This window comes from Agrobacterium salinitolerans, from assembly GCF_027498475.1.
Lineage (GTDB): Bacteria > Pseudomonadota > Alphaproteobacteria > Rhizobiales > Rhizobiaceae > Agrobacterium > Agrobacterium salinitolerans.
This window is the reverse complement of record NZ_JAPZLN010000002.1, coordinates 225,960-283,630: the sequence shown is the minus strand read 5'-3', so window position 1 is coordinate 283,630 and position 57,671 is coordinate 225,960. Positions and strand designations below refer to the sequence as shown.

The 57,671-nt window shown below is 60.7% G+C and carries 49 protein-coding genes, 1 pseudogene and 1 riboswitch (2 of these 51 cut by a window edge); of the genes and pseudogenes, 10 read left to right on the top strand and 40 right to left on the bottom strand.

Annotation, left to right across the window (positions count from 1 at the left end):
* The 14 genes and pseudogenes from O9X91_RS10095 to O9X91_RS10030 all read right to left on the bottom strand — a co-directional run.
* A protein-coding gene (locus O9X91_RS10095; protein ID WP_077985051.1) for an ABC transporter permease crosses the window boundary here: on the bottom strand, positions 1-743 show its 5' portion. The gene continues 289 nt to the left of window position 1, outside the view; 743 of the gene's 1,032 nt are visible here — the first part of the coding sequence; the start codon lies at positions 741-743; the stop codon falls past the left edge of the window.
* Between the two features lie 32 nt (positions 744-775).
* Positions 776-2,317, bottom strand: a complete 1,542-nt coding sequence (locus tag O9X91_RS10090) for a sugar ABC transporter ATP-binding protein (RefSeq protein ID WP_080795719.1) — start codon at positions 2,315-2,317, stop codon at positions 776-778.
* A gap of 1 nt (position 2,318) precedes the next feature.
* Positions 2,319-2,507 carry a hypothetical protein gene (locus O9X91_RS10085; RefSeq protein WP_269833850.1) on the bottom strand — a complete coding sequence of 63 codons (189 nt, stop codon included), beginning with the start codon at positions 2,505-2,507 and terminating at the stop codon, positions 2,319-2,321.
* Between the two features lie 48 nt (positions 2,508-2,555).
* The gene (locus O9X91_RS10080) at positions 2,556-3,485 is read right to left on the bottom strand and encodes a sugar ABC transporter substrate-binding protein (protein ID WP_269833851.1); all 930 of its coding nucleotides are present in this window, start codon (positions 3,483-3,485) and stop codon (positions 2,556-2,558) included.
* A gap of 340 nt (positions 3,486-3,825) precedes the next feature.
* A pseudogene (locus O9X91_RS10075) lies at positions 3,826-4,200 on the bottom strand (LysR substrate-binding domain-containing protein); the annotation flags it as partial.
* 13 nt (positions 4,201-4,213) lie between these two features.
* Positions 4,214-5,158, bottom strand: coding sequence for an isoaspartyl peptidase/L-asparaginase family protein (locus O9X91_RS10070; protein ID WP_269833852.1), 945 nt, complete (start codon positions 5,156-5,158; stop codon positions 4,214-4,216).
* Positions 5,159-5,203: 45 nt separating this feature from the next.
* Positions 5,204-6,742 carry a hydantoinase/oxoprolinase family protein gene (locus tag O9X91_RS10065; RefSeq protein WP_269826468.1) on the bottom strand — a complete coding sequence of 513 codons (1,539 nt, stop codon included), beginning with the start codon at positions 6,740-6,742 and terminating at the stop codon, positions 5,204-5,206.
* A complete protein-coding gene (locus O9X91_RS10060; protein ID WP_137411575.1) occupies positions 6,739-7,815 on the bottom strand; it encodes a DUF917 domain-containing protein in 1,077 nt (358 codons plus the stop codon). The genes O9X91_RS10065 and O9X91_RS10060 overlap by 4 nt, the downstream gene beginning before the upstream one ends.
* A 116-nt stretch (positions 7,816-7,931) precedes the next feature.
* A complete protein-coding gene (locus O9X91_RS10055; RefSeq protein ID WP_269823544.1) occupies positions 7,932-9,527 on the bottom strand; it encodes an ABC transporter substrate-binding protein in 1,596 nt (531 codons plus the stop codon).
* Positions 9,528-9,570: 43 nt separating this feature from the next.
* Positions 9,571-10,704, bottom strand: coding sequence for a DUF917 domain-containing protein (locus tag O9X91_RS10050; RefSeq protein WP_004438394.1), 1,134 nt, complete (start codon positions 10,702-10,704; stop codon positions 9,571-9,573).
* Positions 10,697-12,253 (bottom strand): hydantoinase/oxoprolinase family protein, encoded by a 1,557-nt coding sequence (locus O9X91_RS10045; RefSeq protein ID WP_269833853.1) that lies wholly within the window; start codon positions 12,251-12,253, stop codon positions 10,697-10,699. Before O9X91_RS10045 ends, O9X91_RS10050 begins: the two co-directional genes overlap by 8 nt.
* 17 nt (positions 12,254-12,270) lie before the next feature.
* The gene (locus tag O9X91_RS10040; RefSeq protein WP_269833854.1) at positions 12,271-13,917 is read right to left on the bottom strand and encodes an ATP-binding cassette domain-containing protein; all 1,647 of its coding nucleotides are present in this window, start codon (positions 13,915-13,917) and stop codon (positions 12,271-12,273) included.
* A gap of 4 nt (positions 13,918-13,921) precedes the next feature.
* Entirely contained in the window at positions 13,922-14,803 is an 882-nt protein-coding gene (locus tag O9X91_RS10035; protein WP_077985060.1) for an ABC transporter permease, read from the bottom strand.
* On the bottom strand, positions 14,803-15,831 hold the full coding sequence (locus O9X91_RS10030; protein ID WP_077985061.1) for an ABC transporter permease: 1,029 nt from the start codon (positions 15,829-15,831) through the stop codon (positions 14,803-14,805). Before O9X91_RS10030 ends, O9X91_RS10035 begins: the two co-directional genes overlap by 1 nt.
* A 136-nt stretch (positions 15,832-15,967) precedes the next feature.
* Between O9X91_RS10030 and O9X91_RS10025 the strand changes: the two genes are divergently transcribed.
* Positions 15,968-18,319 carry a helix-turn-helix transcriptional regulator gene (locus tag O9X91_RS10025; RefSeq protein WP_162520340.1) on the top strand — a complete coding sequence of 784 codons (2,352 nt, stop codon included), beginning with the start codon at positions 15,968-15,970 and terminating at the stop codon, positions 18,317-18,319.
* 3 nt (positions 18,320-18,322) lie between these two features.
* On the opposite strand, the gene O9X91_RS10020 is transcribed toward O9X91_RS10025, so the two are convergent.
* From O9X91_RS10020 to O9X91_RS09975, 10 genes are read right to left on the bottom strand one after another with little or no spacing between them, the layout of a single operon-like run.
* On the bottom strand, positions 18,323-19,033 hold the full coding sequence (locus O9X91_RS10020) for a ribonuclease activity regulator RraA (protein WP_003506768.1): 711 nt from the start codon (positions 19,031-19,033) through the stop codon (positions 18,323-18,325).
* Positions 19,034-19,066: 33 nt separating this feature from the next.
* Positions 19,067-19,864: an NAD-dependent epimerase/dehydratase family protein gene (locus tag O9X91_RS10015; RefSeq protein ID WP_142911961.1), complete on the bottom strand. Its 798-nt coding sequence runs from the start codon at positions 19,862-19,864 to the stop codon at positions 19,067-19,069.
* A gap of 9 nt (positions 19,865-19,873) precedes the next feature.
* Positions 19,874-21,598 (bottom strand): L-arabinonate dehydratase, encoded by a 1,725-nt coding sequence (araD, locus tag O9X91_RS10010; protein ID WP_142911962.1) that lies wholly within the window; start codon positions 21,596-21,598, stop codon positions 19,874-19,876.
* Positions 21,599-21,635: 37 nt separating this feature from the next.
* Positions 21,636-22,715, bottom strand: a complete 1,080-nt coding sequence (locus tag O9X91_RS10005) for an ABC transporter ATP-binding protein (RefSeq protein WP_142911963.1) — start codon at positions 22,713-22,715, stop codon at positions 21,636-21,638.
* Positions 22,716-22,737: 22 nt separating this feature from the next.
* Positions 22,738-23,781: a carbohydrate ABC transporter permease gene (locus tag O9X91_RS10000; protein WP_137411569.1), complete on the bottom strand. Its 1,044-nt coding sequence runs from the start codon at positions 23,779-23,781 to the stop codon at positions 22,738-22,740.
* Complete coding sequence (locus O9X91_RS09995) at positions 23,774-24,742, bottom strand: carbohydrate ABC transporter permease (protein ID WP_077985065.1); 969 nt, start codon at positions 24,740-24,742, stop codon at positions 23,774-23,776. The genes O9X91_RS10000 and O9X91_RS09995 overlap by 8 nt, the downstream gene beginning before the upstream one ends.
* Before the next feature lie 57 nt (positions 24,743-24,799).
* The gene (locus O9X91_RS09990; RefSeq protein WP_077985066.1) at positions 24,800-26,071 is read right to left on the bottom strand and encodes an ABC transporter substrate-binding protein; all 1,272 of its coding nucleotides are present in this window, start codon (positions 26,069-26,071) and stop codon (positions 24,800-24,802) included.
* A gap of 21 nt (positions 26,072-26,092) precedes the next feature.
* The gene (locus O9X91_RS09985) at positions 26,093-27,166 is read right to left on the bottom strand and encodes a Gfo/Idh/MocA family protein (protein ID WP_142911964.1); all 1,074 of its coding nucleotides are present in this window, start codon (positions 27,164-27,166) and stop codon (positions 26,093-26,095) included.
* Complete coding sequence (locus tag O9X91_RS09980) at positions 27,163-28,179, bottom strand: Gfo/Idh/MocA family protein (protein ID WP_077985068.1); 1,017 nt, start codon at positions 28,177-28,179, stop codon at positions 27,163-27,165. The genes O9X91_RS09985 and O9X91_RS09980 overlap by 4 nt, the downstream gene beginning before the upstream one ends.
* Positions 28,172-29,224, bottom strand: a complete 1,053-nt coding sequence (locus tag O9X91_RS09975) for a Gfo/Idh/MocA family protein (RefSeq protein ID WP_142911965.1) — start codon at positions 29,222-29,224, stop codon at positions 28,172-28,174. The genes O9X91_RS09980 and O9X91_RS09975 overlap by 8 nt, the downstream gene beginning before the upstream one ends.
* Positions 29,225-29,327: 103 nt before the next feature.
* Between O9X91_RS09975 and O9X91_RS09970 the strand changes: the two genes are divergently transcribed.
* Positions 29,328-30,035: a GntR family transcriptional regulator gene (locus O9X91_RS09970; protein ID WP_142911966.1), complete on the top strand. Its 708-nt coding sequence runs from the start codon at positions 29,328-29,330 to the stop codon at positions 30,033-30,035.
* 32 nt (positions 30,036-30,067) lie between these two features.
* The gene (locus O9X91_RS09965) at positions 30,068-30,988 is read left to right on the top strand and encodes an SMP-30/gluconolactonase/LRE family protein (RefSeq protein WP_142911967.1); all 921 of its coding nucleotides are present in this window, start codon (positions 30,068-30,070) and stop codon (positions 30,986-30,988) included.
* 24 nt (positions 30,989-31,012) lie between these two features.
* On the opposite strand, the gene O9X91_RS09960 is transcribed toward O9X91_RS09965, so the two are convergent.
* The 10 genes from O9X91_RS09960 to O9X91_RS09915 form a co-directional block, all read right to left on the bottom strand.
* Positions 31,013-32,326, bottom strand: coding sequence for an HlyD family type I secretion periplasmic adaptor subunit (locus O9X91_RS09960; RefSeq protein ID WP_142911968.1), 1,314 nt, complete (start codon positions 32,324-32,326; stop codon positions 31,013-31,015).
* Positions 32,313-34,160 carry a type I secretion system permease/ATPase gene (locus O9X91_RS09955; protein ID WP_142911969.1) on the bottom strand — a complete coding sequence of 616 codons (1,848 nt, stop codon included), beginning with the start codon at positions 34,158-34,160 and terminating at the stop codon, positions 32,313-32,315. The genes O9X91_RS09960 and O9X91_RS09955 overlap by 14 nt, the downstream gene beginning before the upstream one ends.
* Before the next feature lie 14 nt (positions 34,161-34,174).
* Positions 34,175-34,930 carry a hypothetical protein gene (locus O9X91_RS09950; protein ID WP_142911970.1) on the bottom strand — a complete coding sequence of 252 codons (756 nt, stop codon included), beginning with the start codon at positions 34,928-34,930 and terminating at the stop codon, positions 34,175-34,177.
* 105 nt (positions 34,931-35,035) lie between these two features.
* Positions 35,036-37,807: a TonB-dependent receptor gene (locus O9X91_RS09945; protein ID WP_142911971.1), complete on the bottom strand. Its 2,772-nt coding sequence runs from the start codon at positions 37,805-37,807 to the stop codon at positions 35,036-35,038.
* 149 nt (positions 37,808-37,956) lie between these two features.
* Complete coding sequence (locus tag O9X91_RS09940) at positions 37,957-38,952, bottom strand: FecR family protein (protein WP_142911972.1); 996 nt, start codon at positions 38,950-38,952, stop codon at positions 37,957-37,959.
* Between the two features lie 110 nt (positions 38,953-39,062).
* The gene (locus tag O9X91_RS09935) at positions 39,063-39,563 is read right to left on the bottom strand and encodes an RNA polymerase sigma factor (RefSeq protein ID WP_142911973.1); all 501 of its coding nucleotides are present in this window, start codon (positions 39,561-39,563) and stop codon (positions 39,063-39,065) included.
* Between the two features lie 190 nt (positions 39,564-39,753).
* Positions 39,754-40,506, bottom strand: a complete 753-nt coding sequence (locus O9X91_RS09930) for an ABC transporter ATP-binding protein (protein WP_077985076.1) — start codon at positions 40,504-40,506, stop codon at positions 39,754-39,756.
* Positions 40,500-41,567: a FecCD family ABC transporter permease gene (locus tag O9X91_RS09925; RefSeq protein WP_269833858.1), complete on the bottom strand. Its 1,068-nt coding sequence runs from the start codon at positions 41,565-41,567 to the stop codon at positions 40,500-40,502. The genes O9X91_RS09930 and O9X91_RS09925 overlap by 7 nt, the downstream gene beginning before the upstream one ends.
* The gene (locus O9X91_RS09920) at positions 41,564-42,703 is read right to left on the bottom strand and encodes an ABC transporter substrate-binding protein (RefSeq protein WP_269834299.1); all 1,140 of its coding nucleotides are present in this window, start codon (positions 42,701-42,703) and stop codon (positions 41,564-41,566) included. Before O9X91_RS09920 ends, O9X91_RS09925 begins: the two co-directional genes overlap by 4 nt.
* Before the next feature lie 96 nt (positions 42,704-42,799).
* Positions 42,800-43,933: an ABC transporter substrate-binding protein gene (locus tag O9X91_RS09915; RefSeq protein ID WP_269834298.1), complete on the bottom strand. Its 1,134-nt coding sequence runs from the start codon at positions 43,931-43,933 to the stop codon at positions 42,800-42,802.
* A 113-nt stretch (positions 43,934-44,046) separates the two neighbouring features.
* Between O9X91_RS09915 and O9X91_RS09910 the strand changes: the two genes are divergently transcribed.
* A complete protein-coding gene (locus O9X91_RS09910; protein ID WP_077985080.1) occupies positions 44,047-44,871 on the top strand; it encodes a class I SAM-dependent methyltransferase in 825 nt (274 codons plus the stop codon).
* Between the two features lie 12 nt (positions 44,872-44,883).
* Here the strand turns inward: O9X91_RS09910 and O9X91_RS09905 are convergent, their stop codons facing one another.
* From O9X91_RS09905 to O9X91_RS09885, 5 genes are all read right to left on the bottom strand, one after another.
* Positions 44,884-45,363: a pseudoazurin gene (locus O9X91_RS09905; protein WP_142911977.1), complete on the bottom strand. Its 480-nt coding sequence runs from the start codon at positions 45,361-45,363 to the stop codon at positions 44,884-44,886.
* Entirely contained in the window at positions 45,360-46,160 is an 801-nt protein-coding gene (locus O9X91_RS09900; protein WP_269833860.1) for an ABC transporter ATP-binding protein, read from the bottom strand. Before O9X91_RS09900 ends, O9X91_RS09905 begins: the two co-directional genes overlap by 4 nt.
* On the bottom strand, positions 46,157-47,110 hold the full coding sequence (locus tag O9X91_RS09895; RefSeq protein ID WP_374637545.1) for a FecCD family ABC transporter permease: 954 nt from the start codon (positions 47,108-47,110) through the stop codon (positions 46,157-46,159). Before O9X91_RS09895 ends, O9X91_RS09900 begins: the two co-directional genes overlap by 4 nt.
* A gap of 71 nt (positions 47,111-47,181) precedes the next feature.
* Positions 47,182-48,213 carry an ABC transporter substrate-binding protein gene (locus tag O9X91_RS09890; protein ID WP_137411555.1) on the bottom strand — a complete coding sequence of 344 codons (1,032 nt, stop codon included), beginning with the start codon at positions 48,211-48,213 and terminating at the stop codon, positions 47,182-47,184.
* Between the two features lie 158 nt (positions 48,214-48,371).
* Positions 48,372-48,607, bottom strand: a riboswitch (cobalamin riboswitch).
* A 39-nt stretch (positions 48,608-48,646) separates the two neighbouring features.
* The gene (locus tag O9X91_RS09885; RefSeq protein WP_269833861.1) at positions 48,647-49,525 is read right to left on the bottom strand and encodes a GNAT family N-acetyltransferase; all 879 of its coding nucleotides are present in this window, start codon (positions 49,523-49,525) and stop codon (positions 48,647-48,649) included.
* Positions 49,526-49,728: 203 nt separating this feature from the next.
* Between O9X91_RS09885 and argE the strand changes: the two genes are divergently transcribed.
* The 6 genes from argE to O9X91_RS09855 all read left to right on the top strand — a co-directional run bounded on the left by argE (position 49,729) and on the right by O9X91_RS09855 (position 56,366).
* Complete coding sequence (gene argE, locus O9X91_RS09880; protein ID WP_269833862.1) at positions 49,729-50,853, top strand: acetylornithine deacetylase; 1,125 nt, start codon at positions 49,729-49,731, stop codon at positions 50,851-50,853.
* Between the two features lie 23 nt (positions 50,854-50,876).
* Positions 50,877-51,800, top strand: a complete 924-nt coding sequence (locus O9X91_RS09875; protein ID WP_269833863.1) for a 2-hydroxyacid dehydrogenase — start codon at positions 50,877-50,879, stop codon at positions 51,798-51,800.
* A gap of 26 nt (positions 51,801-51,826) precedes the next feature.
* The gene (locus O9X91_RS09870) at positions 51,827-52,183 is read left to right on the top strand and encodes a cupin domain-containing protein (protein WP_137411552.1); all 357 of its coding nucleotides are present in this window, start codon (positions 51,827-51,829) and stop codon (positions 52,181-52,183) included.
* Between the two features lie 189 nt (positions 52,184-52,372).
* A complete protein-coding gene (locus tag O9X91_RS09865; RefSeq protein ID WP_269833864.1) occupies positions 52,373-53,836 on the top strand; it encodes an aldehyde dehydrogenase family protein in 1,464 nt (487 codons plus the stop codon).
* 13 nt (positions 53,837-53,849) lie between these two features.
* Positions 53,850-54,893, top strand: a complete 1,044-nt coding sequence (locus O9X91_RS09860; RefSeq protein ID WP_142911983.1) for a tartrate dehydrogenase — start codon at positions 53,850-53,852, stop codon at positions 54,891-54,893.
* Between the two features lie 15 nt (positions 54,894-54,908).
* Positions 54,909-56,366, top strand: coding sequence for an NAD-dependent succinate-semialdehyde dehydrogenase (locus O9X91_RS09855; protein ID WP_142911984.1), 1,458 nt, complete (start codon positions 54,909-54,911; stop codon positions 56,364-56,366).
* Between the two features lie 93 nt (positions 56,367-56,459).
* Here the strand turns inward: O9X91_RS09855 and O9X91_RS09850 are convergent, their stop codons facing one another.
* Positions 56,460-57,671, bottom strand: the 3' portion of a protein-coding gene (locus tag O9X91_RS09850; protein WP_077985091.1) for an NAD(P)/FAD-dependent oxidoreductase. Its footprint extends 63 nt past the window's final position; 1,212 of the gene's 1,275 nt are visible here — the last part of the coding sequence; its start codon lies beyond the right edge, outside the window — the gene reads right to left on this strand; its stop codon occupies positions 56,460-56,462.

The window sequence follows — 57,671 nt, the reverse complement described above, 5'->3', positions numbered from 1 at the left end:
CCGGCGAGCATGCCAGCAATGGCATAGACCTTGATCAGATGCGCTTCGATATTGATACCAGACACGCGGGCCGCCTGCTGATTGGCGCCGATAGCGTAAGTGAATTTGCCGTAACGGGTGTAACGTAGCGCCACGTGGAAGATGAGGGCGACAACGAGGAACACCACGACCGGCCAGATGCCCGTGCCGATGAAATTGAAACCATCAGTCAGACCGGAGATCGGTTGGCCCTTCGTATACCACTTGGAAAGACCACGCGCCGTCACCATCATGCCAAGCGTTGCGATGAAAGGCGGGATTTTGGTGCGGGCGATGAGCTGTCCGTTGATGAAACCCGCCAGTGTACCGGCCAATATGCCGACCGCGAGCGGTATGAAGAAAGGCAGATCGGTCAAGCCCGGATAAAGCGCCCGCGGCCATGTTGAGGATTGCGCCACGCTGGCGGAGAGCATCGCCGTCAGGCCGACGACGGAACCGGAAGAGAGATCGATACCGCCGGTGATGATGACCTGGGTCACGCCAACCGCGATGATGCCGATCACCGAGACCTGCAGGATCATGATCGTCAGGCGCTGCTGGTTCATGAGGAAGCTCTGGCCGATGAAAATCCAGCCAAGAATTTCATAGACCAGCGCGATGCCGATCAGCACGAAAAAGATATTGGCTTCGGGCGGGATGCGCCGGTGCGGCTTGCGTCCGGATTTTGCGTCCAACTCTGTGTTGGCAGCGGCGTTCGTATTCATAGTTATTCCTCCTCGAGAAATCCCGGCGCGCCTCACCGCGATGCGAGATCCATCACTTTAACCTGCGTGGCTTCACTTCTATCAAGAAAGCCCGTCACCCGGCCTTCATGCATGACCATGACGCGGTCGCTCATACCCAGAACCTCCGGCATTTCGGATGAAATCATGATCACGGCGACGCCCTGGCGCGCCATCTCGCAAACCAGCTTGTGGATTTCGGCCTTCGCCCCGACATCGATGCCGCGCGTCGGCTCATCCAGAATGAGAATGCGCGGTTTGGTCAGCATCCATCGGCCGATCAGCACCTTTTGCTGGTTGCCGCCAGACAGGTTTTCGATACGCTCGTAAAGATGCGGCGTCTTGACCCGGAGCTTGCGGCACATGTCCTCGCAGGCTTCCGACAGCGCGTTTTCCTGCACGAAACCATTGGCGACATATTTGTCCTGCAGGACGGCGATCTGCATGTTCTCCAGAATGTTCAGGATCAGCAGGCATCCCGTATCCTTGCGATCCTCCGTCAGGAACGCCATGCGGTGACTGATAGCCTTCGTCGGGCTGTCGATCGAAACCGGCTTGCCGTCGATTGCAATCGTGCCCTTGGACGCGGGCGTTACACCGAACACCGTTTCCGCAACATTGGAGCGGCCAGATCCGACGAGACCGGCGACGCCGAGAATTTCACCGGCGCGCACCTCGAAGGAAATGTCATGGAAAACGCCGTCGAGCGTGAGATTCTTGACCGAAAGCACAACGTCGCCGATCGGAACCTCTTCCTTAGGGAACATCTGGGTGATTTCGCGACCCACCATCATGCGGATGATGTCGTCGCGCGTGACTTCGGTCGACGCATGGGTGCCGATATATTTGCCGTCGCGGAAAACCGAAAACTCATCGGCGATCTCGAACAGTTCGTTCATCTTGTGGGTGATGTAGACGATACCGATGCCGCGTTCCCGGAGATCGCGGATGATGCGGAAGAGATGCTCGACCTCGCGCTCCGTCAGCGCCGATGTCGGCTCGTCCATGATGAGAACATCGGAATCATACGAAACAGCCTTGGCGATCTCGACCATCTGGCGACTTGCCACCGAAAGCTCGCCAACGCGGGTCTCCGGGTCGAGATCGATGCCGAGCCTTTGAAGCAGCGTTTCGGTTCGACGATACATTTCGCCGTGATCGATGAAGCCCAGCCGGTTTTTTGGCTCGCGTCGTATCCAGATGTTTTCCGCCACCGTCATATAGGCCATCAGGTTCAGTTCCTGATGGATCATGGCAATGCCGTTTTCCAGCGCATCGAGCGGAGAATCGAGACGTATGCCGGCGCCTTTCAGGCGAATTTCGCCACTGTCCGGCTGATAAATGCCAGCCAGGATTTTCATCAGCGTCGATTTTCCGGCGCCATTCTCGCCCATCAGCGCATGCACGGTGCCGCGCTTCAGCTTGAACTGCACATCATCGAGCGCCACGACGCCGGGAAATTCCTTGCGTATGCCTTCCGCCGCGAGAAGATACTCCGCATTCGGCACGGCTCCGCTGGCGCGCACGGCGGCCATTGTCGATGGACTGACGACCATCTCACCCTCCACAATAGACAAAAATGACCGGAAACAGGCTTTGCCAGACGGCACACCTTGCCTCCGGGGAGGCTTGCAGCGCCATGCCGACCACGACATGAAAGCGCTGCAACAATTTGAATTGACTGAAATTCAATCGTAATCCGCTCACGCACCGAAACTTGTCTTCGATGGCGTCGGAAACCGGCATCTGCCTCCAATATCAATCTGAACGGGCGCAGATGCCGGAAGGCGGCCGTTAGTTCTTGGCCACGTAGTCCTTGACGTTTTCAGGCGTGACGAGCTGGAACGGAATGTAGACCTTCTTCTCCACCTTGTCGCCCTTGGCGAGCTTCAACGCAGCATCGAGCGCACCCTTGCCCTGGCCTGCCGCATCCTGGAACACCGTCACATCCAGATCGCCCACCTGCATGGCGGCAAGGGCGTCCTGCGTGGCGTCAACACCGGCAACGACATAGCTCTTCATATCCTTGCCTGCGGCCTTCAGGGCCTGGATCGCGCCAATCGCCATTTCATCGTTGTTGGCGATGACGGCGTTAAATTCGATGCCGCTGGAGAGCCAGTTGGTCACGAGGTCGGAACCCTGCGTACGCTGCCAGTTTGCGGTCTGCTCTTCAACAACCGAAATGCCCTTGCATTCGTCTGCCATCAGAACGTCTTTCGCAGACTGCGTGCGCATGCGCGCCGCCTGGTTGGAAAGCTCGCCCATCATGATGACCGCATTGCCCTTGCCACCGAGAAGGCGGCAAACTTCTTTCGCTTCAAGCGTGCCGGCAACCGTTTCGTCGGAGGCAACGAATGCCTGGCCGTCCGGCAGGCTATCGACGTTCACCGGCTGGCGGTTGACGTAAACCAGCGGAATCTTGGCGTCGGCGGCGAGCTTCGACATGGCCGCTGTCGCATCCGTATCAACCGGATTGACGATAATCGCATCGACCTTGGACGCGATGAAATTCTGGATCTGGCTCTGCTGCTTGGCGACGTCGTTCTGCGCGTCCTCGACCTGCAGCGTGACGCCATTCAGTTCCTTGGAATAATCCTGCATGCCGTTGCGCAGCACGGTCAGGAAGTTGTCGTCGAACAGCGCCATCGAGACACCGATGGTCTCCGCGTGGGCCGCTGTGCCGAGAAGCACAGACATGGCTGCGCCGATGATAAATTTCCTCATTGTTTTTCTCCTCCATGGCGTCCGGCGCCGCCTCTCCCAGCCGGAGGCGGACCTTAAAGCCCGCCGCAACCTCCTCACATCAGAAAACGGAATAATGAAACCGAATTTCTGCCTGCCCGATATATTTATTCCATTTTTGGCCTGAACGTCAATGCTTTCTTCGTGACCTTGTTACAGAGCGATGCAAAAGCGAGGCAAAGCCCAGCTTCAGAGGATCACAAGGCGTCCAGAACAGGCCGGTCACGGCGCTGGTGAGCAGGTGGGCGGTGAAAAAGCCGCCGACCTGCCCGTTAAGTGTGAACTTTTTCATTCGGCAACCACACGCGGATCGAAGAGGGGATCGCTGCCGGCCGATCAGAATGAGCGGAATGTTTGCGCAGGTCCTTGACGGTGATTTCGTCAAGCGCGGCCAGGGGATGATCCTCCCGGACCACAGAGACGCTTTTGCCGGGCGCGAGACGCTCGACATCGATGCCCGGACCGATCTCGCCTTCCATACGCAGGAAACCGAGATCGATCACCCGTTCGCCGACGAACTTGTTGATGGCGGTCGTCGTTTCAAAAAAGTCTATATCCGAACGCCGGAAAAATCCCTGACATAATTGATCAGCATGGCGGGCGCGAAATTCTCCCACATGCTGCTCGGCAGGCCGATGCGGACGATTTTCGGGCCAGCCGCGCCATTGCGCAGATCCTCGGCGTGGCCAGGTAGCCGGTATGGTTGCCGGTTACAGTTCCACCTCATAAACCGTGTCGTGGGTGGCCACGCATGCCTCTCCTGATGGCGTCACCCAGCCGCGGAACATGCCGGGGGTATTGTAAGGCGCGGCAATGCCACCTTCGGCATCGATCGCAACGAGACCGGCACCGATCTCATAAGGCGCCAGATCCTTGTGGACGAGATTGCCGGCGGCGGTTTCCAGATCCTGCCCGAGATAGGCGACGCGGGACGCAATCTCGTGGCCGACGACATAACGGATGAAAAACTCGCCCTTGCCGGTGCCGGAAACGGCGCAGGCCCCATCACGCGCATAGGTGCCGGCCCCGATCACCGGGCTGTCGCCAACCCGCCCATCCGGCTTGTTGGTGTAGCCGCCGGTGGAGGTGGCGGCGGCGAGATGCCCCGCCGCATCGAGCGCCACAGCCCCGACGGTTCCGTGCTTTTCGTTTTCCGTCGCTTCGGTACCGGCGGAGGCATGGCGCTTCATCGCTGCCAGTGCCTCAAGGCGTTTTTGCGTGGTGAAATAGGATTGAGGCTCGGTGGCGAGCCCCTTTTCCCTCGCGAAGCAGTCGGCCGCCTCCCCCGTCAGATAGACGGCACGCTCATCCGCAATCAGCGCGCGGGCCGCCTTTACCGGGTTGCGAATGGCGCGGGAGGCGCTGATCGCGCCCGCCGCCAGCGTCGCGCCGTCCATGATCGAGGCATCGAGTTCATGAATGCCGTTTTCGTTGAGCGCCGCCCCGTGACCGGCATTGAAATGCGGACTGTCCTCCATGACGACGACCGCCGCCTCAACCGCTTCAAGCGCGGTTCCGCCAGCCTTCAGCACGCCATAACCGGCGCGTAGCGCCGCTGCCAGATCGTCGCGCGCGGCAGCCCACTCCCCGGCCGTCATGCTGTCTTCCGGCATCACGCCGCAACCACCGTGAATGGCCAGTGCGATCTTCGTCATGTGCTCACTCCCTCGTCGCCCCGCCAGCGGCAGGGCCTCTTCCCGTCAATGAAAGGCGATATTGCCGATGACCCGCACGCGAACCCGCCGCGCACCGCCAGGCAGATAGGCAATCGGGATGTCCTCCACCTCAAGCGTCTTGAGGCTTGCCCGCTCCGCGCCGGACGCGACCGCCGCGTTCTGCGCCTCGGTCTCGGCTTTCGCAAGGGCCTCATCGCGGCTCAGGCCGGAAAAGACCTGATCGATCTCTCCGGAAACCTGCGCCATGGCTGCGCCCAGCGCATTGGCAACGCCGGCATTTTCCACGCGCAGCACTTCAGACGCGCCCGGGACCGTCTCGGGGATCAGGAACGCCCCACCGCCGACGGCAACCAGCGGCACGTCTTCGGCCGAGGTCTTCATCTGGTCGAAGCTGTCCGCCACCATGTCACGGATGCGTTGAAGTGTGGCCTGCACGAATGCCGGATCAAGGTCTTTTACACGGTCGCGGTCACCCATCTCGATGAGGCCTGCGGCCACCGCAATATCCGATGTCGTCAGCGTCTCACCGCCGAAAACACAGGCTTGCGTCAGGATGCGATAACCGACCGAGCGCGGACCGATCTTGCCCGTCTCTGGGTCGACGATAGTACCGCCGCCGAGCGCAATCGGCAGAAGATCGGGCATACGGAAGAGCGTGCGCACCCCACCGATATGAACGATATTGTTCGCCTCCCGTGGAAAACCGCCGACAAGGCAGCCGATATCGGAGGTGGTGCCGCCAACATCCACCACCATGGCATCGGAAAGCCCGGTGAGGAAGGCTGCCCCGCGCATCGAGTTGGTCGGGCCGGAAGCGAAGCTGTGCACGGGGTTCGCAGCGGCGACATCCGCGAGCGCCACGGTGCCGTCATTCTGGGTCAGATAAAACGGCGCCTTCACACCGGCTTCGCGCAGCGCATCCGAAAATGCCTGAACTGTGGTCTTGCCGAGCGTTTGCAGCGCTGCGTTCAGCAGGGCGACATTCTCCCGCTCCAGAAGCCCGATACGGCCAAGCGTATGGGAAAGCGTGATGCGTGCATCGGGAATGACTGAACGGACAATTTCCGCAGCCCGCACCTCGCACTCCGTCGTCAACGGCGAGAAAGTCGCCGAAATGGCGATGGAGGTGATGCCCGCATCGCGAATTTTCATCGCCGCTTCGCGGATTTCATCGGGAACCATGGGCACCAGCGGACTGCCGTCATATTCATGGCCGCCATGGACCATGAAGATCAGCGGATCGACGGCATCGCGCAAATCCCCAGGCCAGTCGCACATGGGCGGAAGCGAGGAACCGGTGGGCAACGCGATGCGGATGGCCGCAACCCGCTCCAGCCGGGCGCGCTCCACCACCGCATTGGTGAAATGGGTGGTGCCGATCATCACCGCATCAATCGGCCGGTCCGCAGCGCCTACGTGGCCCGCCACATGAGCGAGCGCCGACTTTACGCCGGACAGGACATCCTGCGTGGTCGGAACCTTGATGGAAGCGACGATGGTGTCGCCATCGATCAGAACGGCATCCGTATTGGTGCCGCCAACGTCAATACCGATGCGTTTCATGGGAATACCGATCTGAAATCAATGTCATAACCGAAGGCGCGCGGACCGACGGCGGCGATGCCGGCAGGTGTCGTCAAAAGTTCCGGCGCAGGCAGGGCGACAACCGTGACACGCTGACCGTAACGCACCGATTCCGTACCGATGGCGCCACCGGAAACCGTATCGAGAAGGCAAAGCAGGTCCGGCGTCATGGCGACTGGCTGGCCATCGCGGAAGGCGACCGCCCATTCGTTCTGGAAGGCCAGCTCCATGCGCGAACCCCGGTCGGCATCGACGCCTTCAATGGTCGTGCTGCCGCGCAGGAAACCACCGGTGGTCTCACGGGCCACATCAACAACCTTGCCGCGGAACAGTTGCTTGCCGCCCTCATGGTCGAGAACCGCCTGAACCGGATCGTCATGACGCGCACGCGCCTCCATCACCGCGCGTCCAAGTTTTGTCGCCTGGGTGACGGTGTAATGAATGCCCCATTCCTTCACTTCCTTGCCGGTGCGCGGCGCCTTGCAGGTGGCGGCGGTTGAGCCGACTTCCGTGCAGACCTTGCGCGAGATGCGCTCCATCCATTTCCACGAAGCCGCGCGCGTCACGATCACCTCATTGTCGCGCACATCGACCAGCGACAGCGGAAACATCGGCAGGTTGCCGATGGCGAAGGATGTCATCTGCGCTTCCGGATAGGCCCGTCCCATGGCATCGGCATTAACGACCGGCCGGTCGAGCACGGCGGCGGCGAGGAAGGACGACAGAGCATTGGAACCGCCGATCTCCACGCTCATGATCGCCCGGAACGGCTTGCCGAGATAATCCTCCATCACCTCGACGGCGCGGGCGAGATGCACGGGGTCCCCCAGCCGTTCCTGACCGACAAGCGGCGCACCCATCTTGGAGACGACGGCGACCATATCATCGTCGGCGAGCGCCATGGGGTCCATGACCTTTACCCGCCGCCCCTCGGCATAGAGACGCCGCAGATTGAGCGTCGAGAGATAGGGGTTACCTCCCCCACCGGTTCCAAGAATCCAGGCGCCGGTGGCGAGAGGTTCGATATCGTCTTCGGAAAATTCCTGGATCATGCGTCATCCTCAGGCATGCCGTAGCCTTTCCGGCCGCAGGCGATGCTCCTTCCCTTTGAAGTTCCAAGTCTGCCAACCCCGCCGTCTGGGCGGGGCCGGTTTTCATGAGACGAAGATCACTCCGCCTTGCAGTCCCAATGGAAGTTGGAGAAGTTCAGGTCCCAGCTCTGCATGGGAATGAACTCGTAACCCTGAAGGCACTTGTTCGCCGCATAACGGCGGTTCGGCGCAACGGCCCAGACGTCAGGCTGAAGATCAACGATCTTCGTCTGCAGTTCCTTGTAGGTGGCGTTCTGCTCGTTGACATCGGTGGTGGCGCGAACCTTGTCGATCAGCCCGTCGATTTCCGCATTCTGCAACCATTCCATCGACATCCAGGTGCCGGATGCCTTGGAGTGATACTGGTTGTAGAACATCGCATCCGGCGACGGATAGGTCGGCGAAATATTCACCTGCGTCGATGCCGGCGTCGTTTCCGGCTTGGAGGAAAGCTCGACGATGCGGTTCCACGGCTCCGGCTTGATATCGAGCGTGATGCCGATCTGCTCGAGGCTGGATTGCAGAAGCAGCGCCACTTCGGCCTCAAAGGCGAGCGACGCAACGTAGCTGTTGACGAGCGTGATCTTCTGGCCGGCATATTTCGACTTCGCCAGCTCTTCCTTGGCTTTTTCCAGATCGTAAACGCCGGGCTGGATATCGCCATTATGCGCGTCCTTGAACGCGTCGGAAAGCGGACCCGTCATATCGAAGCCCGGATAGATCACTTCCTGGATCGTCTTGTAGTCGGTCGCATAGGCGATGGCGCGGCGCACATGAACGTCGTCGGTCGGATAGACCTTGGTGTTGAGCTTGATGACGAAACCGCCGGCGGTGCGGGTCTGGATCAGCTTGTAACCCTTCATGCGGCCGATGGATTCATAGGTGTCGTTGCCAAGCCCGTGTGAGGACAGGCCGAGTTCGCCCTTTTCCGCCAGTGCCTTGACGGTCGCGTCGTCGCTGGTCTGCACGAAGCGCACTTCATCGATCGGCTTGCCCTTGGTCCAGCCGAGGAAATAATCGGCATTGCGGGCGATGACCATATCGGCGGAGCGATTGTAGCTGACCAGCTTGTAGGGGCCGGAACCGGCGGAATGTTCGCCGACATAGGCCTCACCCCATTTGTCTTCGGGCTTGGCGTTGGCCTCGATCAGCGTCTTGTTCATCGCCATCATCAACGGCGTCGCCGCCATGAAGGGCGAGAACTGGCGCTCGATCTTCATGACCAGCGTGGCATCGTCAGGCGCGGTGACGTTTTCGGGCTTCAGCACGCCGACGATGAGGTTCGACGGCCCCTTGTTGATACCGAGCAGACGCTGGATCGACCAGGCAAGATCGGCAGCCTTTACCGCCGTGCCATCCTGAAATTTCGCATCGTCGCGCAGGTGGAAGGTGTAAGTCAGGCCGTCCTCGGAAATCTCCCAGGATTTCGCCAGATGCGGCACGATTTCGCCCTTGGCGTTCACCGTGGTCAGACCGTCATACATGTTCACGATGGCCATGTAGCCGGTGTAATCGGTCACCTTCGCCGGGTCGAGCGAGCTGAATATCTGCATGGTGTTGACCGCCACCGACACCTTGTCTTCCGCAAAGGATGCGGAAGAGATAAGCGGCAACGTAAGCGCCGTGCCGAGTGCCAGCGCGGCGAGACGGGAAGAAACTACAGGCATTTTCATTATCGTTCTCCTCTTTATTGCGGGTCATTGGCCCCGCTTATGGTTAGGCAGCCTTGCTGACCGGAACGGGCAGCGGTGAGAAAGGAATGTCGGGGTAACCGAAGGCCGCCGGCCCGACGACTTCGAGCGCACGGGCGCTGCGCAGCAGGTCGTGGCAGGGGATGGCGATGACGGCCACACGCTGGCCGTAGCGCAGCACTTCGGTAGTGATCGGGTAACCCGTGTCGACATCGAGCAGGACAATCAGGTCGGGGACCGTCACTTCCACCTTGCCATCACGGGAAAACAGCAGAAATTCGTTCTGGATGGCGACGCCAGCCGTCTGGCCGGCGCAATCGTCGAAGCCGGACAGCGTGAGATCGCCGACCGCGAAACCACCGCGCAGATGGCGCTTCAGATCGGTGATCTTGCCGTTGAAGATGCGCCGCCCGCCTTCGAGCGCGCAGACCGCGGCAATCGGGTCTTCCTGCTGCTTGCGGGCACGGATCACGGCCTCGCCGATGGCAATCGCCTTGGTGTAGGTTTTCGGAATGCCGTACTGGTGCACATAATGCGCCTGCATCGGTGCGGTCGCCAGCATCGCGCCGCCACCCTGCGAGACGACGCAGGCGCGCGCCATGCGCTCGTGCCAGACCTCGGAAACGGCATGGCTGAAGATGACGGCATTACCGTGCAGATCGCACATCACCGATGGCGTGGAACTATGACCGTAAATGGAGAAGGTGGTCATCTGCATTTCCGGGAATGCCCGGCCCATGCCGTCGCAATCGAGGATTGGCAGGCCACCCAGCGCCGCCGTTACCAGCGGGTTCATGGAGTTGGAGCCACCGATTTCCTCGCAGACGATGGCGTCTACCGGCGTGCGGATCAGCTCTTCCATCGCGCGCAGGCAGCGCAGGCCTTCGCGGCCTTCACGAATGCGCTCTACTCCGACAACAGGTGCGCCGATGCCGCCGATGGACATGCACAGCGCGTCCGGCTCGATTGCGTCGGTCGCGAGGATCTTCATTTCGTACCCGGCTTTCATGGCTTCCAGCGCCAGCAACTTACCGAGATAAGGATTGCCGCCGCCGCCCGTGCCGAGAATGCCGGCACCGATTTCCAGCGCGTCGAGATCTTCACGGGTCAGCGTCCGCAATGCCGCTTCGTCATATTTCAGCTTGCGCGTCTCAGCCATGATTGGCTCCCATTTCTCCAACAACTTTCACATGAATGCGGGTGGCATTGCCGGGCAGGTAGGCAAGCGGCATATCTTCGCGCTCGATGACCTCAAGCGTTTCGGCAACCGCACCAGCGGCAATCGCCTTTTCCCGGGCCTCCGCTTCTGCCTCTGCCAGCGCGCTCTCGCGCGTGCGCCCGTCCACCAGAGAAAAGACCCGGTCGGTCTCGCCGCTGATCTGCGCAATCGCCGCACCGACAGCATTCGCCACTGCGAAATTCTCGGGCCGGATGACCTCAAGATCACCGATGCGATCCGGCATCAGGATAGAACCGCCGCCGACGGCGATCACCGGCACCGGCGACGACGAGATGCGGCTGCGCTCCACGCAGGCCTCAAGCATGTCGTTGATCTTGTCGACCGCCGCATCCACCAGTTTTTTGTCGAGGCTGGAGACCAGCTTTTTCTCCCCAACATCCGCCTTGCCGGAGGCAACCGCGATATCGGTCGCTGTCAGCGTCGAGCCACCGAAGCAGAGCGCCTCGCGACGGACGCGGTAACCGACGGATTTCGGCCCGACGGTCAGGCCGTGATCGCCATTGACCACGAGCGAACCGCCGCCGAGACCGATGGAGAAAACGTCGGGCATACGGAAATTGGTGCGCACGCCGCCAATATCCACCGTGGTCGAGGCCTGACGCGGGAAACCGTGGGACAGCGAGCCGACATCGGAGGTGGTGCCGCCCACATCCACGACCACGGCATCCTTGAGACCGGTGAGGAAGGCCGCACCACGCATGGAGTTCGTCGGACCGGACGCGAAGGTGAGCACGGGGAAACCGCGCACCACATCAGCCGCCATCAGCGTGCCGTCGTTCTGGGTGATATAGAACGGGCAGGTAATGCCCGCAGCCTTCAGCGCCACGCCGAAAGCCGCAACCGTGCGGTCGGCCAGCGACAGCAGGCTGGCATTCATGATTGCAGCACTTTCCCGTGCAAGCAGGCCATGCCGGCCGATATCCTTGGACATCACCACCGGCAGGCCGGGGCAACGCTCTTGCAGGATTTCTTTCGCCCGCAACTCCATCGCATCGTTGATGCCGCTGAAAACGCAGGTGACGGCAGCCGCCTTCAGGCCCTTGGCGCGGATATCCGCGGCGATGCGAACGATTTCGTCCTCGTCGAGCGGCGAAATTTGGCGGCCGTCGAATTCGTAACCGCCGCGCACCTGATAGCCGTGGTTGCCGACGATTTCCCGGAGGTCATCCGGCCAGTCGACCATGGGCGGCAGGCCGGCGCCGGAGGGCAGGCCGAGACGGATGGCGGCCACCTCGTCCATATGCCGGCGCTCGATCACCGCATTGGTGAAATGCGTGGTGCCGATCATCACGGCGCCGATGCGCGCCCTGTCAATGCCCGACGCCTCGATGACCTTTTCAAGGGCTTCGATGACACCGGATGTCACATCCTCTGTCGTGGAGGCTTTTACCCCCGCCAGAACGGTTTTATCCTGCAACACAACGGCATCGGTATTCGTGCCGCCGACGTCAATTCCAACGCGATACACGTCAGGCTCCTCTTTCATCAATCGGTCGTTTTGACGAGGAAGCGCATACGCTCTTCCTCGGTCACGGTGGGTTTGAGACGTTCTTCCTCGTCGGTGACGACGGGGATGGCCGCGATCAGGGCGCGGGTGTATGGATGGGCCGGCTCGGCGAAGACCGCCGACGTCACGCCCTCTTCAACAATCTCGCCCCGCAGCATGATGGCGATGCGCGAGCAGAAATTGCGCATCAGCGACAGGTCGTGCGAGATCATCAGATAGGTCAGGCCAAGCTCCTCGCGCAGCTGCAGCAAAAGGTCGATTACCGTCTTCTGCACGGACACATCGAGTGCGGCCGTCGGCTCATCGAGGATGAGGATTTTCGGCTCGGCCGCCAGCGCCCGGGCAATTGCCACACGCTGCTTCTGGCCGCCGGACAGTTCATGCGGATATTTGCCGAGATAGGATTGCGGCAGCCGCACCAGCCCCATCAGTTCCAGCATGCGGTTTTCACGCGCAGGCCCATCCATGCCGATGGATTTCAGCGGCAGGGCAAGCGTCTGTTTCACCGTACGCTTCGGATTGAGCGAGGTGCCCGGATTTTGATAGACGATTTGCGTCAGCCGCTTGCCGCGCCCAGGTGCTGGAGCGTCGATCACGAGATTGCCGGAGGTCGGGCGCGAAAGGCCCATGATCATGCGCGCAACCGAGGTCTTACCGGAACCGGATTCACCCGCCAGGCCGAAAACCTCGCCTTCGTTCAGGGTCAGGTTCACATCCCGCACGGCGTGATAACCGTTGCGCCTGCCGTATATCTTGTTCAGCCCTTCAATCGTCACGATGGGCGAGCGCGTGCTTTGCGCCAGATCGGTGACGCGCGGGCCATAAAGCGGAGGCACTGCATCCAGAAGCGAGCGCGTATAGTCCTCGGCAGGCGTATGCAGGATTTGCGTGCAGGGTCCGGTCTCAACGATATCGCCGTGATGCATGACCACGACCCTGTCCGCCACCTTGCGCACGACGCCGAGATTGTGGGTAATCATCAGCAATGCCATGTTTTCTTCGGCAACCAGCTGGTTGATGAGATTGAGAATTTCATCCTGCGTGGTGACGTCGAGCGCCGTGCCGGGCTCATCCGCGATCAGGAGCTTCGGCTGGTGCAGCAGGGCAAGCCCGATCAGAACGCGTTGGCGCATGCCGCCCGAAAGTTCGGACGGATAGGCGTTCATCACCCGTTCGGTATCGGCAAGCTGTACCCGGCGCAGCACCGCCGCGATGCGGTCGCGGCGCTCCGCCTTCGACGAATTGATACCGTCGCGCTTGTCGGCAAAACGCATGACATCATCGAGATGCGTGCCGATTTTGAATACCGGATTGAAGGAGGAAAGCGGGTCCTGCATGATCAGCGAAAACGCCGTGCCCTTCAGCGCCTCGCGCTCCCTGCGCGGCATGGACAGCACATCCCGGCCATCGATGACGATCGCACCTGATGTGATCGCGGCATTCTTCGGCAGGGTGCCGATGATCGCCTTGGCTGTGACGGATTTGCCCGATCCGGTTTCGCCGATCAGCGCCACGCGCTCCCCCGCGGCAACCGTGAAGGCGACATCGCGCAGCACCTGCCGGGTGCGGCCGTAATTGGTGAAGGTGACGTTGAGGTTTTCGACCTTGAGAAGCGGTTCAGTCATGACTTTAGCTTTCCACGTCGAACATGTCGCGCAGGCCGTCGCCCAGCAGATTGAAACCCAGCGTCACGTAAAGCACGGCCGCGCCGGGGCAGAGCACTTCCCACCAGAAATCCGGCATGAACTGGCGCCCGTCGGCGACCATCGATCCAAGGTCGGGGGTCGGCGGCTTGACGCCGAAACCGAGGAAGCTCAGCGTCGCACCGAACAGGATGACAAAGGCGGCATCGAGCGTGGTCTTGACCGATATGACCGAAACGCAATTGGGCAGGATTTCGCGAAAAAGAATATGCAGCGGGCCTGCACCGGCAAGACGTGCCGCCTCGATATAGTCTTCCGAAGCGATAGACTTTGACACCGAATAGATCAGCCGTGCATGCCAGGTCCACCATAACAACGTGATCGCGATCATGGCGTTCGTCAGCGTCGGTTCCAGGAGGTTGGAGACCGCGAGCGCCATGACGAGCGGCGGCATCGCCAGCATCACATTCGTCAGGCCGCTGATGAGTTTCTCGGTCCAGCCGCCGAAATAACCGGCAATCAGGCCAAGCACGGTTCCGACTGGCACCGAAATACCGAGCACGCCGATGACGAGAAGCAGCGAGACGCGCAGCCCGAAGATGGTGCGGGAGAAGATATCGCGGCCGGCCTTGTCGGTGCCGAACCAGTGCTCCAGGTCCGGCGGCATATGGCGGGCGCGGAAATCGACGACCGCGCCGATATGTTTGGGATAAGGCGTAAGCCATGGCGCGAAGACCGCCAGTACCAGTACCGACAGAAGGATCAGCGAGCCGATGACCGCTGCCGGATTGCGGCTGAAGCGATACCACATCATGTAACCGGCACTCAGGCCTCGATCGGTGGGTTCGAGCATTTTTATGTCAGCCATCAGCGAGCCTCCTTGCGGCGCAGGCGCGGGTCGATGATCGAGATCAGGACATCCACGATCAGGTTCGCAACGATGAAGAACAGGCCGGCCACCAGCACCACGGCGGTCACTGCGTTGAGGTCTTTCTGCAGGATGGCGTTGAGCCCGTAGGAAGCGAAGCCGCCCCAGGCGAAGACCATCTCGATCACGAAGGCATTGCCGATCAGCGACGCAAATTCGAGACCCATGATCGTCAGCGGCGCGATGGAAGAAAGCTTCAGCAGGTAACGGAAGATGATGACACGCTCCGGCACGCCAAAGCTTTGCAGGGTCAAAACATGGTCCTTGCGCTGGTTCTCGATCATCGAGGAGCGCGTGATACGGGTGATCTGGCCGATGCCGGCCATGGAGAGCGCAAAGGCCGGCAGCGCGAGATGTTTCAGCGCATCGAGCACGACATCGAAACGCCCGGCCAGCGTCCCGTCGATCAGGATGAAGCCGGTCGGGCCGCCCTGCCAGCCAAGCCCGTGGTCGAGCCTACCGATGATCGGCCAGCCGGAAAGAAAACGGGCGGCCAGCAATTGCAGCGTGATGGCGAAAAGAAAGCTCGGGATCGTCACCCCGGTGAGCGACAGGATGCGGCCGATATGGTCCAGCGGCCGGTCGCGGTAATGCGCCGTAATGACCCCGAGCGGGATAGCCACGGCAAACATGAAGATGACCGAGACCAGTACCAGTTCGACCGTCGCAGGAACGGTCTGTGCCAGATCGGTAGTCACCGGGCGTTGCGACACCAGCGAGAAACCGAGATCGCCATGCAGGGCATTGCCGATATAGTCGAGATATTGGACGGCCAGCGGCTTGTCGAGGCCCATCTCGCCGCGCAACGCATCCACCTGCTCTTGCGTCGCCGCAGGGCCGAGCGCCATGCGCGCGGGATCTCCCGGCACGACGCGGGCGAGCGCGAAAATCATGATGGACAGGGCGATCATGACCAGCACGAAGGTGCCGAGCCTGTTCAAAATCGCGACCAACGGATGTTGCTGCATCGGTGGAACGTTCCTTGTGCATCGGTTGCCTGAGCACAAGTTTTCATCACCAACCCTTTTGAACAATCTAAAAAAGGTATAGTTTTTTGAAACATGAGTATAGGTTTTTAAGATAAAGTCCCCTATCCCGTTGCCAATGACGCTCCTGCCCCGCACCCGCCTCTGCCGCCGCATCGCCAGCGAAACCGCCGGCGTAGTCTTCCTGCGCGCTCCGGCGGGTGCGGGAAAAAGCGTGCTGCTGGAAATGCTGGCAAAGGAGTTGGGAACGCAGATATGCCGCACGCACCAGCCGCGAAGCGATGATGCCGTAAATGACTGCCTTCTATGGGACGTGCCGGTTTTCGCGCGGGCGGTGCGCATGCCCGCCGCCATTCTGGAAAAGGTGCGTTTTTTGGTCATCGCCTGCCGCCCGGATCAACGGATCAGCGGACTGGCCCGGCAGATCCTGCATCTCGGTTCGCTTACCATCGGCCCGGATGAGCTGCTTCTTGGGCAGGAGGAGGTTGAAGACCTGCCACCTGAGCAGAAGCGTCTCGCCCTTCACGACTATGCCGGCTGGCCGGCTTTCCTGTCACTGGTCCGTCTTCCAAACGAACCGCTGTGTGCCGATTATCTGCGCGAAAACTACCTGCCGCATCTTTCGCCCACCCAGACGGTTGAGCTTTCGCTCTGGCTCGAAAACCCTTCCGCAGAACCCGAGGCGGAATGGACCGAATTGCTGCCGCCCTTCCTGACCGGAAATCCCGAAAATCATCCCACCCTGATAAGGCTTCTGGGCGTGGCCGCACGGGAGCGTCTCGCTACGCTGCAGGCCGGGAGCGCCGTGGTGGAGGTCGCATCGGCTTTCGAAAAGGAAGGACGGGCGCTTGCGGCCATGGCGATGCTGCTCGACCGCGGTTATGAGACCCATGCCGCACAAATTCTGGAACGCGCCCATGGCCGCGAACTGATTTACAGAAGCAGCGTCGGCAGGTTTCGCGAGATCATTATGCGTTTTTCGCAGGATATGATCGCAACGAATGAAACCGTGCTCTTCGCCGTTACCCGCGCCCTGTTGAAACAGGGTGAGTTGCAGCGTGTGCGCCATCTGCTCGGCAAGAGCCTCGGATCGGATTATCTCGATCCGTTGAAGGTGCTTGCCCGGGGTTCACGGTTTTCCTTCGCCGCCCGCACATTCCGGCTCAACCTGATGATTGCCGAGGACCTGACGCCCAATGACGCGATGATAACGCGGCTCGGCGAGTTCATGGCCGATTACCCGATGGACGACCACGGCAAATGGGCGGCCTATTACAATGCGCTGCTGGAATTCGAAATCCGCCGCCGCAATTTCCGCGAGGCGGAGGCCGCCGCTGCCCGCGCTTTGATCTATCTGCGCAAAATGGGCGGGCAGCCGCTGCTGGAGTTCTTCATCCACCTGCACCAGATCGTGCTGCGGCTGATGAGCGGCGACGTGCTTCTGGCGCGCCGGGCCGCGCAGGAGGCGCGCACGCGGCTGGAACAGGTGCCGCATGACGCCGTGCAGGAGTTCCGGATGTTGCGGCTGGCGGAAGCCTGCCTTGCCTATGAGGCTGGAAAGCCCCGCGACCTCCTGCATTTCGTCGAACATGAATTCGATCACTTCGCCGCTGCCGAAATCTGGCCGAGCCTCATGCAATTTGCCCTGTTTTACGCCTCGCAGGTATTGATCGACCATTTTCCGATGACCGTTCGCCCGGGCTTTCTCGATGGCTTGTGGATCCACCTTTCGGAAGGGTTGCAATTCCATGCGATGATGGAAATCAGGACGGCCATCGCCTATCAGAACGCCAACCGCTGGGCGGACGCGGCAGCAACCCTTTCGGCAATCCGCATGCCCATGGGCCGCAACTGGGTGGAGAGCGCACACGAGGATCTTTCCCGCCTGACGCGGCGCGATGAAATCTCCTATGTCATGGCCTGGCTACGCGATGCGGTGCATCTTTTCACGCCGCGCGCCTATCTGTCCCGCCAGATCGACGCGATGATCGCCAATCCCAAGGTGACCAACCGCGAGAAGGTCGCGCTGAGAATCTGGCAGAGCTACGCCGCGCACCAGCGTCGCGACAACGCCGCCGCCCGCGCCCATATCCTCACCGCCCTTGAATCGGCGACCCGCCTTGGATGCAGCGGCGTCCTGTCGGAGGAACGCATCTTCCTGTCGCCGCTTCTGAACAATCGCCGCATCCGCAGTTTCATCGAGACCTCTTCCGATGTCCGCAGCGCACTATCGATTTTCGCCGCCTCAATGAACTCACCGCAGGCGCGCGCGCTGCATGGCGGGCTTTCGCAACGGGAAGCGCAGATGCTGCAACTGCTGGCCAGCGGCATGTCGAACAAGAAGATTGCCCAGACGCTCAACATCTCGGAAGTGACGGTGAAATTTCACCTCGGCAACCTGTTCCGCAAGCTGGATTGCAAACGCCGCGCGGAGGCAATCCGCGCGGCGAAAGCACTGGGCTGGCTGTAAGGTTCAGCGGTTGTTCTTCTTGCGCCATTCGGCAAATGCCGTCTGGTGCTCTTCCTTGGTGCAGGGGTAAAGCCCGATGATCGTCTGGCCGGCCTTGACCTGCTCCACGACGAAATCCTCGTAAGCGGTCATTTCCACCGCCTCGGTCGCCACCTCGTCGGCAATGCCCGCCGGGATGACGATAACGCAATCGGCGTCGCCGACGATGATGTCACCCGGGAAAACCGGCGCATCGCCGCAGCCGATCGGGCCGTTGATCTCGATAGCCTCGTGTTTGGTGAGGTTGGTCGGGCTGGAGGGCCGGGTGTGGTAGGCTGGAATATCCAGCTCGGCAATGGTGGCCGCGTCACGGAAACCGCCATCGGAAACGATGCCTGCACCACCGCGAACCATCAGGCGCGTGACCAGAATATCGCCCGCCGAGGCGGCAGAAGCGTCCTTGCGGCTGTCCATGACAAGCACATGGCCGGGCGGGCAGGTTTCGATGGCGACGCGCTGCGGATGGGCGGGATTGCGGAATTCCACGAGCTGGTTGCGATCCTCGCGGGCCGGCATGTAGCGCAGGGTGAAGGCTGGGCCCACCATGTTTTTACCCTTGTAGCCCAGAGGGCGCACGCCCTGAATGACCTGGTTGCGCAGGCCGCGCTTATAAAGCGCCGTCGCCAGGGTAGCGACGGAAATCGTCATCAGTTTTTCGCGCGTTTCATTGTTCATCTCTGTCTCCTCGCAATGGCGGATAAATGCGTTTCAAGTCCTGTGAATGGGCTCATCGATAAAAATGCCGCCCTGATATTTTGCGATCGCAGCCTCCGGGTCGGGGCGCGGTACGTCGCGCTCGATTTCCCCCCGGTAATCAGCGGCATTGTCGCGCCGCTGCCAGCCGAGAAAGTCGACATGGGAATTGTCCCACCAGCTGTCGTCATTGGCCGAAACGCCCCAGATGACCGGGCAGCCGAGCGTCGGCACGCGGAATGTGGCCTCAATCAGCGAGACGAAGTCACCGTAGCTCAGCCACGTCGATAACATCCGCCAGTTGGACGGTTTTTCTTCGCAGGAGCCGATGCGGACAATGGCCGTCTCCTGGCCGAATTTGGAATGGTAGAGGCTTGCCATCGCCTCGCCGAAAATCTTCGAAACCCCATAGAGGCCATCGGGCAGAAAAGGCGTCTCCGGGCTAAGCTGTTGACCCTGCGGGTAATAACCGATCGTATGGTTGCTGGAGGCGAACAGAATGCGCGGCATGCCGTTCAACCGTGCCGCCTCATAGAGATTGTAGACACCACGCAGATTGGCCGCCTCTATCGGATCGAAAGCCCTTTCAACCGACACACCGCCGAGATGAACGATGCCGTCGCAACCCTTGACGAGATCGTGCACCGCCTGCTCGTCTTCGAGCGCGCAGCGAACGAGTTCCTCGTGAGGAGCTGGCGTACCCAAATCGACGACATCAGACAGGCGAATAGTTTCGGTAACGTGGCCAAGCCGCCCGCGCAGCATGCTTCCCAGCTTGCCGCCGGCACCGGTGATGAGCAATCGCTTCAACATGTCGCGTCCTTAGAAAATATCGGGCTCGCCGGCGGTGCGGCCAAAATCCGTCTGCAGGAAGTCGAAGTCGCAACCTTGGTCGGCCTGGGTGACATGCTTGGAGAAGAGATATCCGTAACCACGCTCATAACGCGGCGCAGGCGCTTGCCATGCCGCCCGGCGCTGGGCGATCTCTTCTTCGCTAACCAGCATATCGAGACGACGCTGGGGCAGGTCGAGGCGCACGATATCGCCGGTTTTCAGAAGCGCCAAGGGACCGCCGACGAAGCTTTCCGGCGCGACATGCAGTACGCATGCACCGTAGGACGTGCCGGACATGCGTGCATCGGAAATGCGCAGCATATCGCGATGGCCTTTTTTGATCAGCGCCTTGGGAATGGGCAACATGCCCCATTCCGGAAAGCCGGGGCCGCCAAGCGGTCCGGCATTGCGCAGCACCAGCACATGGTCAGGCGTCACATCGAGGTTCTCATCGTCGATGGCGGCTTTCATTTCCGGGTAGCTGTCAAACACCAGCGCCGGACCTTGATGGACATGCAGTTTGGGATCGCAGGCGGCAGGCTTGATCACGGCGCCGTCGGGGCAGAGATTGCCACGCAGGACCGCGAGCGAGCCTTCCGCATAGACGGGATTGTCGAGCGAGCGGATGACGTCGTCATTATAGACTTTCGCGCCTTCGAGATTTTCGCCCATGCTACGGCCGGTCACGGTCAGCACGGAACAGTCAAGACGACTTTCCAGCTGTTTCATCAGCGCCCTCAGGCCACCGGCGTAAAAAAAGTCCTGCATCAGATAGTCCTTGCCCGAGGGGCGGACATTGGCAATGAGCGGGGTAACGCGGCCAAGTTCGTCCAGCTCGTCCAGCGTCATCGGCACACCGGCGCGCCGCGCCATGGCGATGAGGTGCACGACGGCATTGGTGGAACAACCGGTCGCCATCGCAACAATGGCGGCATTACGAAACGCTGCCGCCGTCAGGATATGGTTCGGTGTCAGGTCTTCCGACACCATCTCGACAATGCGGCGGCCACAGGCTGCGGACATGCGCTGATGTTCGGAATCGACTGCCGGGATGGAGGAGGCACCCGGCAGGGTGATGCCGAGCGCGTCGGCAATGGCCGTCATGGTCGAGGCCGTACCCATCGTCATGCACACACCGGCAGAACGGGCAATACCGCCCTGCACGCCACGCCATTCCTCGTCCGTGACATTGCCTGCGCGTCGCTCATCCCAATATTTCCAGGCGTCCGAACCCGAGCCCAGCACCTTGCCGGCATAATTTCCGCTCAGCATCGGGCCGGCCGGCAGATAAATCATCGGCACACCGGCTGAGATTGCACCCATGACGAGGCCGGGCGTCGTCTTGTCGCAACCGCCCATCAGCACCACGCCGTCGAGCGGATGCGAGCGGATCATCTCCTCCGTCTCCATCGCCAGCATGTTGCGGTAAAGCATCGATGTCGGCTTGGTGAAGCTCTCATCCACCGAGAGCGACGGCATTTCGACCGGGAAACCGCCCGCCTGCAGCACGCCGCGTTTCACATCCTTCACCCTTTCAGGGAAATGCGAATGACAGGTGTTGAGCTCCGACCAGGTGTTGAGGATACCAATGACGGGTTTGCCGACAAAATCCTCCTCCGCATAACCGAGCTGCATCATGCGCGAGCGGTGGCCGAAGCTGCGCAGGTCGTCGGGTGCGAACCAGCGGTCGGAACGGAGTTTTTTATCGGTCATGTCAATGGTCCTGCGTTGCGGGTTGCGCCAAAGGCTGTCAGTCCTGCCGGAGCGTCAGCCCGCTCGTCGTATCGAAAAGGTGGACGTGTTGAAGCGGTGCGGAGAGGCGGATGACTTCGCCCGCCGATGTCGAGGTCTGGCCGGAAAGATGCAGCGTCACCGGGGTGCCGTCACCCAGATTACCGTAGAGATAGGACTCGCCGCCCAGCTGCTCTGCGGTGCGTACTGACATCGTCAACGCACCGCCTTCGCCCGGCTCCACATGGTTCGGGCGGACGCCGAGCGTCACCTTCTGACCGGGCTTATAGGCAAAGCCGGTCTGCGGCAGCGGGATAGTCTCGCCCGTCGCGATTTTGAGAGCAGGCGTTGCGTCCGAAGTCACTTCGCCCGCAAAGAAATTCATCTTCGGCGAGCCGATGAAGCCTGCCACGAAAATATTGGCCGGGCGGTTGTAGAGATCGAGCGGCACGCCGAACTGTTCAAGCTTGCCGGCACGCAGAACAGCAATCTTGTCGGCCATGGTCATGGCCTCCACCTGATCATGCGTCACGTAGATCATGGTGTTGCCGAGACGCCGGTGCAGGCTGGAAATTTCGCCGCGCATATCGACGCGCAGTTCCGCATCGAGGTTGGAAAGCGGCTCGTCGAAGAGGAACACGCGCGGCTCGCGCACCACGGCGCGTCCGATGGCGACGCGCTGGCGCTGGCCGCCCGACAGGTCCTTGGGGCGACGCTCCAGCAGCTGGTCGATCTGCAGCATCTTCGCTACCTGAGCGATCTTCTCGGCGACTTCCTTTTTGGGGGTGCCGATATTCTCAAGGCCGAAAGACAGGTTTTCGCGCACCGTCATATGCGGATAAAGCGCGTATGACTGGAACACCATGGCAAGGCCACGATCCGCCGCCGGCACCGTGTTGACCACGTCGCCGCCGATGAAGATATCGCCGCCTGTCAATTCCTCGAGACCCGAGATCATGCGCAGCAGGGTGGATTTGCCGCAGCCGGATGGGCCGACGAAGACGCAGAACTCGCCATGTTTGATATCGAGATCGATACCCTTGATGACATCGAGGGCGCCATATGTCTTTTTGACCTGACGAAGCTGAATACTTGCCATTGTCGTATTTCCTCCCTGAGGATTATTTGCCGCCCGTGGACGCAATGCCGGTGGCGATATATTTTTGCAGGAACATGAAGACCAGCGCGATGGGCGCAAGCGTCAGCACGGTCATGGCCAGAAGGTTGCTCCATTCCGTCGTCATCTCCCCCTGGAAGGAGTTGAGCGCCAGCTGCAGGGTGAAGTTGTCGTTGCGGGTCAGCACGATGAGAGGCCAGAGGAAGTCGTTCCAGCGCCACATGATCGCAAGGATCGCCAGAACGGCAAGCGCCGGAGCCGATAACGGCAGGATGATACGCCAGTAGATTTTCCACTCGCTCGCCTTGTCCATGCGCGCCGCATCGAGGATTTCATCGGGTATCGTCAGCATGTATTGCCGCAGCAGGAAAACGCCCGTGGGTGTCGCGGCACCGGGAATGATGACGCCCCAGAGACTGTTGATCATGCCAAGCTGGCTGGTGATGAGAAACAGCGGCACCAGCACCACCGTCTGCGGGATCATCAATGTGCCGACAACCAGCGCTAGCACCACGCCCCTGCCCTTGAACTGATATTTCGAGAGCGCAAACGCGGCCATGGAATTGACGATCAGCATGATGAGTGTCGACGTCACCGTGATGAAGGTCGAGTTCCAGAAATAGAGCGGGAAATTGAAGCGCTGGAAAAGCTCGGTGTAGTTTTCCGTCGCCAGCGCCACCTTTTCAGCCGGTTTCAGCTCGTTGAACGGCATCTTCAGGACTTCGGTCGGCTTGGCCGGGTCAACCACCTGGGCCACGAGGCCGATGCGCCTGATCATGCCGAGCTTGCGGCCATCCTTGTCGACATAGGCCGGCAGCGGCGCTGCCTGCCCATCAACCGCCACGGTTTCCTGGCTATAGGGCAGAAGGCGCGGCGGGAAGCGTTGAAGGTCGGCCTCCGTCTTGAACGAGGAGAGCACCAGCCAGACGACGGGGCCGAACATCATCAGCACGGCCACGCCGAGATAGGCGTAGGACAGCCAGTCGGTCCAGTGCAGCTTGCCGTTGCGGCCGCGGGTACGGGTCAGAAATGCGCCAATCCTAGCCATCGACCTTGCTCCTGTTTGCCCGGAATTGCAGGGCGGTCAGCACCACGAGCACCACGGCGAGCAGCAGCGAAGCGGCGGCCGCAAGTCCGAAATTCCGGGGCGTCCCGGCAAAGCCGGTCTGATAGATGAATTGAATGATGAAGGTCGTCGCCGAACCCGGACCACCGCCGGTAAAGGCAAAGACTTCATCGAAAGTCTGCACGCCCTTGATGACCGACAGGACGAGAACGACAAGCATGGTGGGCGCAAGCAGCGGCAGGGTAATGCGCCGGAAGATGCGCCATGGGCTTGCCTTGTCCAGCTGCGCCGCCTCGTAGACGTCACGCGGGATCGCCTGCAGGCCGGCGAGGAGAATGAGCGTGTAAAAGCCCATATGCGCCCAGACCGACAGGAAGACCGACCAGCCGAAGGCAAGGTTGGCCTCGAGCAGCCAGTCCACCGAACCGAGGCCGAGCCCCTCCATCGCCGCATTGAGAACGCCGAAACGCTGGAGAATCCACTTCCAGATCAGCGCGACCACGACGGGTGACAAGAGAACCGGGAAAAAGAAGACCGCGCGAAAAAAGCCACGGGCGCGGATATCGCGATTAAGCACGATGGCCGTGATCAGCGAGAATCCAACCATGAAACCCACCTGCAGCACGACGAAGAACAGCGTGTTCCAGACGGAGCGCCAGAACAGGTCGCGCGCACAGGAATTGGGATCAAGATAATTCTGACAGGAAAGAAGGACCGAAAAGTTTTCGCCGCCCACCGAAGGGCGCTCGGAAAGCAATATGTGTTCGCTGCCGGTCACGGAATAGGCCATGTTCAGCAGGATCGGCAGGAAGGCGAAGACCGCAAACAGGATCAGGTTGGGTGTCAGAAACACCCACGCAATCCGCCGGTGGCCAAGAACCTTCTGCAGGAAGGCAAAGGGCAGTTCGACGATGCCCATGACGGGCGCAAGAAATTTATACATGAGGGTCCTCCTTCGATCCGGCGCGGCGCGGCATGCGCCGCGCCGGAAGGCGATGGATCACTTCGCCTGTTTCAACGCTTCCTCGAGGTCCGTCTTCGCACGGGCCATGGCCTCATCGACGGTGCTCTCACCGACGATGGCCTGCGTAATGCGCTGGACGGAGATGTTGAACATGGCGCGATTGTTCTTGTAGCCCTGATAGGCATAGGCAATCGGGCTGAGGCCGGGAATCTGGTCCAGCCAGGCATTCATGGCCTTCTGCGTCGCAGGCGTCGCACCGGTATAGGTCACGCCCTTGTCGGCCACGGCCTTGTGGGCCGGAACGTTGCGGGTGCGAACGGTGAAGTCGAGATAATTCTCGTCCTGAGCGAGGAAGTTCAGGATATCGGCGACGATCTTCGGGTTCTTGGTCTGCTTGAAGCCGACGATGCCGGTACCGCCCGGCATGCCCGTGCAGGCGGCGCCACCGCAGGGCTGCGGCACGACTTCCCAGTCGAAGGCATCGCCCACCTGGCTGTCGAAGCGCGCGGTCTGCCAGCTGCCGGAATAATAATAAACCAGCTGGCCGTTGATGAATTCCTGCGCGGCGTCGCGGTAGGTATTGCCGCCCTGCCCGGCCCAGACGTCACGCGCCATGGTGCCGTCTTTGTTCCATTCGACGAATTTCTTCACGAACGTCGTGAAGCCTTCATCGACCAGGATGGGCTTGCCGTCGGCATCGAAAATCTTCGCGCCATAGGAAATGGCCGGGCCGGCGATCCGATGGCCGGAACGGTCGATGGCCATCGGGTAAGGTGTGCCGGTTGCCTTGGCGACGGCATTGGCAGCCTTCGCCCAATCGTCCAGCGTTGCATCCTTGCCGGGTACGGCGACGTTAGCCTGATCGAACAGGGTACGGTTGATGAAAGCGCCGGTGATGGTGAGCTGGGTATGCATGCCGTAGATGCCCTTGTCGTCGGGGCCGCTGCGGTACCATTTCAGCACGTTGGAAAAATTGTCTTCCCAATATTTCGCGTCCACATAGGGCGTGAGATCGAGATAATAGCGGTTGAGGCCGCCGAGGTCGGTCACGGTTGCGAAATCCGGCCCGCTGCCGCCGGCGAGCTGTACGGGCAGGCCTTCCAGCAACGCCTTGTAGGGCACAATGTCAGTAACGATCTTCACGTCCGGATGCTGCTTTTCGTAACGGGCGAGAATGTCCTTCAGGATTTCGCAGCCATTGCCGTCATAAGCGCAGGTGAAGCGCACTTCCTCGGCCGCCTGGGCGGCGCCTGCAAAGGACGCCGCGCCAATGGCGAGCGCCAATGCCATGCTGTATTTACCGATCATCTCTTTTCCTCCCTTAGATGATTATGCGTTGGCGGATGCGTGCGGAGCCCAGCCTTTGATCCATTCACCTTCTGCGGCGTCGGACAGGCGGACCGGCTTTCTTTCCCGTACCGAGCGATAGATGGCGGTAACGAGTTCTATGGACTGCAGGCCGTCATTGACCGTCACTTCCTTGCCGCCGCGTCCTTCCATCGCGTCGGCAATGGCTTCGACAAAACCGGCAAAGCCGTTTTCGCCGTCGGCAACCTTTGCCAGAACGGCATCGATCTGGTCCTGCGTGGTGGGTGCACGGGCGATGAAACGCCATGTGTCTTCGGCCGGGCGATAGGGAAGCGTGCCACTCTCGGCGGTGAAGCCTTCGAAGCAGAAACGCAGACGGGACGTATCTTCTGCTGCACCGAGCGTGACGGAGCTGGTCGCCAGCGCGCCGCTTTTCATGCGGAAACTGAGTGCTGCGCAATCTTCGGTTTCGATGGTGTTGACGCGCGTGTCGGCCATGGCGAAAACTTCCTCGACCGGGCCGAGGACGTGGCAGAGAAGATCATGGGCGTGGATGGCGTGACCGAGGATCGCGCCGCCGCACTCACCCTTCCAGGTGCCGCGCCACGGGATGTCGTAATAGCTGGCGCCACGGTTCCAGTGAACTTCCGAGCTTGCGACAAAGGCCTTGCCCGCAAGACCGGCATCGATCAGCGCCCGCAACTGCCGCATGGCATGTCCAAAACGGTACTGGAAGACGGGAAATACACCGCGTCCGGTCTTCTTGACGGACTCGATCAGCGCATTGGCCTCTTCCAGAGAGCGAACCAGCGGCTTTTCGCACACCACATCCTTGCCCGCCGCATGCGCCTTCAGAGTGACAGGAAAATGCAGGTGTGGCGGCAGGCAGACGTCGATGAGCTGAATGCTCTCATCGGCCAGAACCTCATCGAGATCGGTGGTCAGACGAATGGAGGTGTCATCGCCGGCGACGGAGCGCGCGCGCTCCAGATCGAGATCGCAGATCGCCTTGACGACGAAGCGCTTGGGCAGCGCCCGATAACCGCTCAGATGCTGGGCGCCGATGCCGGCGCCGATGATGGCAACACCGATCATTTCGAGGCTCCCTCAGCCTTGGCCTGCGCCTGAAGCGAGAGGTCGCAGACCTTGAAGACGTGTTCCTGCGTCATCGCCGTTTCCGTGCGGTTGCGGATATCGTCGCAGATGCGGGCGAAATAGGGCAGACCGGCGCCGGAAGCATCAATATACTCGCAGCGGTCGCCGTTGACGAGAACGAGGCGGTCCGTGCCTTCGGTATTGCCGACATCCACATATTTACGCAGTTCGATGTAACCTTCGGTGCCGAGGATGGTCAGGCGGCCGTCACCCCAGGTCGGCAGCGCATCGGGCGTGTACCAGTCGACGCGGATATAGCCGTGGCCCTTGTCGCCGCGCAGCACAACTTCGCCGAAATCCTGAAGACCCGGATCGCCGGGGTTGGCGTAATTGGCGACGGTGGCGGACACGATCTCAACCTCGGTCGAACCCGTGAAGAACATGAACTGATCGATCTGGTGGCTGGCAATATCGGTGAGGATACCACCATAGGCTTCACGCTCGAAGAACCATGTCGGGCGGATCTGGCGGTTCAGACGATGCGGGCCGAGGCCGACGGTCTGGATGACGCGGCCGATGGCGCCCTGGGCAACGAGTTCAGCCGCCTTGGTCACGCTCGGCACTTCAAAACGCTCCGAGAAATCGACGGTCCAGATGCGCTTGGTCTTTGCCACGGTTTGACGAAGGCGATCGAGCTGTTCGAAGGTGGTGCAGCCGGGCTTGTCGGACATGACATCCTTGCCGGCTTCCATGGCGGCGATAGCGAGATCGGCGCGCTTGGAGGGAATGTCGGCGATCACGACGAGATCGACGGTGCCGTCGGCCAGCAGCGCCTCTTTCGATGCTGCGCGCGGCACATTCGGGAAGCGCTTGACGAAGCCTTCCACGACATCGGGCTCGCCTTCTGTCCACCAGCCGGCAAATTCGGCGCCGGCATCCAGCAGGTTCTGGGCCATGCCGAAAATATGCCGATGCTCAATACCAAGAGCGACGAACTTGATTGCTTTACTCATCCTGCAGTTCCACTTCCTTGCCGGTGTCGGCCGAGTTGATGATCGCGTCGATCAATCTGTGAGACAAAAGAGCCGCTTCGCCGGTGACGACCGGCGGGCGTCCTGAAGAGATGGCGTCTGCGAAATCATCGAAAACGCCCTGATGCCATTCATGCGTGAAAGCCATGGGGTCGGCGCCGCCGCCCGTGCCAGCGGCCGCGCCGCCAAAGGTTTCCTGCCGGCCATCGCGCCAGTCGACATGCAGCAGGCCGGAGGCGAGCCGCAGGCTGGCATTGTCGAAATGCAGGAGGATCGATTCCGCAGCCCCGGGGAAGCTTGCGGTGCTTGCCACCAGCGAGCCGACAGCGCCATTCCTGAAACGCAGGCCCGCAGACACGTAATCTTCGGTTTCCATGCGGTGGAAACGCGTCGTTGCAGCCATCGCCTGAACACGGGCGACCGGCCCCGTCAGGCTCAAGGCCAGATCAATCGTATGGATTGCCTGGGAGATCAGTACGCCGCCGCCATCGCGCGCCAGCGTGCCGCGACCCGGTTCGTCGTAATAGGATTGCGCGCGCCACCAGGGCACCGAGATTTCGCAGAGGCCGAGCATCCCGAGCGTTCCGCCATCCACAAGCTCGCGCGCTTTTTGCGATGCGGCCCGCATGCGGTGCTGGAAGATGATGCCGAGCGCGACACCCGCGTCACGACACAGGGCGACGAGACCCTCGGCTTCCCGCGTATTGCGAGCGACCGGCTTCTCCATCAGGATGTGTTTGCCAGCCTGCGCCAGTTTTCCGACAATATCGATGCGGGCATTGGGTGGCGTGGCGATAATGGCGAAATCGACATCCGCATCGCGCGTCGCTTCGTCGACGGAGGAATAAACCGCCACCGCGTATCCGGTATGTTTCGACGCCTCGGCAGCCAGTGCCTTGGCGCGGCCGGAACCACCATCGACGATGCCCTTCAGGCGAATTTTTTCCGGGCTTGCCGCGCAGGCAAGCACATGCGTCTTCGCCACCATTCCGGCGCCAACGATGACACAGGTCTTGATATTTTGCATTTCGGGAGCCTCCTTCCCAATGCGCGATCATTTGCATACCGGTATGCCGGTTGTCAACAGACTTGTGTTCCGGTATACCGGTTATGAGAACAGTGGAGGGTACATGCCGAAAATTCCTGTAACAGGCGTGCCGACGATGGAGCGGCTGGACCTCAACCGTCCGGTCGTGGACCAGATTTACTCCGCGCTGAAATCAGCCATCCTCTCGCGGGAGCTTTTTCCCGGGCAAGCCGTCTCTGAAAACGAGATTGGACAGTCGTTCAATTCGAGCCGAACGCCGGTACGCGAGGCGCTGAGCCGCCTGCGCGACGACGGCCTGATCGTCACGCTGCCAAGCCGTGGAACCTATGTCTCGCGACTATCGGAAAAGAACATCCGTAGCGCGCAATTCATCCGCGAGGCGCTTGAAGTGGCCGCAGTGCGCAGGCTTTGCCAGATTGGCCTGGCGCCGGAGGCCGAGCAGGAGATCGAGCATGCGCTGAATGGCCAGCGGGCGGCGATGCGCAACGGCGACAGAAAAGCTTTCCGCATCCATGACGACCAGTTTCACAGCGCGCTTGCCGCCGCAACGGGCCTCGAAAGGCTGGAATCTCTGTTGATCCGCGAGAAGGCGGGGCTGGATCGTTTGCGCGCCCTAGCCATCACCGATGAGGCGCATATGGCGCGGCTGCTTTCCGAACATGAGGCGGTATACGACGCAATCAGGGCGGGTGACGACGCCCGCGCGACGGATTGTCTGCAAAAGCACCTGAGACGCGTCCTAGGCATTCTCTCACAAGTTTTCGAGAACCATCAGGACTACTTCGAATAATTCCGCGGCATTTTTTCAACGGTTCGAGCATCATGAATACGGCAAACCCCGGACACACGCTTGCCATGTCGCAGGCGGAACTTCTTTGCGACACGATGAGCACACTTGCGGAATCTCCTGTTTGGGACGAGCGGCGACAGGTGCTTTTCTGGTGCGATATTCTCGGCGGGACGGTGCGGTCCGCAGCGCTCGAGCCCGGGCGTTATCGCGAATGGTCGTTCCCCCACACCGTATCGAGCCTTGGACTTTGTCAGAACGGCGATCTCGTCATCGCCTGCGGCATGGATGTTATCATTCTCAATCCTGATAGCGGCGAAACGCGCCTCCTCCATTCCATTCCTGCGCCCAAAGGCATCCCCTGCCGGCTGAACGACGGGCGGATCGGCCCCGACGGCGCTTTCTGGGTGGGAACCATGCACAATGTCCCGCTCCCAGAGATGGAGCCCCATGGCGAACTGTGGCGGATCACCGAAAAGAACGCCGAGCGTATTCAGACGGGGCTGACATGCCCGAACGGGCTCGCCTTCTCCGAGGACGGATCGATCATGTGGCAGAGCGATTCCGTTCAGAAATGGATACGTCGGCGAAATTTCGACAGCCGGAACGGCAGCTTCGATGAGGGCGTGCTGGTGGCCCAGATGACGGAAGAGACTGGAAGGCCCGATGGCGGCTGCCTCGATAGCAGCGGCAACTATTACAGCGCAGGCGTGTCGGCCGGCCTGCTCAACGTTTTCACGCCCGACGGCGCGTTGGCGGACGTGATAGTAGCCCCAGTGCCCCACCCCACGATGTTCTGCTTCGGGGGAACGGATTTCAGTACTCTTTTCCTGACATCCCACCGCCACAACATGTCCGAGGACCGACTGCACAAAGCGCCATTTTCAGGTGGCGTCTGGGCGATCCCCACTCAGACGAAAGGGTTTGCCGGCTTCCGCTTTGGCGAAGGTAGGTAACGTCCGGAAGCCGGGTTCCGAACCCTATTCCTCCCGGAAGGCGCGACTGATCTGGTCGGTCAGCGGTTTGGCGATATAGGACAGCGCCGTTCTTTCGCTGGTCTGAATGAAGGCCTCGGCCGGCATGCCCGGCACCAGCGGCGCATTGTTCAGCTTCCGCCGCTCGGAGACCGGTACGGAAATCCGCGCCAGATAATAGGAGAGACCGCTGCGCTGATCGGTGGTGATATCCGCCGCGATGCGGCTGACATGGCCTTCCAGTTCCGGCGTGACGCGCTGGTTGAATGCGGTCATGCGCAGCATCGCCTTTTGCCCCAATTGAAGCTGATCGATATCCTTGGGCACGATCTGCACCTCCAGCGCCAGCTCGTCTCCGTCAGGCACGATGAGCATGATCGGATCCGCCGGCGTCACCACGCCCCCCACGGTGTGCACGGCCATTTCATGCACCACGCCTGATTGCGGCGCGACAATGTCGATGCGTTTCAGCTGGTCTTCGGCGGCAACCTTGCGCTCGACGAATTCGCCCATCTGGGCCTGTATCTCGCGCAGTTCCCGCCCGACCTCGGTGCGCAATTCCTGATCGATCTGCAGGATTTGCAGCCTGGTTTCGGTGATGCGCCCCGCCGTCTGCGCCTGATAGGCGATTTTCTCGCCGCGCTCACCGCCGAATGTCGCGGCCTGCGTCTGCAGGCTGTTCAGCCGCTGCACGGACACGACACCCTGTTCAAGCAGGGATTTCTGCGAGGTGATTTCAGCCTCCAGCACGGCAAGGCCGTTATCATAGGCGACTTCCTGCGCCTTCAGCCCTTCGATCTCATGTTCGAACTGGGTGATACGCTCGGAAAGCTGTGCTTTGCGCCCTTGGCGATAGGATTTGCGGAATTCGAACAGCTTGGTCTCGCTGCGCATGGCGGAGGCGACATCGGCATCGTCTTTTCGCGCCATCAACGCCTGCGGAAAGACGAGTTCCGGCAGATCGTCGCGCTCGGCCTCCAGCCTTGCCATGCGCGCATTCAGCTCATCCAGACGCTTGGTCACGACGGCGAGATTGGCGCGGGTCTGGGTCGCATCAAGGCGCATGACCACATCGCCGGCCTTCACTCTATCGCCTTCGTTCACCAGAATTTCGCCGACGACACCGCCGCTCGGATGCTGCACCTTCTTCGTGTAGGAATCCACCACCAGATGACCGGAGGCGACAACCGCGCCGGCAAGATTGGTCGTAGCAGCCCATCCGCCGACACCGGCCAGCAGCGCTACGCCCGCAGCAAGGCCGGCAACGAGATGTTTGCGGATGGAGCGGGACACATGGCTGCGCCGGTCAATGTTTGACATCCGCATCCCCTTCCTGGCTGTTCTCTTCACGGACGTCTTCCAGCACCGGCGCGTGAGGCTGGGTATTGGCGACGACGCGCAGCGGCGAGATGGTCTGGGCGGATGCGGTAAATCCCTTGCCCGACTGCGCCTGCGGAACGCGCAGGACTTTCGACAACACCTCATCTCGCGGGCCGAACGCCTTCATCCTCCCCTCTTCCATCATCAGAATGAAATCGACAGCGCCGATGGCGCTCGGCCGGTGGGCGACGACGACGGCAATCCCGCTCCGCGCCTTGACCGAGGAAATCGCCTTGACCACGGCGGCTTCGCCTTCCGCATCGAGATTGGCGTTGGGTTCGTCCAGCACCACGATGAAGGGATCGCCGTATAGCGCGCGGGCAAGGCCGATGCGCTGGCGCTGCCCGGCGGACAGCGCCGAACCCGCCTCGCCGATATCGCTGTCATAACCCTTTTCGAAACGCAGGATCAGCTCATGCGCGCCCGCAGCCCTGGCCGCCGCGATGATGGCGTCAGGATCGGGATTATCCTCGAAACGGGAGATATTCTCGCCGATCGTGCCATCGAACAACTCCACGCCCTGCGGCAGATAACCGATATGGCGGCCCAGCGCCTCACGGTCCCACTGCTCGAAACTTGCACCGTCCAGCCGTACCTTGCCGGCCGCAGGCATCCAAGCGCCGGTGAGAATGCGCGACAGGGTGGATTTGCCCGAGCCGGAGGGGCCGATAACGCCGAGCGCGTTTCCAGCGGTCACGATGAAGCCAAGTCCGGTGACGGTTGGTTTTCTTTCTCCCGGCGGAACGATGGTGACGTTTTCGACCCGCAAATCCTTTTCAGGCCTCGGCAGGGCCATGGCGGCGGCATTGGCCGGCATCTGTGCAAAAAGCTCCCTCAGCCGCGCCCAGCTCTGCCGGGCGGCCACAAAGGACTTCCAGTTGGAAATGGCAAGATCGACGGGCGCCAGCGCCCGGCCCATCATGATCGAACTGGCGATCATCACGCCGCCCGAAGCTTCCTGATTGATGACGAGCCACGCGCCGACCGCCAGAATTGCCGATTGCAGCACGACCCGCAAAGACTTCGCGATGTTGCCAAGGCCGCCGGCCACATCGCCCGCCTTGCGATTGGCGGCGAGATAGGCCTCGTTGGAATTCTGCCAGCGTTTTCCGAGCCTACCGCCAAGCCCCATGGCCTGCACGACTTCGGCATTGCGGCGCGAAGCCTCCAGTTGCCGGTTGCGGGCCATATTCTCGACCATGGTGTCGCGGATCGGCTTCTGCGAAAAGATGTTGGTCAGGATTGTGAGGGAGACAAGCAATATCGCGCCGGCAAGCGCCGTCACGCCGATCCAGAAATGAAACAGAAAACATATGCCGAGATAAAGCGGCATCCAAGGCAGATCGAAAAAGGCCGTCGGCCCCGTGCCGGAGAGAAAACCGCGCACATTGTCGAGATCGCGCAGCGGCTGCAGACCGTCCCCCGGCATGCGGTTGACAAGCGGCAGGCGCACGACCGCATCATGTACCTTACCGGAATAACGCAAGTCGAAATCTTCACCGATACGGATCAGAACGCGAGCGCGGATGATATCGAGCAGGCACTGAAAGCCGTAAAGGCCAAGCGCGAGGATGGCGAGCCCGACCAGCGTCGGCAGACTGCCGCTGGCCAGAACCCGGTCATAAACCTGGAGCATGAAGAGCGGCGAAGTGAGCGCGAGTATATTGACCACGCCGCTGACGAGCGCAACGCCGAGAAACGTGTTTTTAAGGGGCGAAACAACCGCCGCAGTGAGGGACTGCGGCGGCGTCTGCTGGTGGTTTTGAAAGCCCACAGCCTGATTTTCCTTTACGCGGCAAGCGCCGATGCGCTGGCGAAAATGAAGTCCGACGCGTCGAGCACATTTGCATCGACACCATTCAGTGTGACGGAGACGGACGTGTCTGTGGCCGAAAGGATAACGGCATTTCCGTTATCATTATACCACAACAAATCGTCCACCGAAGTTGCACCCCAGGCGGAAACATCGAGCGTATCGGTACCGTCCTGATAGCCGTAGGTTCCGGTCGGGCCGGCCGCTACGACGTCGTTGCCGCCGGAAAATACGAAGGTGTCTGCGCCGGCAAAGCCGGTCAGGGTGTTGGAGGCAGCCGTGTCCTCGATCACCGTGCCGGTGGCTGCAAAGTAATCATAGAAGCCGGCCAGCGAACCGAAGCGGGCAAGCTGGTAGACGGCGAGATCGAGAAGATCGCGAGCGCCGGCAAGCGAATAGGCGCTGTCGGGATCGATCAGCAGTTCCTGCTGGCTGACGGCGATGCCGCTGGTGGACTGGCTGTAGCCGGCGCCCAGAACGATGCTGTCGACCGAACCCGTCAGGTTGCCCTGGGAGTACTGCAAAGCGCCGCTCATGACGATGCCCTTGCCGCCGGAACTGCCATCGCCCCACGCCTCATAGGTCGTGTTCGGATCGATGGTGGTGGTGGCGAGAGAGCTGGTCTGAGCGTCGTAGAACGCACCATAGGTCGAACCGAAACCGCTCGTCCAACCGTTGAGGTAGCCGATCAGATCGGAGGAAGACTGCGTCAGTTGAATTGTGGTAGCCATAGGTGTACTCCTTTGCTGGCCAATAGAGGTACCTTCGTCCTGTAGCGAAGGCGTTTCATCTCCGGGACGGGCTGCAACCCCAACCCGGAGAATTTCTTCCACGGTTCAGAACTTCACGTTCATCGTCGCGATAAAGGTGCGGCCCGGGGCCGTGTAGGCGCTTGCCGCCGGGATGTATTTGCGGTCCGTCAGGTTGTTGACAGCGAAGCGAAGCGTGGCCTTGTCGTTGAAGGCATAGGAACCGTAGAGATCCACCGTGGTATAGGGATCGGTCACCTCCCGCAGATTGCCTTCCGTATCCAGTGTGCGCGACTGTGTCGGCGTGACATGGTTGAGCCTTGCGCCCAGCGAGAATTTCTCATCGAAGAAACGCATGCCGCCATCGAGCGTCAGCTTCACCTTGGGCGCGACATCGCCCGGCCAAGCGACGATTTCGCCCGTCGTGGTGGTCGTGCCGTTGGAAAAAACCTGCGTCTTTTCAGGCCATTCCGTCTTCAGAAGCGTCGCCGAGCCGCCGAGCCAGAAATTGCGGGCGTCGTAATTGCCCTCGAATTCAAGCCCGCGCATATAGGTCGTGCCGTCCAGATTGACGAAGCTGGTATAGGTGCGGTCGAGAACCTGATCGGTGACGAGATAACCGAGCGCGATATAGTCCTTCACCTCGCGACGAAAGGCGGCCATTTTGATGCGAATGGAATCGTCGTCCAGCAGCACGCCGTCGAAGCTCACATTCGCGCCGATTTCATAGGTCGTCGCCTTTTCGGCGCGCAGGGCCTGATTGGGAGCGTATTCGTATCCGGCGCTGTCGCCCGGACGCGCACCGGCAAAAAATGCCTCGAGGATTGTTGGCGGACGCAGGCTCTGGGAATAGCTTACGTAAGGACGGAACCAGTCGACGGGTTTCAGCTCGATGGTGGCGGAGGGCAGCCAGGCGCTGTAGGTGCGATCGATATCGACTTCATGCGAGGGATATTCGGTGACCGGCGTATTGGTGGTTATACCGGTGCCCGGCATACAGTTGGCCGAGGTCCGCGGCCAGATGCTGACGAGAAAAATATTATAACGGGATGCCCATATGGGGGAGTTTGCAGGCAGAAAGACCCGATTGAAGTATTCCAGGGCCGTATAGTGATTGCGAACAAGGTCGCAAGGCACACTTGTCGTTACTATCGATTCCTTGACACTATAATAGGTCGCAGATCCTTTCAGGCGCGACCAGTCGTAACGCACGCCTCCACTCAGAGTGATCCAATCGGCCGGCTCAAGCTCACCATTCAAAAACAGGCTGGCGACGTCGCGCCGCCCGGCAGGGCTGAATGACGTGTAGCTGCTGGCGAAGGAGGGATTTTCGGCGATTTTGGCGCTTGTCGCGACGGATGTGGCAATGTCCCGGAAGGCTTCTGCCCCATAGTTCAGACTGAGCGCGCCCGCCGCCGTATCAAAGCGACTGGTATTTTCCAGGCTGCCGCCGAAACTGCGCAGGCCCATATCGAGGTTCGTCTCCACCGCATATTTGCGCGCCGCACGCAGTTCATGCGTCATATTATCGTTCAGCCACAGCGATGACTTGAAGTCGATGAGTTCGCTCTCCGGGTCCCAGTCAAGCTTCGCGACGACGCTGTCGTTTCGCACGCTTTCCCGGTCGATCACCTCAGATGCGCCCTGAACGAAGTCATTCTCCTGATGCATCCAGGAGAGCGAAGCCTTCACGTCGCCGAAGTCGCCTTCGCCCTTGAAGAAGGTGGACCAGCCGTCGCGGCCAAGCAAATCCTTCATCGTCAGCGCGGTGCTGCGGGCCTCGCCCTTCGTTCCGATCTTGTATTCATCCATGATCGTGCGGCTGTAACCGGCGACGAAGGAGAGAGGACCATCCGGCGAGCGAGCAGCGCCGAGAACCGAGCCCTGAAAATCATAACCATTGGTGCCGCGGGAAACATTCGCTTCCCCGCCCTTGTTTTCACCCTCGGCGATGAGATCGTCGGCGCTGACGGTTCGGAACTCGACCTTGCCGCCCAGGGAGCCCGCATTACCCGACCGCGCATTGGTTATTTTCTCGATCTCGACGGCACGGATGAAAGCGACATCCACATAACCCTGCCCGGCGCTTGCGGTGTAGCTCGTGGCGCCGCCGAAGGCCGCACCACGCTGCGCATTCTGCCGCGCGCCATCGATGGAGACGACCACGCGGCCGCTTTCCTGCAAACCGCGCACATTCGGCGAAACGGTTGGGAAGCTGCCATTGCCCTCGCCGGCATAAACACCGGAAACCCGGTTGAAAACATCGCGCGTATTGCGCACGCCGGCCGACTGGATCGCCTCACGGCCGACCACGCTGACACTGGCGGGCGTTTCATAAACCCAGTCGGGCGTCCCCTGATAACCGGAACCGGCAATGGAGTTGCGCCCGGTCTTGCCGGTCAGGGTAATGGTTTCCAGAACCGTGGTGCCCTCCGCCGCAGAAAGATCGACGGTCGATTGCCCCGTGCCGATGACGACGGTTCTGCCATTGCCGGCGATACGGAAATTGACGCCCGTTCCCGCCAACAGCCGTGACAGCGCCTCCCGCACAGTGAAACTGCCGGTGACGGCATTGGTGCGCACATTGCCCGCCGCCGGCGTGGCAAGCGTGACCTGAAGGCCGGATTGTCGCCCGAAAGCACCCACGACCGACGACAGCGACTGGGCGGAAATATTGAATGGCCTCGTCGCCCCCTGCTCGCCGCCTGGACGCTGGGAATTGGTGGCGTCAGCTCCGGTCTGGGCCAGAACGGGCGTCGCGAATGAAACAATGACCGCCGTTGTCGCCAGCAGCACGGCCCTGCGAGCCCGCTTTGCTGCCTTTTCCCCTGAACCGGTCTTGCATGTCTGGAGGCGCATATTGCTTTTGTCTTCCTGTCTTTCGCTCCGGATATATCTTGACCGGATTACTCAACAAAAAGACGATTGCCTCGTCGATTTTTTTCAGGATTTCGGAAGAAATTTTATAAATCACTGAAAATAAATATGATTTTTTGTTTTGGAATGTTTCAGAAACGGGTGATGATGCGGGCACTGTCCCCAATCGCATGCACCTTGCCCTTATAGGGTTCCACCAGGGCTTCCAGCGCGCGATCCGGGTCGCGCAGATCGTAAAACCCTGTCACTCTCTGCTCGGCAAGTCGCTTGTCGGCCATGGTAAGCCACGCCGGATGGTAGCGCTGGATCTGCTCCACGACCGAGCCTATCGTCGAATCGACCACATAGAGTTCGCCGTTGCGCCAGCCGCCAATATCCTCGACGGAAACGGTCTCTTTGCGGATCGCGCCGGAAGCGTCGACGATCAGCATCTCGCCCGGCACGAGCCGCGTTGGCGGCGCATTACGGAAGGACGCCTCCACGGAACCGTGCGCCAGCGCCACCTGGGTTACTCCATCCGTCAGGTCGACGTCGAAAGCCGTGCCCAGCACCTGAACGGTAAGGTTTTTTGCCTTCACGACGAAGGGACGCGTTTTATCCGGCACCACGTCGAAAAAAGCTTCCCCCTTCAACACCGTGACATTGCGACGGCCATCCGTGAAATCCGCTGAAAGCGCACTCGCGGCGGCGAGCTGCACTTTGCTGCCGTCTTCGAGGGTGATCGTGCGGCTTTCAGCAGTGGTGGTCTGATAGTCAGCCTGCAAGCGAACGAAAAATGCCGGAACGAACAGCACCGCAAGACAGAGGGAGGCCGCCGCCACGGCCGCGCCGGCATAGCGCCGCCCGGACCAGCGCCGCCGCTGCGGCTTTATCGCGGCCTTGCCCGGCAGATGCGGGGCATCTTCCCAGAGGCTCTTGAATTCCGGCTCCACCAGTCCGAGGTTTCGCCACGTCCTGCATGTTCGTTCCCAGGCGAGACGGTTTGCCGGCTCTGCCCCCAGCCATTGCTCAAATTCCGCCTTCAGCCGCGATTCCGCCGAGCCGGACTGCAAACGCAGCAACCAGTCGGCCGCCTCTTCCGCCTTACCGGCCGGCAATTCAGTTTTTTTCTCTGGATCAATGGTCATTGAACCGGGCCAGTTCCTTTGGGGCGCGCAGCAGGAGCGTCGTCTTCTGCATTGTTATAAAGACGTTTAACGAAGAGATTTTTTTCACAAGATGGGACAATCGGGACTATTTACTTCATTTCTCTGGTGATCGCGGCAATGCTGCCCTTGATCAGACGGTGTGCGCTGGCCACGGATACGCCAAGGTGACGCGCAATCTCCTCCATATTGTAACCACCGAATCTGTGCATTTCCAACGCCACTCTTGCCTGAACCGGCAGGCCGGCCAAAACAGTCCGCATCTGGCGGACTTCATCGCAGAAAAGGGCGTGTTCCTCCGGCGTGCCATTGTCCTGCGGCACACCCCAGAACGGCGTATCGTCCGGCCGTTCGCGAATGTCCTGGCGGCTGCGCCGGCGATTGTCGAGGGCAAGATTGCGAACGATACGAAAGAGATAGGATTTGAGATTGGCGGGATTACCGGAGGCCTCGGGAACGAATTTCAGGAACGCTTCCTGAACCACGTCCTCCGCATCCGCCCGCGACCCCAGTATGACGGTGGCGTATTTGATCAGGTCGATCCTATGCGCGACGTAAGCGTTATAACGCTTGTCATCTTCCCGTATGCCCATGTCTCAACCGAGAGAAATTTGAGGGGATCGACGAAACCTGCCGTCCGCCGAGTGGCCGCGCAGTTTTGCCGTTCAAAGCTCTAGCATCCAAACCATGGCTCGAACAGATATTTCATGACTATTATCATCAAGAATTTGTGCAGGCCGCATCGAGCGGACCCGGCAGCAAGGGCGGCCGGGCTTTGACCTGTCAGATGGCCCCGTCAACGATAACCATCGGCCTACCCTGCGAGCAGGGCTCGATACGCGCATCGATGCGATAGATATCGCGCAGCATCTCCGGGGTTATAACCGCCTCCGTGCTGCCGCTCACCACCATTTCACCGCGCGCGATCACCATCGTATTTTCGCAATAACGAAGTGCATGGTTGAGGTCATGCAGGGCGATCAGCACGATCATGCCGGTCTTCTGCGCCAGATCGGTGACGAAACCCAGGACCTCGATCTGCCGGTGAAGATCGAGCGCAGAGGTCGGCTCGTCCATCAGCAGCACTTCCGGCTTGCGCGCCAGCGCCTGCGCCAGCGACACAAGCTGTCGCTGGCCCCCGGACAATTCGCCAAGCCCGCGGAAGGCCAGATCGTGGATTTTCAGCGCCTTGAGAATGGCGTCGATCTCGAACAGCTCATCGTCGTGAACCCGCCAGCCGCCGCCCTGCTTGGCGGAAAGAAGTATGGATTCATAGACCGTCAGCACGGCGTTGGCGCCGGTATCCTGCGGCATATAGCAGATGGCGCGGTTGCCGCGCGCCGTGTCCGACAGTTCGACCAGACCCGGACCGGAAATCAGGCTGGCGATGCGCTTGAACAGCGTGGACTTGCCGGCCGCGTTCGGGCCGATCACGGCCGTAACACTGCCGCTTTGCAGCGTATCGATGCCAACCTTGGAGAGTACCGTGATGCGCCCATAGGCGGCGCCGACATCTTTCAGTGCGAGCGCTACCATGCGCGTCTCCTGTTACCGAAAATGAGCGCGAAGAAGAATGGAACGCCGACAAGCGCCGTGATGACGCCGATCGGCAGGATCGCGCCGGGAATGAGGATTTTACTGATGACCGAGGTAGCCGACAGAAGCAGAGCCCCGCAGATAATAGAACCGGGCAGGAAGAAGCGTTGGTCCTCACCGACAACCATACGGGCGATATGCGGACCGACCAGCCCGACGAAGCCGATGGTGCCGACAAAAGAAACAGGAATCGCCGCCAGAAGACTGACCGTCAGCATGGTCGACAACCGCAGACGGCGCACATTGATGCCCATGCTGGCCGCCTTGTCATCGCCGAGCCTCAGCGCCGTCAACGCCCAGGCATTGCGCATGAACAGCGGCACGGTGACGAGGAGAATGGCGCCGGTGATGTAAACCTTTTCCCAAGTCGCTTTCGTAAGGCTGCCCATTGTCCAAAACACGACGGCAGCGAGCGCCTGTTCGGACGCCAGATATTCGAGCAGGGACAGCGCCGCATTAAAGGTGAAAACCAGCGCGATGCCGAGCAGAACGATGGTTTCCACCGTTACGCCGCGCATCGTTGAGGCGAAATGAATGAAGAGAGCCGCAATCATCGCCATAATGAAGGCGTTGATGGGCACCATATACTGCACGGCTCCCGGAAAGATCGCCACGCCGCCGACAAGCGCCAACGCCGCGCCGAAGCTTGCGGCGGCGGAAATGCCGAGTGTGAAAGGGCTTGCAAGCGGGTTGGACAGAATTGTCTGCATTTGTGCGCCGGCAACAGAAAGCGACGCTCCGACAGTAACCGCCATCAGCGCGATCGGCATGCGAATGTCCCAGATCACCACCCGAAGCTGGTTACCGACCGCCGCCGGGTCGGCAATGGTCGCCAGAACCTCTGATAGCGTGTAGCGGGCCGGGCCGAGCGCCATGTCTGCGGCCAGGCTGAAGCACAGCGCGATAAAAAGTCCGAAAAGGATAATGATCCTGCGCGCGGCAAGAGCGCGATATTGATCGCGCCCACTTATGCCAACTGCGCTTTCATTCAGCGACGTCATTGGTTCAAACCTTTGTCGAGCGAGGCGAAATAGCCCGGCTTGTAGGTGATGGGGAGGAATTTGCGGTGAAACTCCTCAAAATTCCTTTCCGGATCGAGATCGGCGAAGAGATCGGGATGAAACCACTTGGCGAATTGCTGGATCGGGAAGAATTCGTAGGGCGCGCCATAGAACTGGTGCCAGACGGCATGGACATTGCCTTCCTTCACGGCCTTCAACTCCGGAAACGGCGTGCGCTTCATCAGGTTGGCAAGTCTCTCACGGGAGAGAACCATATCCGCACCGCGTCCGACCGGAACGAACTGGTTGATGTCGGATTCGGCTGCCCAGTTGGAGCCGGTGACGATGACCTGGTCGGGATCGGCAACCACGAGCTGTTCGGGATTGAGGTCGCCGAACGTCGTCTTGATGATGCCGTCGGCAATGTTTTGGCCGCCGGCGAGATCGACCATCGCGCCGAAATTGACCGGTCCGAAAGTGCGGCAGCAATTGTTTTCGCCGGAAATGCCGGGGGCGCGTTCAATGAAGACGTTCGGGCGTTTCAGGTCCTTGACGCTGGCGAGCCGGTCGGTCACGCGGGCGATTTCGGCGCGGCGATAGGCGATGAATTCCTTCGCACGCTCTTCGGCGCCGAACAGTTTGCCGAGAATTTCAACCGAGGCTTCGCTGTTCTTTTCAGGATCGATGCGGAAATCGAGATAGATGACCTTGATACCGGCGGCGGCGGCCTTGTCTTCAAAACCGCTTTCCTTCGCTGACTTCTCAGCCTCCAGATTGAGGGTGATCACATCTGGCGAAAGGGTGATGGCGGTTTCGAGGCTGAAATCGCCCTGCGGCACATAGCCGAAACGCGGCAGTTTCTCGATCTGCGGAAAACGCTCGACATAAGCGGCATAGCTGTCGGGATCCTTCTTGAGAAGATCGTCACGCCAGCCGACGATGGTATCGAAGGTCTTGTCGCCCTTGAGCGCAGCGATCACGTGCACCTGGCGGGCCTCACCGACGATGATGCGCTTGGCCGGCAGGTCCAGCTCGACCTTGCGCCCGGCGACGTCGGTAATATCCCCGGCATGTGCCGTCATGGCGAGAAGGGAAAATGCCAGCATCGCAAGATGCCTGAGAGCGTTGAGCCGCATGAGAAATCCTCACTGAGTTCCTAAGCAGAACGATGAAGCCGCAGCGCTGCGGCTTCATCCATCGATCGGACGGCGCTCCCCTTCACCGTCCCTGAATTACTTCCCGTCCTTCAGCGACACGAAGTAGCCGGGCTTGTAGTCAAGCGGCAGGAAGCGCGCATGCAGCTCCTTGAAGGTGGCCTCGGGGTCGAGGTCCTTGAAGAGATCCGGATGCAGCCATTTGGCAATTTCCTGAATGGCCACGAACTGATAGGGATTGTTGTAGAACTGATGCCAGATGGCGTGGACATTGCCGTCCTTCACCGCCTGCACGCCGGTGAAAGCCGGACGCTTGGTCAGGTTTTCAAGCTTGCGATGGGCTTCCTTCAGATCCGCGCCATAACCGACGCCGACCCAGTTGCCGCCCGGAACATAACCGTTCCAGTTGCCGCCGGTGATGATGATCTGTTCTGGATTGGAGGCGATGATCTGTTCCGGGTTGACGGTGCCGAAGGTGCCGGGAATGATGTCCTTGGCCATGTTGATGCCGCCGGCAAGCTCCACCATCTTGCCGAAATTCTCGTTGCCGAAAGACATGCAGCAATCGTCGGAGTACCCCCCGGCGCGCTCCATGAACACGACGGGCTTCTTCGGATTGGCCTTTTCCAGCGTATCGGTCACCTTGGCGATGGCGTCGGCGCGGAACTTGATGAAGTCCTCGGCGATCTTTTCCTTGCCCGTCAGCTGGCCCATGAGGCGCATGCTCGGCTCGGTATTTTCCATCGGCTTTTCGCGGAAGTTGACGTAGACCAGCGGAATGCCTACCTTGGCGAGCTTCTCGATATAGCCCGCTTCTTCGGTCGCCGTCTTGGCGTCGATGTTCATCAGGATCACGTCAGGCTTCAGTGCGACAGCCTGTTCTATGTCGAAGGTGCCGTCTTTCATGCCGCCGAAAGTCGGCAGCTTGGCAATCTCGGGATATTTCGCGAGATAGGCTGCATAGGTTTCCGGGTCGGCTTTCGCCAGGTCGTCGCGCCAGCCAACGACGTGCTGGAAAGGATTTTCCTTGTCGAGCGCAGCCAGGAAATAGATCTGACGGCCTTCGCCGAGGATCACATGCGAAACGGGCACATTGACTTCGACATCGCGGCCCGTCACATCCTTGACGGTGACCTTTTCGGCGAAAGCCGGCCATGCGGCGGATACGAGAAGGCCAAGGGCAAGTGCCGCGGATTTGGCTGAAATGCGCATCGGATATTGCTCTCCAGTGTTGACTGGCGCGGCTGTATTATTTTCTGACTGTACTAGTCAACATTTATGTTTTAGAGCCATTCTTAACTGACCGGTATATGAGTTTAAGGCCGATGATCGATACTACCCAATATGGCAAGAACGACAGTCTGAGAGACGAAATCAAATCCTATTGGTCCGGCCGCGCCGCGACTTTCGACCTTTCCCCCGGACATGAAATTTTCTCCCAAGACGAGCGCGAGGCCTGGCACGCGCTTATCTTGAAACATCTCGGCCACGGAGAGGGCCGCAAGGCGCTCGATCTTGCCAGCGGCACCGGCGTCATCTCGCACCTGATGGACGATCTCGGTTTTCAGGTCACCGGTATGGACTGGTCGGAGACGATGCTGGGGCTTGCCCGGGAAAAGGCAAAAAGCCGTGGGCGCAGCATCCGCTTTTTTGTCGGCGATGCCGAAAATACGATGGAGCCGGATGAAAGCGCCGACGTCATCATCACCCGCCATCTGGTCTGGACGCTGGTGGACCCGCAGGCAAGCTTTGCCGAATGGTTCCGTGTTCTGAAACCTGGCGGGCGGCTTCTGATCGTCGACGGCGATTTCGTGAATACCGGCTGGCGCGAAAAGCTGGTGAAGAAACTGGCCACCGGCCTGGAGAGCATCGGCCTCGTCAAACCGGACCAGCCGCACAAGCCGGCGGACCCGGAAAATACCTTCAACAGCATTCTTTCCCGCGTTTATTTTTCGAAGGGCGCAAGGGCCGGCGATGTCGCGGCACTGTTGCGTGCGGCTGGCTTCGAACCTGTTGCAATCGATCAGGAGCTTCAAGCCATTCACCGCGCCCAGGCGAAAAACTTCAGCCTGCTGAAAGGCATTCTGCGCGGGCTGCAGCACCGTTATGCGGTCTGCGCGGTGAAGCCGGGTGTTTCCGTAAAGGGGTGAGGCGGTATACCTTTATTTTTCCGCCTGCTCGAAGAGGTCCTCGAACCTTGGCTTTGCCCGGAGGGGCACGTCCACAGTCCGGTAGCTCTGCGGCAGGGTGGCCTCGCCGACCTTGATCAGCATGACCATGCCCATGCCATAATGCGGCGAGCATTTGATGCCGTAAAAGCCCGGTTTTTCAAAGCCGGTCTCAAATTCGTCATTGATCCGGCTCTTGAAACCCTCGACACCTTCTGGAACCATGCCGTCAATGGTCGCGGCATTGTGGCTCTTGTGGGTCGGCACGAAGCGCACGCGGTCACCGGGGGCGATCTCGAGAAAATCGGGCTCGAACACCATCGGGCCTTTTTCGCCCCTGTTCATCATCTTCACCTCGAAGGTCTCGGCCAAAGCGTGAAGGGGAAACCCTGCGGCCGAAACGGCAATTGCGGCAGCGGCACAAAACCGTCTGGCCTTTGCAGCAGAGCTTGCGAACGTAATGACTGTCATCATCGTGCCAATACTTTCCTTGGATGCTCGGCCCGCCCATGGGCCGGCAAAAAACGAATATGGGAAAAGCCCCCCTCATCCGTGGTGACCACGCACTCCACCCCGAAGACGGCGGCTATTGTCGCCGGTGTCAGCACCTCGCGCGGCGGACCGACCGCGATCATCTCGCCCCGGTGCATGATGGCGACGCGGTCACAGAACATGGCGGCGTGATTGAGGTCGTGCAGCGCCGCTACAACGGTCAGGCCCTGTCGGCGCACCAGATCGAGCAGGCCGATCTGGTGACCTATGTCGAGATGGTTGGTCGGCTCGTCCAGAAGCAGGATATGCGGCTCCTGCGTCAACGCGCGGGCGATATGCAGGCGCTGCCGTTCGCCGCCGGAAAGATGGTGCCAGCTGCGCTCCGCCTTATCAGCCATATCCACATTGGCGAGTGCTGCGTCAACGATGGCGTCATCCTGCTGCGACCAGGCGGAAAGCGGCCCGAGGTAGGGCGTGCGCCCAAGCTCCACGGCCTGTCGTGCGGTGATGCGTTCGGTGGTTTCAGCCTGCTGCTCAACGAAGGCGAGCCGGCGAGCAAGGTCTCGCCGTCCCAGCGAGGCAAGCGGTTCATCTCCGAGCGTAACGTGACCCCGGCGCGGCTTGCGAATGCCTGCCAGCATGGAGAGCAGCGTGCTTTTGCCGGAACCGTTCGGTCCGATGACACCGAGAAACTCACCGGAACCGACATCGAGTGAAACGCCGCGCACGATGTCGATATTGCCGGCATGGAAATGCAGGTCGTGGGCGGACAGTTTCATGAACGCCCCCTCTTCTGCCCGAGGATGAAGGCAAAGGCGGGCGCGCCGACGAGCGCGGTGATGACGCCGATGGGCAGCACCTGGCCCGGAATGACGATGCGAGAGAGAATATCCGCGACGATCATGAAAACCGCGCCGGTCAGCGCTGTCACCGGCAGCAAGATACCATGGCGAACGCCGACGAAGATGCGCGCAGCATGCGGAATGACGAGGCCCACGAAGCCGATGGAGCCGACCAGCGACACCATCGCAGCCGTCATGATCGCCGAAACCGAGATCAGCACGGTATAGACCCAGCGCACCGGAATGCCGAGCGAGGCTGCGGCCTGACCGCCGAAGGCGAAGGCATCGAGCGCCCGCGCGTACCAGAGACAAACGATAAGGCCCGCAAGGCTGACCGGTAGCGCCAGCCAGACATCCGGCCAGCGCACGCCGGAAAGATTGCCGAGCAGCCAGAACATGATACCGCGCGCCTGTTCGGCATTGGCGGATTTGGTGACGATGAAGGAGGTCATGGCGTTGAACAGCTGCGAACCGGCAACGCCCGCCAGAATGATGGCACTGTTGCCATGCCCCGCCCGCACGGCCAGAAGGCTGACCAGCGAAAAAGCGACAAAAGCGCCGATGAGTGCGCCCGCCGGCATCGTCAGAAAGCCCGCGCCGAAGCCCAGAAGTGCCACGGCGACGGCACCGGTGGAGGCCCCAGCGGAGATGCCGAGAATATAGGGATCGGCAAGCGGATTGCGTAAAAGAGATTGCAGCACTGCTCCGGCGAGCGCCAGCGACGCCCCGCAGCAGGCGGCAACAACGGCGCGGCTGAGGCGGTAACTCCAGACGATGCCTTCATCCAGCGGTTCAAGCGGATAACCCGCGTGGAAAACGCGGTTGGCAATCGTCTTTGCTACAACATCCAAAGGGATGGCAGTCTCGCCGATGGCCGCCCCGGCCATCAGCGCGACGAGCAGCAGGGCGAGCGCGGCAAATGCCAGCCCCGCCCTACCAAGATGGGTGGTGAAACGGTTCACTTGGCGAGGCCAGCGGCCGAAATCGCCTCGGCCAGCGTTTCAATACCTTCGATGGTTCGAATGGTCGGGTTCATCGCCTGCGCATCCATCTCGAACACATGACCTTCCTTGACGGCGGGCATGATGCTGGCCACGGGATCGGTGGCGAGGAACTTCAGCTTGACGGCAATATCATCGGCGGGGAAACGGCGGCGGTCCATCTTGCCGGCGACGATGATGGACGGATTGGATTTGGCGATGGTTTCCCAGCCGACGGTCGGCCATTCTTCATCGCTTTCGATGACGTTCTTTAACCCCAGCGCGGACATGATGTAGCCGGGAGCGCCATTGCGACCTGCGACATAGGGATCGATATCCAGCTCGGCGCTCGAGAACCAGAAGACGGCGGAAAGCTTGCCATTGGCTGAGGCGATCTTGGCACGGGCGGCTTCTTCACGCTTCTTCAGGTCGGCGACGACCTCTTCACCGCGGTCCTGCACGTCGAAGATTTTGGCGAGGTCGCGGACTTCCTGATAGATCAACTCCATGGTGAAGCCGGTGTTGCGTACACCATCACCACCGCCGGAATTGTCCTTGCCGACGCAATCGGCAGGCGAGGTATAAACGGGAATACCGAGTTCGGCGAATTGCGCCGGCGTTCCGACAACACCCTCGGGACCGATCTGCCACTGGAACTGCGTCGTGACAAGGTCCGGCTTCTTGCCGACGACCGCCTCGAAGCTCGGATCATTATCGGCCAGTCGCTCGACCTTGGCATTGGCCTCCTCGTAGCCCTTCAGAACCGGACCGATCCACAGCGCCGTGCCGACGACCTTGTCCGCAACGCCAAGCAGGTAAAGAACCTCTGTCGTGCTCTGGCCAACGGAAACGGTGCGGGTGGGCGCCTGCTTGAAGGTGATCTCCTGACCGCAGCTGTTGATTGTCAGGGGATAGGTGGTTTCGGCGGCATTGGCGCCGACCACAGGCAAAACCGAAAGCACGGTGGCCAGAAAGCCGGCGTGAACCGGCAGGCGTCTAGAATGAAACATGTGTTCTCCAGTCGAAAGTAAAACTTATTCCAGAGCAGCAGGCGTCAGAACGCGCAGCAACAGCGGGACGTCTTGTACGGAGAACGGTAATAGGACGCAAACGAAATGTTATGAAATAACATTACAAAATCCTCCTCCGGGCTTCCCCGCCCGTAACGATGGTTCATATTTTGACGGCAGGTCTCCTGGCTCACGGATTTGCGTCTCTCATCTGCCTTCCCGTATTTCCGAAAAATACAGTGGCATGACGCCTTGAAGCGTCACGGGGATGAACGACAATCCGCTTACAGTTGCGGGGGCAGCCACGGCATTGGGCGAAAAAGATCGCCCGCACCATGTTCCCTATTAATCCCTTCGCCTTTCGGCTGCAGGAACCGTCGCTTTCTCACATAAGGGGCAAGAAGCGGGGCGTCAATTGCGATAGTGCCGCACCTCAGCACAAAGACGGGCCTGCCAGGGCGAAAATCTCTGCGGAACCGCAGCCTGCCGGTTGCGGCGCGCCTTTCGACATGGTGGTGAGCGTTTCGATCACCACCAGCCCGGATTGCGCCAGGAAGTCGGTCAGAAGACCGCTGTCACGCACGGCATCAAGACGGACAAGCTGACCGTCCAAATCGGAAAAATGCCGCCTGACCAGCGCGATGGCCGCCGTCTCGTCGCCCGCAACGACCGGGCCGACAATATGGCCCCGCCCCGCTGCGCGTCGCAATGCAAATGCCTCAAGACGATCCGCCTCAAACAGGCCATAACCCTCGTCTTCACGCAGGAGACGCTGCAGGACGCGCCGGCGCGAGACACCGAAAGCCGTCTCATCCAGATCCGCAACAGCGGACAAATGGTCCTCCGAAAGTGGCTCGATCCTCTGTTTCCTTCCGAGCGCCGGCATCTCGGGAAGGCAACGCACCTTGCCCCGAAGGAGATGTACTTTTTCCGTCTCTCCGGCAAAACCCAGCCCGGCAAACAACCGCCTCGACTCGTCCGTGGCGTTGAGCCTCAGGGATACGGCAGGGAATTTCGCCAGAAGCCGCCGCACCAGCCATGGTGCCACGCCCTGCCCCTGAAGGCGCGGCGAAACGATGACCATGCCGAGCGTCGCAAAACCCTCATCATAGCGAAACAGCATCGCAGTTGCGACAGCGCGGTCGATTTCGTCAAGCGCGGCAAGACCGACGCCACATTGACGCAGGAAACACCATTCATTCGCGTGATATCGCCACCCGACAGCCATGGAGAGGGCGTGCAGATGATCGGCCTCCACATCGGCGATATCCACGGTTCGTAACTCGAAACTATCGACCTTGAGCAGCTCCATGACAAACGGCTCTCATTTCCTCCAGCGCGGAACCTTGATCCCGGCAACCCAGCCCACGACATCCGAAGATAACCAGCCTTGCCGGCAGGAATTTTCCGAAAGCGCTGGAAGGACACAACAATCTACCGAAATCACCCCTATTTCAGCAGATAAACGCCGCAGGCCGCTCTAAGCTTTTCGGCGTTGAAGCGACGGAGACAGCCATGAACGCAATCGACATTCTGGAGCGTCTTGTCGGCTTCCCATCGGTCGTCGGAACCGCCAATGGCGATATCGCCGGATGGATCGCCGATTATCTGGAAAGCCACGGCGCGAAAGTATCGCTGCTTGCCGGCCCGGAGGGCGACCGCGTCAATCTCTTCGCGAGCTTCGGCCCGACGGATGTCGCCGGATACATCCTATCCGGCCATATGGATGTGGTACCTACCGGTGAGCCGGAATGGTCCTCCGATCCCTTCACGCTGAGAGCCGAAGGCGAGTGTCTTTACGGGCGCGGAACCACGGACATGAAAGGTTTTCTTGCCACGGTTCTCGCCGCTGCACCGGCATTTTCGCGCATGGCGTTGAAGCGGCCCGTGCATATTGCCTTTTCCTATGACGAGGAGGCGGGCTGTCGCGGCGTGCCGCACATGATCGCCCGATTGCCGGAACTATGCGCAAAACCGGCGGGCGCGATCATCGGCGAACCGAGCAATCTGCGCGCCGTGCGCGCCCACAAGGGCAAGGCCGCCGCACGCATCACTATTCGCGGCTGCTCCGGCCATTCCTCACGGCCGGATCAGGGCGTGAACGCCATTCATCTGATGACCGGCATCATGGCAAAGGCGGTCGAGACCGCACGGGCTCTCACGGAGGGGCCCTTCGAAGCGACGTTCGAGCCGCCCTATTCCTCCCTGCAGATCGGCACGGTGAAAGGCGGACAGGCGATCAATATCATCCCCGATCTCTGCGCCATCGAACTGGAAGCGCGGGCAATTGCCGGGGTATCGCCGGTGGCTCTGCTCCAGCCGGTGCGCGACGGCGTCGAAGCGCTTGCCGCCGAGGGCATCGACATTGAATGGACGCCGATGAGCGATTATCCGGCGCTGTCCCTTGCCGCCAATGCACCGCTCGTGAAGCTTCTGGAAGAATTGACCGACGCGCCATGCATCGCCGCCGTCAGCTACGGCACGGAGGCCGGGCTTTTTCAGGCGACTGGCATCGACGCTATCATCTGCGGCCCGGGCGATATCGGCCGCGCCCACAAGCCGAACGAATTCATAACGGTCGATGAACTGTCGGCTTGCCAGTCAATGCTGGAAACACTGGCGAACCGCTGCACGGTTTAAACCTTCGGAACCACGGATTTCAGATGACTTTCTTCTTCAATTCCGACGCGAAGCGCGGCGAGATTTTCCGGCAGGCTCTGGCCCGCGACCTGCCGGAACTGCCTTTTTCGATGGATGCAGCCAGCGTTGATCCGGATGCGGTTCGATACCTCATCACCTGGACTGTACCTGATGATATCGGCCGCTACCGCAATCTCGAAATCCTGTTTTCCATCGGTGCTGGCGTCGATCAGTTCCACATCGAAGCCGTCCCTGCGCATGTAAAAGTCGTGCGCATGGTGGATGACGGCATCATCCGCATGATGCAAGAATATGTGAGCCTCGGCGTGCTGGCGCTTCACCGCAACCTGCCGGTTTATTTGAAGCAGCAGCGCCAGCAACTCTGGAAGGCCCTGCCGCAGCGTCAGGCGGAAGAGTGCCGGGTGGGCGTTCTCGGCCTCGGCATGCTGGGCGTTGCGGCGCTGGAACAGCTGAAACCCTTCGGATTTCCGCTTTCTGGCTGGAGCCGCTCACCGCGCGAGATCGACGGCGTGACCTGCCATCATGGGGAAACCGGATTGGCCACCATCCTCTCGACAAGCGATATTCTCGTTTGCTTGCTACCGCTGACCGAAGAGACCACCGGGCTTTTGAACGGCGAACGTCTGGCGATGCTGCCCGAGGGCGCGGGGCTGGTTCATGCCGGGCGCGGCAAACAGCTCGACCACGACGCCCTTATCGATGCGCTGGATCGGGGCTTGCTTTCGGGCGCGATGATTGACGTCACCGATCCGGAACCGCTTCCGGAAAACCATGCCTTCTGGACCCATCCGAAAATTCTCCTGACGCCGCATATCGCCAGCGTCACCCAGCCGCATTCGGCAGCGCACACCGTTGTCGAGAACATCAAACGATACCAGTCCGGTCTCGAGCCGCTCGGCCTCGTTGATCGTAACCGCGGATATTAACCAACCCCTTCCAGGAAAGGACACCCATGCCGCTTCTCAAGACCATAGACACCAATCCCGCCTTCGAACCCAAGGCCTCCAAGGCCCTGCCTGAACGCCTCATCGCCGGCGACCCGGCCTTCAAGACCTGGGCGCTGGACGAAGCCCGCAACGGCACCGTCCACACCGGCATCTGGGAAGCCACCCCGGGCGAAACCCGATCCATCAAGGGCGAGACCTTCGAATTCTGCCATATTCTCGAAGGCGTCATCGAAATCACGCCGGAGGGCGGCGCGCCGCTGCGTTATACGGCGGGCGACAGCTTCGTCATGAAGCCGGGTTTCGTCGGCGTGTGGAAGACCATCGAGACCGTGCGCAAGATTTACGTCACCGTGAACGGATGAGCTGAGATCCTGCATTCCGGCATCGCCCGTGAGGGTTTGTGCCGGGAAAATGCCGGCGGACATACGCACCGAAGATTGCGCTGTCCGCCGGTGGCAAAACGGGATTTTCGTTCACCGCCCCCGCCAGAGTCGGCCGATGCTGCTTGCCATCAGGGACTAGGTTTGAGGCATGTCCACAGAGGGTTTCCCATGACGCTCAGCTTCGATCCAGACAGCCTGTCCTTGCCGATCGGCCATTTCATCGGCGGTCAGCTGATCCCGGCTCAAAACGGCATCGACATGCATCGCCCGTCGGACGGCGTCGAATATGGCGGCTGCCCCAGGGCGGATGCCGCGCTGGTCGATGAAGCGGTGCAGACCGCCAAGGCCGCGCTGAAAAGCAGCAACTGGGGCGGCGTTCGCCCGCGCGAACGCACGAAAGTTCTACAGCGCTGGGCCGACCTGATCGAGCAAGAAGCTGAGACGCTGGCAAAGATCGAAGCCTTGTCCTCCACGCGGCCGGTGGGCCAACTGATTGCCGGGGACATTGCCGTGACCGCCGAGCAGATCCGCTTCTTTGCCGAATTTGCCGACAAGGAAGGCGGCGATCTCGTGCCGACCGACGATACGAGCCTCGGCATGATCATGACCGAACCCTATGGCGTGGTCGGCGCGATTACCCCTTGGAATTTCCCCGTCTCCATGGCGGGCTGGAAACTCGGCCCGGCGCTCGCGGCCGGCAATGCCGTGGTGCTGAAACCATCGGAAATGACGCCTTTCTCCAGCATTTTCATGGCTGAACTGGCCATCAAGGCCGGCCTGCCCGCCGGCCTCATCAACATCGTACTCGGCGACGGGCCCGTGACGGGCAACGCCATCACCGGCCATCCCGAGATTTCCAAGGTCAGCTTCACCGGCTCGACCGCCGCCGGTGCCGCCATCATGGCCAATGTCGCCCGCACCGGCATCAAGCCCATGACGCTGGAACTCGGCGGCAAAAGCCCGCAGCTGGTCTTTGCCGATGCCGATATTGAAAAGGCGGCAGCAGCGATCGCCGGCAATATTCTTTCCAATGCGGGACAGGCCTGTGTCGCCGGCTCGCGCATCATCGTTGAGGAAAGTGCGGCCGACGCCCTTTGCGCCGCGATCATCGCCCGCATGAAAACGGTGAGGCCCGGCCCGACCTGGGATGAGACGACGCAATATTCCCCGATCATCTCCGAGGTGCAGCGCCAGCGTATAGACGGCATCGTGCAGGCGGCGGTCGCCCATGGCGGCGAATGCCTGACGGGTGGCGCAGTGATGGATGGCCCCGGCTATTTCTATCAGCCGACGCTGATCGCCAATGTCGACCAGACCTCCCCTGCCGTCACCGAGGAAATCTTCGGGCCGGTGCTGACACTACAGACCTTCCGCACGGAAGAAGAGGCTCTGGCGCTTGCCGATCATCCGACCTACGGTCTGGCGGCGGGTCTTTTCAGCCGAGACGTCTCGCGTGTCCTGCGATTGTCTCGCGCCATCCAGGCCGGAACGATCTGGGTTAATCGCTACGGGCGTTCGCGCGATCACATCTTGCCGACCGGTGGCTACAAACGCTCCGGCATCGGCAAGGATCTCGGTCGGGAAGCCTATCTCGCCAAACGCAAGAGCAAAAGCGTCCTTATCGGACTGTAACAGGGGAATTCTCTTGAAAACGCATCGCATCGCACTCATTCCCGGGGACGGCATCGGCCAAAGCGTGACGGACGCGGCGTGGCAGGTCCTCAATGCCGTCGCCAAAACCTCCGGTTTTGCGCTCGAAGGAACCGAATTCCCCTGGTCCTGCGCCTTCTACAAGGAAACCGGGGCGATGATGCCGAAGGACGGCATCGAAACGCTGCGCGGCTTCGACGCCATCATGCTCGGCGCGGTCGGCTGGCCGGCGGAAGTGCCTGACTCGGTGTCGCTGCACGGTCTACTGCTGCCGATCCGCAAGGCTTTCGTGCAATATGCCAATATCCGCCCGCACCGGTTGCTGCCCGGCGTGCAAGGGCCCTTGAAGGCGGACGGCTTCGATATTCTCTGCATCCGCGAAAACACGGAAGGCGAATATTCCGGCGCTGGCGGCCGCGTGCATCAGGGCACGGACGACGAGGTGGCTGTCGAAACGTCGATCTTCACCCGCAAGGGCGTGGAGCGCATCCTGCGCTTCGGTTTCGAACAGGCGCAAAAACGTCGCGGCAAGCTCGCATCCATCACCAAGTCCAATGCCCAGAAATATTCGATGGTGTTCTGGGACGAGGTGACCCACAAGCTCGCGGCGGAGTATCCAGATGTCGAGGTCACGAGCTACCACATCGATGCCATGGCGGCGCGCATGGTGATGGCGCCGGAAAGTCTCGATGTCGTGGTCGCCTCCAACCTCTTCGGAGACATTCTGACCGATCTCGGCGCGGCCATTCAGGGCGGTCTGGGTTTTGCCGCCTCCGCCAATATCAATCCCGACCGCAGCGCGCCCTCGATGTTCGAGCCGGTGCACGGTTCCGCCCCTGATATCGCCCATCTCGGCATCGCCAACCCCATTGCCGCCATCTGGTCCGGCGCGATGATGCTGGAGCATCTTGACGAAAAGGATGCGGCAGCAGGGATCATGACGGCGCTGGAAACGGCGACCGCTCGCGGCATCGGTACCATGCCGGGCAAGGACAAGACGGACACCATCACAGCCGCGGTTCTCGCGGCACTCGCCTGATTTCGGAGACTTATGATGCAGGGCTTGAAGGACAAGGAACTCTTTCGCCAGACGGGCTTGATCGGTGGCGCATGGAAGGCGGCAGCATCGGGCAAGGTGGTGGATGTCATCGATCCGGCGACACAGGCGGTTATCGGCACCGTGCCTGATATGGGCGGCGCGGAAACCCGCGCGGCAATCGAGGCTGCCAACGCGGCCTTCGGTCCATGGAAGAAAAAGACCCATGCGGAGCGCGCCGCCCTTCTGGAAAAATGGTTTGCGCTGATGATCGAGAATATCGATGATCTCGGCCTGCTCCTCACTATCGAACAGGGAAAACCGCTTGATGAAGCCAAGGGAGAAATCCGCTACGGCGCCTCCTTCGTCAAATGGTTTGCGGAAGAAGCCCGGCGCATCGGCGGCGGCACCATTCCTTCACCGACTCCAGACAGGCGCATCGTGGTGCTGAAGGAGCCGGTCGGCGTCTGCGGCATCATCACGCCATGGAATTTCCCGAATGCGATGATCACCCGCAAGGTCGCGCCGGCACTCGCCACCGGCTGCACCGTCGTCATCAAGCCTTCGGAATTCACACCCTATTCGGCCTTGGCGCTTGGCGTGCTCGCCGAACGGGCGGGCATCCCCGCAGGCGTCATCAACATCGTCACCGGCATGCCGACTGATATCGGCAATGAAATCATGGCCAACGAGACGGTTCGGAAAATTTCCTTCACCGGTTCCACCCGCGTCGGTTCGCTGTTGATGCGCGGCGCTGCGGACAGCATCAAACGGCTGTCGCTGGAACTGGGCGGCAATGCGCCTTTCATCGTTTTTGACGATGCCGATCTCGATCTCGCCGTTGAAGGTGCGCTGGTTTCGAAATTCCGCAATGGTGGCCAGACCTGCGTCTGCGCCAACCGGATTCTGGTGCAGTCTGGCGTTTATGACGCCTTTGCGAAGAAGCTGGCGGATCGCGTCGACGCCATGCGCGTTGGCCCCGGAACGGAAGCGGGCGTTTCCATCGGCCCAATGATCAACGAACCGGCCATCGCGAAAATCCGCGCCCATATCGATGACGCCGTCTCCAAGGGTGCCACGATCATCACCAAGCCGCGCAATCTGCCTGATGGTCCGCAATATACAGCGCCCGTGGTGCTGACGGGCGCAACGACGGCGATGCAGCTGGCGAGCGAGGAGACTTTCGGACCGGTCGCTCCGCTCTTCCGCTTCGAGACGGAAGAAGAGGCGCTCGCCATCGCCAATGGAACACCCTTTGGCCTTGCCGCCTATTTTTACACCGAGAACCTCAAGCGCGCCTGGCGCGTGGGTGAGGCGCTGGAATTCGGCATGGTCGGCCTCAATACCGGGTTGATCTCCACCGAGGTCGCCCCTTTCGGCGGCGTCAAGCAATCCGGTCTCGGCCGCGAGGGCGCGCAGATCGGGATCGAAGAATATCTGGAGACCAAGGCCTTTCATATCGGTGGGCTTGCCTGACGCCCACTTGTTTTCTCCCCGCCTAAAGGGTCGCTTTGCGGCCCTTCTTTTTTGCAGACGCAACAAAAAAGCGGCCCGGAGGCCGCTCTTGAATTATCGAAACGTGTCGAGCATCTTGTAATAATAGCCTACCAGCGGCAGGAACCAGGGCTTTCCGAAGTGCCCCGGCACCGCCGGCCAATCCAGCCCTTTTAGCGGGTTCCTGTCCGGCCGTCCCAGAATGGCGTCAGCCATGATCATGCCGAGATGGGTGGAAAGCTGCGCGCCATGGCCGGAATAGCCCATGGCGTACCAGACACCGTCATGAAAACCGGCGCGCGGATAACGGTCCTTGGTCATATCGACCAGTCCGCCCCAGCAATAATCGATCGGCACATGGGCAAGCTGCGGGAAGATGCGATGCAGGCTTTCAGTCAGGATCGCACCGCTCTTGGCGTCGGAACGCTGGTCCGATGTCGCGGAAAAACGGGCGCGGCCGCCGAAAATCAAGCGATTGTCCGGCGCCAGACGGAAATAATTGCCGATATTCATGGTGTTGACGTAGGTTCGGTTGCCCGGAACCGAAGCCTTGATCTCGGCATCCGTCAGCGGCCGCGTGGCGATGATGAAACTGCCGACCGCGATGATGCGGCGGCGGAAATAACCAAAGCCGGAAGGCGTATAGGCACCGGTCGCGACCAGAACATTGTCGGCCGTCACCTTGCCGCGCGGGGTTTCCAGCTCATGGAGCTTGCCGTTCTGAGTATGCTTCGTCACGGCTGCATTTTCGAAGATCACCGCGCCATGCCGGCTGGCGGCTTCGGCAAGACCGGCGACATAACGGCCCATATGCATCATGGCGCTTTTTTTAGAGAGCATCGCGCCGTAGAAAGGCGAGCCGATTTCCGCCTTCAGATCAGCGGCGGACAAAAGCGCCGTATCAGGATCGACCTCGGCGTGAACGGCTTCGAAATTCCGAGCAAGTCCTTCGAAATGCTGTGGTTTCGACGCCATTTTCAGCTTTCCGGCGCGTCGGAAATTGCACTCGATCCCCTCCTCCGCAATCAGCGCCTCCAGCGTATCGATGGAGGAATCAAGCGCCTGGTAGAGCGCGATGGCCCGCTCCTTGCCGAGTTCCGCCTTGGCGGAGAGATAGGAATGGGCAAGGCCATTGTTGAGATGGCCACCGTTGCGGCCCGAAGCGCCCCAGCCCACGCGCTGCCCTTCCAGAACGACGACGCGCGCACCGGCTTTCACAAGCTGGCGCGCGGCACCGAGACCCGTGAAGCCGCCACCGATGACGGCCACATCATAATGGCCTTCGAC

What these genes read in the sequence shown, in the direction of transcription:
- O9X91_RS10090 (WP_080795719.1), bottom strand. Translation starts at nt 2,317, where the DNA reads ATGGTCGTCAGTCCATCGACAATGGCCGCCGTGCGCGCCAGCGGAGCC.
- O9X91_RS10085 (WP_269833850.1), bottom strand. Translation starts at nt 2,507, where the DNA reads ATGCCGGTTTCCGACGCCATCGAAGACAAGTTTCGGTGCGTGAGCGGA.
- O9X91_RS10080 (WP_269833851.1), bottom strand. Translation starts at nt 3,485, where the DNA reads ATGAGGAAATTTATCATCGGCGCAGCCATGTCTGTGCTTCTCGGCACA.
- O9X91_RS10070 (WP_269833852.1), bottom strand. Translation starts at nt 5,158, where the DNA reads ATGACGAAGATCGCACTGGCCATTCACGGTGGTTGCGGCGTGATGCCG.
- O9X91_RS10065 (WP_269826468.1), bottom strand. Translation starts at nt 6,742, where the DNA reads ATGAAACGCATCGGTATTGACGTTGGCGGCACCAATACGGATGCCGTT.
- O9X91_RS10060 (WP_137411575.1), bottom strand. Translation starts at nt 7,815, where the DNA reads ATGATCCAGGAATTTTCCGAAGACGATATCGAACCTCTCGCCACCGGC.
- O9X91_RS10055 (WP_269823544.1), bottom strand. Translation starts at nt 9,527, where the DNA reads ATGAAAATGCCTGTAGTTTCTTCCCGTCTCGCCGCGCTGGCACTCGGC.
- O9X91_RS10050 (WP_004438394.1), bottom strand. Translation starts at nt 10,704, where the DNA reads ATGGCTGAGACGCGCAAGCTGAAATATGACGAAGCGGCATTGCGGACG.
- O9X91_RS10040 (WP_269833854.1), bottom strand. Translation starts at nt 13,917, where the DNA reads ATGACTGAACCGCTTCTCAAGGTCGAAAACCTCAACGTCACCTTCACC.
- O9X91_RS10035 (WP_077985060.1), bottom strand. Translation starts at nt 14,803, where the DNA reads ATGGCTGACATAAAAATGCTCGAACCCACCGATCGAGGCCTGAGTGCC.
- O9X91_RS10030 (WP_077985061.1), bottom strand. Translation starts at nt 15,831, where the DNA reads ATGCAGCAACATCCGTTGGTCGCGATTTTGAACAGGCTCGGCACCTTC.
- O9X91_RS10025 (WP_162520340.1), top strand. Translation starts at nt 15,968, where the DNA reads ATGACGCTCCTGCCCCGCACCCGCCTCTGCCGCCGCATCGCCAGCGAA.
- O9X91_RS10020 (WP_003506768.1), bottom strand. Translation starts at nt 19,033, where the DNA reads ATGAACAATGAAACGCGCGAAAAACTGATGACGATTTCCGTCGCTACC.
- O9X91_RS10015 (WP_142911961.1), bottom strand. Translation starts at nt 19,864, where the DNA reads ATGTTGAAGCGATTGCTCATCACCGGTGCCGGCGGCAAGCTGGGAAGC.
- araD (WP_142911962.1), bottom strand. Translation starts at nt 21,598, where the DNA reads ATGACCGATAAAAAACTCCGTTCCGACCGCTGGTTCGCACCCGACGAC.
- O9X91_RS10005 (WP_142911963.1), bottom strand. Translation starts at nt 22,715, where the DNA reads ATGGCAAGTATTCAGCTTCGTCAGGTCAAAAAGACATATGGCGCCCTC.
- O9X91_RS10000 (WP_137411569.1), bottom strand. Translation starts at nt 23,781, where the DNA reads ATGGCTAGGATTGGCGCATTTCTGACCCGTACCCGCGGCCGCAACGGC.
- O9X91_RS09995 (WP_077985065.1), bottom strand. Translation starts at nt 24,742, where the DNA reads ATGTATAAATTTCTTGCGCCCGTCATGGGCATCGTCGAACTGCCCTTT.
- O9X91_RS09990 (WP_077985066.1), bottom strand. Translation starts at nt 26,071, where the DNA reads ATGATCGGTAAATACAGCATGGCATTGGCGCTCGCCATTGGCGCGGCG.
- O9X91_RS09985 (WP_142911964.1), bottom strand. Translation starts at nt 27,166, where the DNA reads ATGATCGGTGTTGCCATCATCGGCGCCGGCATCGGCGCCCAGCATCTG.
- O9X91_RS09980 (WP_077985068.1), bottom strand. Translation starts at nt 28,179, where the DNA reads ATGAGTAAAGCAATCAAGTTCGTCGCTCTTGGTATTGAGCATCGGCAT.
- O9X91_RS09975 (WP_142911965.1), bottom strand. Translation starts at nt 29,224, where the DNA reads ATGCAAAATATCAAGACCTGTGTCATCGTTGGCGCCGGAATGGTGGCG.
- O9X91_RS09970 (WP_142911966.1), top strand. Translation starts at nt 29,328, where the DNA reads ATGCCGAAAATTCCTGTAACAGGCGTGCCGACGATGGAGCGGCTGGAC.
- O9X91_RS09965 (WP_142911967.1), top strand. Translation starts at nt 30,068, where the DNA reads ATGAATACGGCAAACCCCGGACACACGCTTGCCATGTCGCAGGCGGAA.
- O9X91_RS09960 (WP_142911968.1), bottom strand. Translation starts at nt 32,326, where the DNA reads ATGTCAAACATTGACCGGCGCAGCCATGTGTCCCGCTCCATCCGCAAA.
- O9X91_RS09950 (WP_142911970.1), bottom strand. Translation starts at nt 34,930, where the DNA reads ATGGCTACCACAATTCAACTGACGCAGTCTTCCTCCGATCTGATCGGC.
- O9X91_RS09945 (WP_142911971.1), bottom strand. Translation starts at nt 37,807, where the DNA reads ATGCGCCTCCAGACATGCAAGACCGGTTCAGGGGAAAAGGCAGCAAAG.
- O9X91_RS09940 (WP_142911972.1), bottom strand. Translation starts at nt 38,952, where the DNA reads ATGACCATTGATCCAGAGAAAAAAACTGAATTGCCGGCCGGTAAGGCG.
- O9X91_RS09935 (WP_142911973.1), bottom strand. Translation starts at nt 39,563, where the DNA reads ATGGGCATACGGGAAGATGACAAGCGTTATAACGCTTACGTCGCGCAT.
- O9X91_RS09930 (WP_077985076.1), bottom strand. Translation starts at nt 40,506, where the DNA reads ATGGTAGCGCTCGCACTGAAAGATGTCGGCGCCGCCTATGGGCGCATC.
- O9X91_RS09925 (WP_269833858.1), bottom strand. Translation starts at nt 41,567, where the DNA reads ATGACGTCGCTGAATGAAAGCGCAGTTGGCATAAGTGGGCGCGATCAA.
- O9X91_RS09920 (WP_269834299.1), bottom strand. Translation starts at nt 42,703, where the DNA reads ATGCGGCTCAACGCTCTCAGGCATCTTGCGATGCTGGCATTTTCCCTT.
- O9X91_RS09915 (WP_269834298.1), bottom strand. Translation starts at nt 43,933, where the DNA reads ATGCGCATTTCAGCCAAATCCGCGGCACTTGCCCTTGGCCTTCTCGTA.
- O9X91_RS09910 (WP_077985080.1), top strand. Translation starts at nt 44,047, where the DNA reads ATGATCGATACTACCCAATATGGCAAGAACGACAGTCTGAGAGACGAA.
- O9X91_RS09905 (WP_142911977.1), bottom strand. Translation starts at nt 45,363, where the DNA reads ATGATGACAGTCATTACGTTCGCAAGCTCTGCTGCAAAGGCCAGACGG.
- O9X91_RS09900 (WP_269833860.1), bottom strand. Translation starts at nt 46,160, where the DNA reads ATGAAACTGTCCGCCCACGACCTGCATTTCCATGCCGGCAATATCGAC.
- O9X91_RS09895 (WP_374637545.1), bottom strand. Translation starts at nt 47,110, where the DNA reads ATGGCCGGGGCGGCCATCGGCGAGACTGCCATCCCTTTGGATGTTGTA.
- O9X91_RS09890 (WP_137411555.1), bottom strand. Translation starts at nt 48,213, where the DNA reads ATGTTTCATTCTAGACGCCTGCCGGTTCACGCCGGCTTTCTGGCCACC.
- O9X91_RS09885 (WP_269833861.1), bottom strand. Translation starts at nt 49,525, where the DNA reads ATGGAGCTGCTCAAGGTCGATAGTTTCGAGTTACGAACCGTGGATATC.
- argE (WP_269833862.1), top strand. Translation starts at nt 49,729, where the DNA reads ATGAACGCAATCGACATTCTGGAGCGTCTTGTCGGCTTCCCATCGGTC.
- O9X91_RS09875 (WP_269833863.1), top strand. Translation starts at nt 50,877, where the DNA reads ATGACTTTCTTCTTCAATTCCGACGCGAAGCGCGGCGAGATTTTCCGG.
- O9X91_RS09870 (WP_137411552.1), top strand. Translation starts at nt 51,827, where the DNA reads ATGCCGCTTCTCAAGACCATAGACACCAATCCCGCCTTCGAACCCAAG.
- O9X91_RS09865 (WP_269833864.1), top strand. Translation starts at nt 52,373, where the DNA reads ATGACGCTCAGCTTCGATCCAGACAGCCTGTCCTTGCCGATCGGCCAT.
- O9X91_RS09855 (WP_142911984.1), top strand. Translation starts at nt 54,909, where the DNA reads ATGCAGGGCTTGAAGGACAAGGAACTCTTTCGCCAGACGGGCTTGATC.